Genomic DNA, 57671 nt, shown 5'->3' with positions numbered 1-57671 from the left:
CCGTTCCGGCAGCACAATCAACCCCTGTGCAACGGCCCGTGTAGTCCAAGGAGACCCGCAGCGGGGCGGAAGCACCGAGCTCGGCACCAGCCCGCATGCCGTAGTCAATGCGCGCCAGACGACTGGCCCGCACATAGGACTTCAAGGCCCCTGTCCCGGCCTGCGAGGAGTAGTTGTTGCCATCCTGGGTGTAGTAGAACGCTTGAGTGTTCCCTTGCACATCCACCACATAGTCCAAGTTCCAGGCGTAGGCCTGCGGACACAGGGACGCCGCAAACGTCCCGGCCCAACATGGCTGGGACGCGTTGGCAGCCCCCACAGGGACAGTGTCAGCCGAGTTCGTAGTTGCTTGCCCCGCAACCCACCCGGGCAGGCGGTTCTTGCCAAAGAAGTATTGGGTTCCCGACGTGTCCGTTACTTTCCAGTGGCCGCCGTCATGGGTGCCGTTACTGCCGGCAGCGGTGAGGTACTCAATTTTCGTGTTGTCATCGTTTTGAAGTTTGTAGACACCTGTGGTGGCGTCCTTGATGACTTTCCCTGACCGACCACCAAAAGCAATCGTGAATTGTTGCCCTCCAGGGGAACCGCACAGATCATAGGACCCGGTGACACCTTGATCCATGCAGGGGGTGAAGTTTTGCCGGATGGTCCCGGCCCCGGCCAATGACCAGCCATCACCCACGACCGAGGCTTGGTTATTCGTTGAGCTAGTCAACCCATCCACCATGGAGGAGTCATAAGCCAAGGCCACTGACGGTGAGCCACCGGCAGGTGCTTCACGCAGCGTGAACGGGTAACTCCAGGTGAAGGAACCACTCTGCCCGGAAACACCCCACTCTCCCGAGGAAACCCCGGGCAGGGCCGCGAAATCGCCGGAACCCTTACCGCCGCCAGGGGCAACAACACTGCGGAGCGAGGCCTTCTGAATCTGAACCCCAGCTTTGCCGCCCCCACCTGCGGTATCGCCGGTGGGGGGTTGGTCGGCGGCTTGCATCGACGCAGCCCAAGGAACCGCAGGGACCTCGGTGATCTCGGCTGGGCGTTCATTGGCCCAACTCGTGTCCTGCTGCGGTGTGACAGCCAACGCGACCAAACCTGCCGAAGTCACAGCCAATGACGCCGCCGTCACGGCAGCCATCACGGTGGTGCGCAGGCGCCCCCACCGCTGATGATTGCCCGGGACTGGAAATGAGGTGTGTGTGGTCATTTCTTTACTCCGAACTCATTGCCGAACTGCTGTTTGGCTACGGTGAACTGGGCATCAGTGAGGACCCCGCTGGTGAGGATCGGGTTGAAAATTTGGCCCTTGAACTGGCTGGCCCCGCCGGGGCCGGAAGCGCCTAGTAGTACCGGTTGGGATGGTGGTGAACCAAGGTGGGACGCTGTTGTGGTAGCTACTGTCCAAGTCTGGGTGAACCCTGTCGTGGTCAAGGTGATCCGCAGCTGCCGGTTAATACGATCCGAGACCGCAGCCACGTAGTACCAGGATCCGGCCCCGATAGTGTCGGCGGCCGCCACCGTTTCCTGGCCCGCACCCGCGATACCTGAGTATTGGGCCAGTTCAGCCAACCCTCCAGCACCAAGACGCAACGCCGCACCGGGCGATCCGGCCCCGGCCATCTGTGTCACCAAGGACTGCACCGCCCCGGTGTTCGGGGTCGTGGCGCAAAACCAGCCGGCCATGGAAAAGCTCTGGGACGTGTCCACGGCCGCGGTCGGCGTCGTGGCATAATCCCCGCCCGTGGTTAGCTGCAGTGCGGGACGCACGTCAGGATCCGTGCCGTCACTATCGACCGAGCCGGCACACCCATTGGCCACGGGACGTCCGTTCATCGTCTCAATATTCACCAGTGAAGCCCCACCAACCAGCGACACCGGCAACACCGTGGTGGGCAGCACCGCAGGGGAAGCAGGAACACTGAACTTGAAATTCACCGCTTCACTATGGACTTGGGAATTGACATTCATGGCTGTATCGAAAGCCCACACCGTCACGGTGGTTGTCTCGGCCACCGCCGCCACCGTGATCTGGGCACTGTCCCCACAGACCACAACAAAATTCTTCAATCTCGCCCCGCAGGACAGATTCGCCGGATAGGAGGTCTCTGGCTGCCCCGGTGAGACCGCGTACACGAAACCCTTCACATCGTAAGATTTCAACTTGTCAGTCGGCTTGCCCTTGCCCAAGGTGAATGTATAGGGCGTTTCTCCCACCACACCCGCCGGATCCATCGGATTCGTCGTCGACGGGTTATTGATGCTTGCCGTCACCGCGGTAATAGCCGGGGGCGGGGGAGGCGCTGTATCGACCGTAAAATCGAAACGCATCGCCGCCGATGAGGACCCTAGTTGATCGGCGGCCTGTCCTTCTAAGTAGTACTTTCCCGCGGGCAAATACTTTGTTTTCCACATCACGTGGCCACCGGATCCTGCCGTCCACAGGGGCTCAGCGGTGGAATCCCAGGCCTTTCCGCTAAGGTCGCGCACGGTGAGGTAGACCTTGATGGCCCATCCTGCATCACCGTCAGGATCGCTGGCGACAATATCGAAGGTCGGCTCGTTTAGTCGTGTCACGAATTCTGAAGCCCACGGCGTACCAGTCCAGAGGGCATTGTTCACTGTCCAGACGCCCGGGGCGTTCGGTGGCGTGTTGTAGGTCACGCGCAGGATAGCGTCATTGGCGAACCGCTTCCACCCCAACGGATCAGACTCATTGCTGGCCACCAAAGCGACCACCACCGCGTTAGAGGTCCTCAACGATCCCTCAGCCGCAGCCATGTCAAAACTCACCGTCCCCTGATCACACCCGGGGTACCCCTTGGCAACTGTTTGGGTGCTGAATTTTTGCAGCAGCCCCGGCTGGGTGTTCCATGTCGTGCTGGAGTTAATCGCGCCGGCAATATACGCACTCACCGGGGTAGGTGTGCACGACGCAGCCCATGTCTCCACCACGTCCATCCGTGCCGACAGGATGACTTTGCCAGCCAACGGGTTGGTCGCGAACTGGTAGAAAGTGCGGGTTGTGTGGGACTTGCCATCCCCCGACCACGACGAGGGTAGGAAACCGACATGGCCGGTGGAGTCGGTGTATTGACCATTCCAATAGGAAGTGCTGGGGTAGCCCGAATCCACGTACAAATACGACACCCGCACTGTCGACCAGTCCGGGTCGACATAGATCGGAAACACCAGACCCGGTGAGGACAAAATCTCATCCATCCCGAACACCTGCGTCTGTTTCCCTGCCTCCGCCCCGAGGCTGAGCTTGAAAGGCCGTGTCAGGCCCGGGCCGCCCGAATCCAGGGCCGAAGCACCACGCTGGGAGGAGTCCCACCACTGCCCGGCCGCTGTCCGCAGCTCCGTTTCCCCCGAATCCTTACCCTTGGCTTCAAGCCCGCCAGTACCGGTGTCATGCACAGTGGTATTGCCAGAATCAAGGAAAATCCGCATCTGCACCACCCGAGGATCCTTCGCCGCATCAGCCGTAGCGATCTTCAAGACCTGAGACACACCGGATTCGTGCGCGATCTGAATCAAATCAACACCAGGAAGCACCGACCGATACGTTGCCGTGTTGTCCTTGATCACCGGGGCGGGCAGGTTGCCGAAAGGCCACGACTGCTGCAAAACATGCCCTGCCTTGTCATCCAGTGTCGACATCGCCGCAGACCCGCCAGCACCAAGAGTCACACCCACCGGCACCATCTCTGGCTTGATCACCTTCACACCATTTTCGGTGGAAGCAACAAGATCCGTAGAGATCTCCTGCCACCCGACGGCCGTTTCCATCCGCACCGGCTCGGTATTCATGGTCTTCGTGAACGACCCATCAGGGTGCGCCACAGTAATTTCCAACGGCGTCGTGGCAACATCAACCACCACATCCTTGCCCGTCGAGACAGCCTCCCCCTGGGCGGCCGCCTCCGTAACTGGCCCGGTCACCGTCACTGGTGGCACTTCCTGGGCAACCGCAGCAGACAACCCCGCCCCACCCGCCAGACCAAAGCACAAGGACAAAGACAAAACTAGGCGCCCAAAAACACCGGCAGGAACTCTCATGAAATCGCTTTCTTCAGCCAAACGGAGTCAGCCCACTAAGGAAGAAAGCAATCAAATCCCCAAATACTCTGACGTGCTGAGAAAAACCTATACGCCACCTGAGAGTTTGTAGTAAAAAAGTTCAAAGATGACAGCCCTCATCCCCAGACACCCCAAGACCTCCCGGCTGCCGAGGCCGCACAGCTCCACCACGAACACCATCCAAATTATTGCCCACCCACAATCCGACAGCTGTGGGACACAAACCGAGACAACAGCAATGAGGCCGCAATCGACTAGGTACTGCCAGCACATATTCACTTCTGCAACGGTCCCAGTTGCTGGTTGCCTATGTCCGGTTTGCCGTCGACAACCTTGCCTTCACGGCGCTCTGCACGCAACGAGCTACCAGCTACCAGCTAATGGAACATATACGGACAATGGCAGTTCCAGAAAGACGAGTATCCGAGTCTACTGCGTTCCGGTAGCTGGCTGAACTCGGACTAGAAAGCCATCATTGGCCCCGACTTCGACCACTTGACTTAGTCACCCGTATAGTGGTTTCCGTCAAGCGATGTGCCAACTTCAACCGGTAATAGTGTCCGCATGAGTTTCCCCTGCGGACAAGGGATGCTGCGAAGACATCTACTGAAATTCTGTGAAGAGCATTTCTGACAAATCAGGCGTGTGAACACGACTCCTGACTTTTGTGCACTTGCCTTCGGAAAATGACAGCCGAGCAGCAATTCGGTGAATGCCTCCGGCACAACCGGCCAGTCAAAGTCGGTGCGCGGGTAGCCCTCCAACTCCCGCAGCGAGAACGGCAGGGACGCATCCAATGCATGGCCGTCCATCAAGGCTGCTTCCTCCGCCACGGGTGCACCCACCAGTGTGGGGTTGTAGGAGTTGATGCCGTACCAGTCAATGGGGGTTGAAATGGTGGCCAGATCGCCGTCGGGGATCGGGGGCAGGAACGGCGCCAATTCTTCCGGGTAGGCACCCGTGAGGATGGGGTCGGCAAAGATCCAATTGGCGATGGTGTCGTACAGCCCGGCCGCCTGCAGATCCTCCTCGTGCTCGCTGGCCGGCCACGTGGCCGCGTGATTGTTGGCAATGCCAATGTTGCCCGCCCCTGCCGCGCGCAGGGCCTGCACCCCCAGTCCGTGGGCCAGCAACAAGTGGTGGGCTGCGGGCAGAGCCTCAAAACCCAGTGCGAGTCCCGGCGCCTGGATGCCCGCACCATAGCCCAACATGGTCAAAACGACGGGTTCGTTGATGGTGATCCAGCGCGGAATCCTGTCGGCAAAGTGTTGGCCAACAAGGTGCGCGTAGTCGGCAAAACGGCTGGCAGTGTCGCGATTGAGCCAGCCCCCGCCCTGTTCGAGTTCCAGAGGGGTGTCCCAGTGGAACAGCGTGGGGCTAGGTGCGATGCCCGCTGCCAGCAGGCCGTCAATGAGCCGGTCATAGAAATCCAGGCCAGCCGGATTCACCGCCCCGGACCCGCCCGGCTGGATGCGGGACCAGGAGAAGCTGAAACGGTAGGCGTCAATTCCCAGCTCAGCCATGAGGGCAGTGTCCTGCGGATAGCGGTGGTAGTGGTCGCAGGCAACACTGCCGGTGTCGCCATGGGCTATTCGGCCGGGCTCGGTGACAAAGGCGTCCCAGCTCGAGGGCCCGCGGCCGTCTTCGGCGACTGCACCTTCAATCTGGTACGCGGCCGTGGAAACTCCCCACACAAAATCGCTGGGGAAGTGCGGAAACGTGAGCTTGTCCATGGCGACCTTTCGATGACGACCCTGGGCATGAGCCTCACCGATGAAAGGGGTTGCCGTCAAGGGTTGGCGCCTTGGTTACAGGTTGAAGCTTGCCCGGATGGCAAGGTGGTCGCTGGATCCTGCCGGCAACACGGAGTTGGAGGTGGCCGTCATGCCACGGGCCAAGACATGGTCCAGCCTGGTGACCGGCAAGGGGGAGGCGGGCCACGTAAACCCGGCCAGGCCGCCGTCCTGCGCGGGTTCCGCCAAGTGCTCGGTGAGGGCGGAAAAGTATTTGTCTGTTGATGCCGCATTGAAGTCGCCCACCACAATGACCTTTTCGCTTGGGTCCGCGGCTATGATCTGGGCCAGTGCTGTCAGCATGGTGTCCCTGTCGGCATGTTCCAGGGGGCGTGCCGAGGCCGCGTGCACCACATAGATGCGGACCAGACCTGCGGGGGTGTCAAGGTCGGCGGACAAGGCCCGGTTCCAGCCCAGGCCCAGGCCCTGCGGGGAGGCATTGCGGATGGGGTAGGTGCTCCACAGCCCCACTGTGCCAATGCGGTAGGAATACTCGTAGTGCGGGGTGAGTTCGGCGTCCACCGAGTCCCGGGATGCGCCGTCGATCTCCTGCAGGGCAAGCACTTGGGCGCCCGTGGCGGCCAGGCTCCTGGCGGATTCGGCCGCCGTGCCGGATTCTGCCTGCAGGTTCTGGCTAACAACAGTCACGGAGGTGGCCGCTGCCTCAGGTGCCGACCAGGCCAGGGGAACCATGCTGGGGACAAAAAGCAGCGACCAAACCACTGCCGGGACCAAAATTGCAAGGGTGAGGTGTTTGCGGCGCGCTGCGAACGCCAGCAGGCCAAGGACGGGAATGAGGGCACCAAACCAGATGAGCCCCGAATCCACAATGAGCCCCAATCCGGCGGTTTCCGGAAGCCACGAATGGCCCAGCAAGATGATGGTCACGGCAAGAGAACCGGCCAGCACCACAAGGTTCAGGACCGGTCGCGTCCGGGACCGTCGCGGGGGGCTGTGGTGTTCCTGAAGCGATGCCATCGGATCAACGTTGTCACGAGATTGTGAACGAAAGCTGAGAGGGAGCTGGCGTTTACTGTGGCGGGTCGTGGACTGAGCGTCGGTAGCTACTGGGCGTGAAGCCCAGGAATCGCTGGAAATCATTGGCAAGATGGGCATGGTCTGCGTAGCCCAGGTCGGCGGCGATCCCAGCCAGATCAAGCCCCGGGTGGGTCCTGACCGTGTCGGCGGCCTCCTGCAGGCGCCGTCGTCGAATCAAGGCAGCCGGACTCAGCCCCACATACTTCTTGGCCAGTCGTTGTAGTGTCCGTGGCGACACCGCCAGCAGTTGCGCGGCGTCCTCGATCCGGACCACCTCCGGCGAGGAGGCAATGACGTCCGCCATGGAATTGGCCAGCAAGGCTTCGGAGGAGACCTCGGCAACGGTTTCCAGAAGCCACGCCGTGAATGCCTCAACGGCATCGCTGCGGCACCGGGCGGGGTCGGGGCCAGCCATTGCTTCAATCACAGCGCAATGCAAGGCTGGCAGCTCCAGGACCATCTCGCGGTCACGCAAGGCGGCCGGATCCGAGGTGAATGCGGGAATGGTGGCTGGGCGCAACAGCGCGCCAACGGCCCACCCCCGTGCTGTGAGATCGCGGTGAGAGGTGCGCGTGGTGGGGCCGGAGAACTCCACCGCGTGGGGCTGAACCACCAGATTGGACGCGGCAAAGGCTATCAACTGCTGCCGGGAGGAACGGCCCGGGTCAATGTCCCATTCCGGGATCCAAAACCACTGCACCAGGTCCTTGACCGAATCGGGTGCGGGCAGGCGGTGGAATGTTGGCAACCGGGTGGGGTACAGGATGCCTTTATACGGAGTCGCCACGTGCCGAGTCTACGCGTTTGCCTTGCCGGACACCGTTGCCTTGCTGGAAAACGTGTGCCCGCTGGCACCCTTGTCCGCCGGACAGTGTTCCACCTAGACTGCGGGTAACAGGGCAGGTGGCAAACACCCAGCGCCGAGGAGCCTCCCTGAAACTCGCTGCATAGAGGGGAAAACCATGGGACACAAACCTGTCACGTCCAGCATTGAGGTGGCCAACCGCAGCCTCGAACAGACTCTGCCGTTTGGGGACACGCGCGACTTTGAGGATGCGCAGAGGGGCTTCATTGCCAAGCTCGAACCGGCCGTCATCTACTCCGCCACCGGCACCCCCGTGTGGGACAACGACAGCTACGACTTTTTGGCCGGACCAGCCCCGGCGTCCGTGAACCCGAGCCTGTGGCGGCAGTCGAAACTCACAGCCATGCAGGGCTTGTATGAGGTTGTTCCGGGCATCTATCAGGTCCGGGGCCTTGATCTCTCCAACATCACCTTCGTTGAAGGGGACAGTGGCGTCATTGTCATTGATCCGCTGATTTCCTCCGAGACGGCGGCCGCCTCCCTGGCCATGTACCACAAGCACCGCGGGGAACGGCCTGTGGTGGCCGTCATTTATACCCACAGCCATTTGGACCACTTTGGTGGCGTTTTCGGCGTCACATCCCAGGCCGCCGTCGATGCCGGTGAGGTCCAGGTCATTGCTCCCGAAGGTTTGGTGGCCCACGCCGTGGCAGAAAACATCTACGCCGGCACGGCCATGGGCCGCCGGGCCGGCTACATGTACGGCGCGGCACTGCCCCGCGGGCCCTTCGGAGCGGTGGGAGCCGGCCTAGGCCAGACAACGTCCACGGGGGAGATCGGACTGATTGTGCCCACGATCGATGTGAAAGAGACCGGCCAGAAGCTCACGGTGGACGGCGTGGAGATGGAGTTCCAGATGGCGCCGGGCAGTGAAGCGCCGGCGGAGATGCACTTTTACTTTCCCCGATACCGAGCCCTCTGCATGGCGGAGAACGCCACCCACACTTTGCACAATATCCTGACCCTGCGCGGAGCACTGGTTCGGGACCCGCGGCTGTGGTCACGGTACCTGACCGAGGCACTGGACACCTTCGGCGAACGCAGCGACGTCGCCTTTGCCTCGCACCACTGGCCCACGTGGGGAACCGGGAATGTGGCGACGTTCCTGGCAACCCAGCGGGATCTTTACGCCTATCTGCACGACCAGACGCTGCGATACATGAACCAGGGGCACACGGGCGCCGAAATCGCCGAGATGTTCGTGCTGCCGCCGGCCTTGGAAAATTCCTGGAATGCGCGCGGCTACTACGGGTCCGTCAGCCACAACGTCAAGGCGATCTATCAGCGCTACATGGGCTGGTTTGATGCCAACCCTGCACGGTTGTGGCAGCATCCGCCGCAAGAACAGGCCCAACGGTATGTTGCCGCCATGGGGGGCCCGGAACGCGTGCTGGAGCTTGCCCAAGAAGCCTTCAGCGCCGGTGACTTCCGGTGGGCGGCAACCCTGCTGGATCATGCGATCTTCACTGACCCCGAGGACCAAGGTGCCCTCTCGCTTCAGGCGGACACCCTAGAACAGTTGGGCTATGGGGCCGAAAATGGAACCTGGCGCAACTTCTTCCTGATGGGAGCGCTGGAGCTGCGAGAGGGCAACTTGGGTACGCCGGCCACGCCCAACGCCCCTGCCATCAGGGCCCAACTCACCCCGGAACAGATCTTTGATGCGATGGCGATCTCCGTCGACGGCCCCCGGGCCTGGGATCTTGAACTTTCAGTGGGAGTCACCCTGACCGATTTGGGGGTGAGCTACCTGCTGACCCTGCGCAACGGTGTGCTGATCAACAGGAAGACTGCTGTGGAGAATGCCCAGGCCACGTTGACTCTCAGCAAAGCGCGATTGATGGCCCTGCTCGCAGGGGACTTCGCCTCGCCGGGCGTCGACATTGGCGGCGATGCCTCAGTGCTGACCACCTTGCTGGGCGTCATGGAGCAGGGCGATCCCGGGTTCAACATCGTTGTGCCCTGATGGTGGGGGCAGCCCGCCACACAAGACTCCGGCCGTCATGAAGGCTGTCGTGAAAGTACAAGCTTTGCGGCGGCTGCCCTGAGTAGTCTTTCTTTCATGACTGAGAACAAGAGTACCGAACTGACCACAGCAGCCGACGGCGAATTCACCAACCACGGGATCCCGCACGGTTTCACATCCCTGACGCCGTTCCTGGCCATCCCGGGTGCCAAGGAAGCGCTCGCATTCTATGAAAAAGTGTTTGGCGCCCGCTTGCTGGGTGTCACCGAGTTCGACGGCGTGGTGGTGCACGCCGAGCTCGACTTTGGCCAGGGCCGCCTGCAGATTGGCGAACCGAGCCCCAGCTACCACCTGGTTCCGGCCCCGGCAGGGGACAGTGACTGCTATTCGGTGGGCTTCTACTGTCAGGATGTTGACGCCGTGGTGGCCCAGGCGCAGCAGGCCGGTGCCATAATCCGGGAGCCTGTCACCAACTTTGTCTCCGGCGACCGCTACGCCAGCATCAGGGACCCCTTCGGTGTCAGATGGTCCATCATGACCCGGGTTCAGGACCTGTCCGAGGCTGAAAGTGCGCAGCGGGTTGCCGATTGGGCGGCGTCGCAATAGCAGGCCCAGAATGTGGCGGGCCATGGCGTTCTGGCTACTCAGGTACCACGCCTTGGTGTGCGGGCTTCAAATATCGAGTACTGACCACTCGAGTCATCCGCCGTGGCGGAGGCTTAGTCTTCAGACAGCACACAGAGGTGTGCTGGTATTCACAGGAATGCCCGTGCCCGATTGACTGGACGGTGGAGACGGTGGAAGCTGGGGTGCACAATGCCTCACTCGTCGCACGATGGATCTTGATTCACTGAATGTCCCGGCCAGAATGCACGGACCAAGACGGTCGAAGACCTACGGTCCGTTGAGATGGAAAAGAGTTCAGCGAGATATTAAGGAGTCATGGACATGAAGAAACTGTTGGCCGCCGGCGCCGTAGCCGGTCTTCTCTTGGTGGGCGGTGCCGCATCTGCAACTGCCTCACCGCCGCCGGATCACAAGGTCACCTACTGCCATGCAACGGGAAGCGAAAGCAACCCGTTCGTGGTCATCACCACGGACGAGCTCGCCGTCGTCAGGGGACACCAGAACCACCAGGATCTCGAAGACGTCATCCCGCCCTTTGACTGGGCCCTGCCCAACTCCAGTGGCCACTTCGATGGCCTGAACTGGTGGCCCGGAGCCGGGAACTTCATCGCGAACGGCTGCGTCGGAGGCCCGTCAAGCTAGATGGGCCGGGCATCACTGCCGCGTTCTGTGGCAGGTGAAACGCCAGCGTGGCTGCAACGGCAAAAGGAAACACCCCGGTCCGAAGACCGGGGTGTTACCTTTGTTCCCCATGATGTGGGAACGATGCCTGGCGACATCATTTGTGTGCCCTCGGAGGGATTCGAACCCCCGACCTACGGTACCGGAAACCGACGCTCTATCCCCTGAGCTACGAAGGCGTGGCAACCGTGGCTGCCAATGGGAACGAGAAAGAGCTTAGCAGGTTCAGGGCGCCCAATGTAAAACCGGGGACACCTCACAGTTCAACACGTGGCAGACATCATCCAGTGGCCGGCTGGAAAACACTGTCGGGGCCAACAACTGCGGAGTAACGTTGGGGCAATGGTGAACACATGGTAGGAAAAGTGCGGCCCTCGGCATGGATCGTCGCTACGGCCATTGTGCTGACGGCGCTGACGCTGCGATCCGCAGTGACAGTGGTGCCGCCCCTGATTTCCAGCATCAACAACGACCTCCCGCTCAGCGCCGCCACCATCGGCATCCTGGGCATGCTGCCCACGGCGGCATTCGGGCTCTTCGGCTTCCTGACCCCTTATGTAATCCGCTGGGCCTCCTTGGAAAAGCTCATTGTCCTGTCCATCCTGGTGGGGATCGTGGGCCAGATTGCCCGGGTCCTGGCACCCAACACCTCACTGTTTTTGGTATTTTCCGTGATTGCCTTTGGCGGCCTGGGCGCCGGCAATGTGCTCCTGCCGCCGCTGGTCAAGAAGTATTTCCCCGCCAAGGTGGGCCTCATGACAGCCCTCTACGTGACAGCGCTGTCTCTCGGCACGGCCATTCCGGCGCAACTCGCCGTCCCCATCGCCGACGCCACCAACTGGCAGCTGTCCCTCGCCGCATGGGCCGGGATCAGCACCATCGCCCTGATCCCGTGGCTGGTTGCCATGATTTCCCCGCGGACTGCGGCGAACCCGGCAACCCCTGCCAGCCCGCCCGCCGCCGTGGCTGCCCAGGCGGATTTGGTGATCCAGTCAGCCTCAGGGGCGTCCTCGGCTGCCAAGGCCACGAAAATGAACCTGTGGCGTTCACCCACTGCGTGGGGGCTGACTCTCATGTTCGGGTGCACCTCATTGAACACCTACGCCATGTTCGCCTGGCTGCCGTCCATCCTGACCGAGGCCGGCCTGGACAGGGGCCAGGCCGGGTCCATGCTGGCCCTCTTTGCGGCCCTGGGCCTGCCGCTGAGCCTTGCCATTCCACTCATCGCCGCCAAGATGCACAATCCCTTCCCGGCGGTGCTCATCATGCTGGGCTGCTTCGTTGCCGGGTATCTGGGCCTGCTGCTGTCGCCGGCGTCGGGCACCTGGATTTGGGTGTCACTGGCCGGCTTGGGCCCGGGAACGTTCCCGCTGTCGCTGCTGCTGATCAACCACCGCACCAGAACCCAGATTGGTGCCGGGGCGCTCTCCGGGTTCAGCCAGGGCATGGGTTACACCTTTGCCTGCACGGGGCCGCTGTTCTTTGGGCTGCTCCATCAGTGGACGGGCTCCTGGACGGTGCCGTTCATCTTCCTCTTTGCCACCTTGATACTGCTGGGTTTCGGGGCGTGGATCATCTGCCGCCCCAAGATGCTCGAGGACGACTTCACGCCCAGCCCCGTGACGTCATAGTAGTTCCGGGAGCCACAATGTGGGTGGTCGGAGGCCGGATTGGGGGAGGGAACGGCTAGAACCGTACACTTAGGGGTGTGACTCCTGAAGAACTTTCTGCCGCCATTACCACCTGCCTAAAAGATGCCGTCGACGCCGGTGAACTCACCGTACCCGTCGAGGCCCTGCCCACGGAAGTCAAGGTGGACCGGCCCAAGAGCCGTGAGCACGGCGACTGGGCCACCAACATTGCCCTTCAGCTGGCCAAGCCGGCCGGCGTGCCGCCGCGAAAAATTGCCGAAGTCCTCAGCACCCGCTTGGCGCAAATCCCCGGCGTTTCCAAGGTGGACATTGCCGGCCCTGGCTTCCTGAACATCATTTTAGATGCTGCCGCCGCGGGTGAACTGGCCAAGGCGATCGTTGACGCCGGTGAAAGCTTCGGCACGAACTCGGCCATGGCCGGCACCAAGATCAACCTGGAATTTGTCTCCGCCAACCCCACCGGCCCCATCCACTTGGGGGGCACCCGCTGGGCGGCCGTGGGGGACTCCCTGGCCCGCATTTTCCAGTCCCAGGGCGCAGATGTCACCCGTGAGTACTACTTCAATGACCACGGCAACCAGATTGACAAGTTTGCCCGCTCCCTGCTGGCCAGCGCCAAGGGCGAGGCCGCCCCGGAAGACGGCTACGGCGGAGCCTACATTGAGGACATCGCCAAGGACGTCATGGCGAAAAACCCCGGCATTCTTGACTCAGAGGACCCACAGGAAGAGTTTCGCGCCCAGGGTGTTGAGCTCATGTTCGCAGCCATCCGTGCGTCCCTGCACGAGTTTGGTGTGGACTTTGATGTCTACTTCCACGAGAATTCCTTGTTCGAGGACGGCGCCGTGGAGAAACTCCTCGACCAGCTCAAGGGCTCCGGCAACATGTACCTCAAGGACGGTGCATGGTGGTTGAACTCCACCGACTACGGTGACGACAAGGACCGCGTGGTCATCAAGAGCGACGGCAACGCCGCCTACATTGCCGGCGACATCGCCTACTTCAAGAACAAGCGCGACCGCGGCTTTGACCTGTGCATCTACATGCTCGGTGCCGACCACCACGGCTACGTGGCCCGCCTGAAGGCAGCGGCCGCCGCCATGGGCGATGACGCCAACCGCGTCGAGGTCTTGATCGGCCAGATGGTGAACCTGGTCCAGGACGGCAAGCCCGTTCGCATGTCCAAGCGCGCCGGCACGGTTGTCACCATGGAAGACCTCGTGGAGGTTGTGGGCACGGACGCCGCCCGCTACTCGCTGGCCCGTTTCTCCTCCGACTCCAACATTGATATTGACCTGGATGTGCTGACCAAGAAGTCCAACGAGAACCCCGTGTTCTACGTCCAGTACGCCCACGCCCGCACCTGCGCCGTGGGCCGCAACGCCGCAGCCGCCGGCGTGGAGCGCACCACCTTCGACGCCGCAGCGCTGACCCACGCCACGGAGTCCGAGCTGCTGGCCGTGCTGGGCCAGTACCCGGGCGTGCTGGCCCAGGCCGCAGCCTTCCGCGAACCGCACCGCGTGGCCCGCCACCTGGAAGTCATTGCCGGCGCCTACCACCGCTGGTACGACGCCTGCCGCGTGACCCCTATGGGCGAGGAAGCCATCACCGATGTGAACCGCACCCGCCTCTGGCTCAACGACGCCGTGGGCCAGGTTCTCGCCAACGGCCTCTCCCTGTTGGGTGTCTCAGCTCCGGAACGGATGTAAATAGTGACCGACACAACGTCGTCAACACAGCAGATTGCCGGCGCCGAGCTGGCCCCGGCGTGGCTGCCCGCCGCCGGTGACGTCAATGAGCTTGTGCCGGCGATGTGGGCGCACGACGTCGAACGCGGACCAGGCGGGGAAGTCACCATCAGCGGCATCCCGGTGAGCGAGCTCAAGGCCCAGTTTGGCACTCCCTTGTTCGTCATGAGCGAGGACGACTTCCGCGCCAGGGCGCGGACGTTCAAGGACGCCTTCGATGAAGCGTTTGCGGACATTTGTGGCGGCGTGGACGTCTACTACGCGGGCAAGGCGTTCCTGAGCACCGAGGTGGCCCGCTGGGTTGACTCCGAGGGCCTGCGCCTGGACACTTGCTCCGGTGGCGAACTGGCGGTGGCCAAGCGCGCCGGGTTGAAGGGCGAAAACTTGGGGTTGCACGGCAACAACAAGTCCAGCGCCGAGATCAACCGCGCCCTGGACATGGGCCTGGGCCGCATTATTGTCGACAGCCTGCATGAGCTCAAGCGCGTGTCGGACATTGCGGCAGCCCGCGGGGTGAAGGCCAACGTCATTTTGCGCCTGACCCCCGGCGTGCACGCGCACACCCACGAATCCATTGCCACGGCCCACGAGGACCAGAAGTTCGGCCTGAGCTTCATTGCCGAGGACCCCGAGGCGCCCGGCATGAGTGCCGCCGAGGCGGCCGCGAAGCTTGCCGTGGAGTCGGAGAGCATTAACTTCCTGGGCTTCCACGCCCACATCGGCTCGCAGATCTTTGAGGCCGAGGGCTTTGAAATTGCCGCCCGCAAGCTGCTGGCCTTCACCAACGAGATCCAGAACAAGTACAGCATCACGCTGCCAGAGCTGGACTTGGGTGGCGGCTACGGCATCGCCTACACAGCGGTGGACACCCCGCGCCCGGCAGCCGAAGTTGCTGCGGCAATGGCCGCCGTCGTCCGGGATACGTGTGCTGAGCTGGGCATGGACTGCCCGCGCCTGTCCATTGAGCCCGGCCGTGCCATCGTTGGCAGCACCACCTTCACGTTGTATGAAACCGGCACGCTGAAAACCGTGCAGGTTGAGGTGGACGGGCAGGACGATGTGACGGCGCCGCGCCGCTATGTTTCGGTGGATGGCGGCATGAGCGACAACGCCCGTCCGGTGCTCTATGACGCGGATTATTCCGCCGTGGTGGCCAACCGGGCCTCCACGCAGGCTCCCGCTTTGTCCCGAGTAGTGGGCAAACATTGCGAGAGTGGTGACATTGTTGTTAGAGATGTATATCTGCCCAATGACGTGGCGGCCGGGGATTTGCTTGCAGTTCCCGGAACGGGCGCGTACTGCTGGGCATTGGCCAGCAACTATAACTATGTGCCCCGTCCGCCCGTAGTTGCCGTAAAAAACGGCACCGCACGCTTGATTGTGCGGGGCGAAACCGAAGCTGATTTGCTGGCACGCGATTTAGGGGCCTAGAGAGACTTTGACTGAGCGCAACACTGCGGACACTGATGTGTCCGCCAATATCAAGACCCTGAAAGTGGCGCTCCTTGGAGCCGGGAATGTGGGCTCGCAAGTGGCCCGCATTCTGTTGGACGACGCCGACGCCCTGGCCGCCCGCACAGGCGCCCGTTTGGAGTTGGCGGGCATTGCCGTGCGCAACGTTGATGCGCCGCGTGAAGTTGAGCTGCCCCGTGAGCTTTTCACCACCGACGCCTCGGCGCTGGTGCGCGGAGCAGACATTGTCATTGAGCTCATGGGCGGCCTGGAGCCGGCCCGTACGCTGATCCTGGAAGCGATTGAGCACGGTGCGGCGGTTGTCACGGGCAACAAGGCGCTATTGGCAGTGGATGGCCCCACCTTGTATGAGAAGGCCGACGCCGCAGGCGTCCAGCTTTCCTTCGAGGCGGCCGTGGCCGGGGCCATTCCCATTCTGCGCCCCATCAATGACAGCCTGGCCGGGGACAAGATCACCCGCATCATGGGCATTGTCAACGGCACCACCAACTACATCCTCGACGCCATGGATTCCACCGGCGCCCAGTTTGCAGATGCCTTGGCCGAGGCAACCCGCCTGGGCTACGCCGAAGCAGACCCCACAGCCGACATTGAGGGTCACGACGCGGCCGCCAAGGGAGCCATTTTGGCCTCGCTGGCGTTCCACACCCGCTTTGCGCTGGAAGATGTGGATTGCCAGGGCATCACCGAAGTGACAGCGGCTGACATCGCGTCGGCCAAGGACGCCGGCTATGTTATCAAGCTGTTGGCGATCGCCGAGAAGCTTGGCGGCGGCGTCAGCGTGCGCGTGCACCCCACCTTGATTCCCCGCGAACACCCGCTGGGCGCCGTGCGCGGAGCCTTCAACGCTGTTTTTGTGGAGGCGGAATCGGCCGGTGAATTGATGTTCTATGGCCGCGGCGCCGGCGGATCACCCACGGCGTCCGCAGTCATGGGTGACGTTGTCTCGGCTGCACGCCGCATGGTTCTGGGTGGCCCCGGCCGCACCGAATCCACCATTGAGGTGCTGCCCGTGCTCCCCATCGACGCCGTCACCACGCAGTACTACATTGGCTTGGATGCGGCGGACCAGCCGGGCGTGCTGGCCAAGATTTCGGCACTCTTTGCGCAGAACGGTGTCTCCATTGAGACCATGCGACAGACTGTGCACAGCGAAGGCAATGGCCAAGACGGGCCCGGCTCGGCTGAGCTGCGCATTGTCACGCACCGTGCCAGCGAGGCTGCCCTGGCAGCAACTGTTGAGGCCATCAGGGGTCTTGACATCATTAATTCCGTAACGAGTGTCTTGAGGGTGGAGGGAGTCTAATGGCTCACCAGTGGCGCGGAGTAGTCCGCGAATATGCAGAGCGTTTGCCGGTCACGGCAGAGACCAAGATCATCACCTTGGGTGAAGGTGGCACACCGTTGGTGTTCGCTACGCATCTTTCGGAGCTGACCGGTTCCACGGTTTACCTGAAGGTCGAGGGCATGAACCCCACCGGCTCCTTCAAGGACCGCGGCATGACCATGGCCATGACGGCAGCTGTTGCCGCCGGTGCCAAAGCAGTGGTGTGCGCCTCCACCGGCAACACCTCGGCGTCGGCAGCAGCCTATGCCAAGGCCGCAGGGCTAACCTGCGCTGTGCTGGTGCCCGAGGGCAAGATTTCCATGGGCAAGCTCAGCCAGGCTGTCGCCCACGGTGCCACCATCTTGCAGGTTGACGGCAACTTCGACAACTGCCTGGACGTGGCCCGCAAGCTGGCCGACTCCTACCCCGTATTCCTGGTGAACTCGGTCAACCCTGCCCGCATTGAGGGCCAGAAGACTGGTGCCTTTGAAGTGGTTGACGCCCTGGGCGACGCCCCGGACTACCACGTGCTGCCCGTGGGTAACGCCGGCAACATTAGCGCCTACTGGCGGGGCTACCGGGAGTACTGTGCTCCCTACGAGTCAGCGGAAAACGGCACACTGCCTGCCGTCTCCACCCACACCCCCATCATGTGGGGCTTCCAGGCGGCTGGCGCGGCACCTTTCGTTGCCGGCCACCCCATCACCGAGCCGGACACCATTGCCACCGCGATCCGCATCGGCAACCCGGCCTCCTGGGACATGGCGATCGCGGCCCGCGACGAGTCCGGCGGACTCATCGAGGCTGTCACGGATGAGGAAATCCTTGCAGCCCACCGCTGGCTCTCCGCCAAGGAAGGCGTCTTCGTTGAACCGGGTTCGGCAGCAGGCGTCGCAGGCTTGATCAAGAAGCACGCAGCTGGCCAGGTTCCCACGGGAAAGACGTTTGTCATCACCGTGACCGGCCATGGCTTGAAGGATCCCGACTGGGCCCTGAAGAATGCCGACGGCAGTTCCGTCACACCCACTTCAGTGGCCTTTGACGTAGTCACAGTGGCCAACGCACTGGGCCTGACGGACTAGCAGCACACCATCATGACAGGGCTCACCATGACTTCCCCGCTTTTGAAAACACCCGCAGCAGGGGCCACAGCCACTGTGCGTGTCCCCGGCACCAGCGCGAATCTTGGCCCCGGCTTTGATTCCCTGGGCCTGGCTGTTTCGCTCTATGACACCCTGAGCATCACTGTGTTGGAGACGCCGGAGCTGGAGTTTGAACTGAGCGGGGAAGGGGTTGCGGAGCTCCCTCGGGATGCCAGCCACCTGGTGGTCAAGACCCTGGATCTTGTCTGGGCGCGTCTGGGTTACTGCCGTGGGGGATTGCGTGTTGCGGCGAGCAATGTGCTCCCACACGGCCGCGGCCTGGGCTCCTCGGCGTCGGCCATTGTGGCAGCCATCATGGCGGCCAACGCCCTGGTTGCCCCGGCGGACCAGCAGGACACTGCCTGGGTTTTACAGTTGGCGTCCGAGCTTGAAGGCCACCCGGACAATGTGGCGCCGGCCATTTATGGTGCCGTGGCTGTTTCCTGGCAGGAGGGTGCCGGCTTCGCCAGCGCCAAGGTCACCCCGGACGCCCGGGTCATTCCCGTGGCCGCCATTCCCGACGTGGAATTGAAAACAGAACGCGCCCGCGGCATGCTGCCGGGAGCCGTGCCGCATGCCGATGCCGCGGCCAACTCGGGCCGGGCTGCGTTGCTGATGCACGCCTTGAGCGCCGAGCCGCAGTTTCTGCTGGCCGGCACACGGGACTATCTGCACCAGGACTACCGTGCCCAAGCCATGCCCGGCAGTGCGGCTTTGGTGGCGCAGTTGCGCGAGGAGGGCCACGCAGCCTTCATTTCAGGTGCCGGGCCAACTGTTATGACACTTGCCAATGGTGTTGCAGAAGCTGAGTTGATAGTGCGCCGGATCAACGAATTGGGTTCAAGCGCCTCCGTGCCCGCAATTTCCGGCGTGTCTTGGCGCGTTCTTCGGCTGCAGGTGGACCTTGAAGGTGCTAAAGTGGAAGTGCATCCCAGCTTATAAACACCTTCCTCAAGCTGCTTTTAATGGGCAGTTGCGGAAATGAAGTATGTTTATTGGCCTTTGATGCCGCTCTTGCGGCCCGCGTTATCTTGCGCGGTGCCTGCTGGATTGAGCTTTCGGCAGCCGCCGTAGCGATCCAGAGAGTCACACCATTTGAGATTTGATTCAAAGAGTGAATTTCACCATTCCATTTCACCCCCAATGTTTTGTGGGGAAACGGAATGGAACCTCAGATTTTCCCTGTGAGCCTGTGCGGCAACAACAGAGGAATCTGACACTAATCATCGCGGCCCCAATAATTGGGCCCGCCATCGAGGGGGAAGGATCCTTCGTGACCGAAACCATTACTTCAGCCGCTGCTCCCACAGCTGCTGATGCGGACACCACAACCAATGCACCTGCCAAGTCCGCGGGACTGGCTGGACTGAAGCTTGCCCAATTGCAGGTTTTGGCTGGACAGTTAGGCATCACCGGCGGTTCCAGGATGCGCAAGGGCGATCTTGTTGAAGCCATTTCGGCACACCAGCGCGGCTCATCCGTAGCCGACCGCCAGAGCCGGGGCGCCAAGGCTCCCGCCGAGTCCACGCCGGTCAAGGCCGCTGAGCCCGTGGCCGAGCCCATCGCTGCCGCAGGGGATGCGCCTGAGCGCCCCGCCCGTGGCCGTGGCCGCACCCGCCGCGCTGCCAGCAGCGACGGCATCATCACCACCAGCGCCGACGCTGCCGTAGTTGCCCCGGCCGCAGCGGAGCCGGCCGAGGCTGCTGCTCCTGCCGCTGCCGAGAACGATGGCGAAAACCGCCGCCCCACGCGCACCCGCAACCGCCGTGCACAAGGCGGCGGACGCCAGCAGGACGCTGCAAACGAGGCTCCGGCCGCCGTCGAATCCGCTCCTGCCGAGGCCAGCGAGGCCACACAAGCTGAGCCGGCCAGCGAGAACGCTGACGGCAACCAGCGCAACCAGCGCAACAACAACGATCGCAACCAGCGCAATCAGCGCAACGCCGGTGAGCGCAATGTCACCGAGCGCAACACCGGTGAACGCGCTGCCGGCGATCGCAATGTCAGCACGAACAACGACGACGAAGACGGCTCGCGCAACAACCGCAACCGCCGCAACCGCCGTGACCGCAACGTCAACGAGTCCTCCGAGCGCAACGATCGCAACGGCAACAACGATCGCAGTGGCAGCAACAGCCGCAACGACCGTAATGATCGCAACGACCGTTTCCGTGACCGCAACGAGCGCCGCCGCGGCCGCAACGCCGGCCCCGACTTTGACGACACCGAGGTCACCGAAGATGACGTGCTGCTGCCCGTAGCGGGCATCTTGGACATCCTGGAAAACTACGCCTTTGTGCGCACCTCCGGCTACCTGCCCGGCTCCAACGATGTTTATGTCTCCCTCTCACAGGTCAAGAAGTACAACCTGCGCAAGGGCGATGCAGTGGTTGGTGCCATCCGTGCACCGCGCGAAGGCGAAGACCGCAGCCAGGCCCAGACCGCCCGCCAGAAGTTCAACGCCTTGGTGCGCGTCACCAGCGTCAACGGCAAGAACCCGGACGAACTCAAGGACCGTGTTGAGTTCTCCAAGCTGGTTCCGCTGTACCCCTCCGAGCGTCTGCGCCTGGAAACCGATCCCAAGAAGATCGGGCCCCGCGTCATCGACCTGGTTGCTCCGATCGGCAAGGGCCAGCGCGGCTTGATCGTGTCCCCGCCCAAGGCTGGCAAGACCCTGATCCTGCAGTCCATTGCCAACGCCATCACCATCAACAATCCTGAGGTTCACCTCATGATGGTTCTTGTTGACGAACGCCCTGAAGAAGTCACCGACATGCAGCGCACCGTCAAGGGTGAGGTCATTGCCTCCACCTTCGACCGTCCCGCCGATGACCACACCCAGGTTGCCGAGCTCTCCATTGAGCGCGCCAAGCGCCTCGTGGAAATGGGCATGGACGTTGTTGTCCTGCTGGACTCCATGACCCGTTTGGGCCGTGCCTACAACAACTCCGCCCCGTCCTCCGGACGCATCCTCTCCGGTGGTGTGGATTCAGCCGCACTGTACCCGCCCAAGCGTTTCTTCGGTGCTGCCCGCAACATCGAAAACGGCGGCTCGCTGACCATCCTGGCCACGGCACTGGTGGAAACCGGTTCCAAGGCTGATGAGGTCATCTTCGAGGAGTTCAAGGGCACCGGCAACATGGAGCTCCGCCTGTCCCGCCAGCTGGCTGACAAGCGCATCTTCCCGGCCGTCGATGTCAATGCTTCCGGTACACGCCGCGAGGAGAACCTGCTCTCCCCGGAAGAGGTCAAGATCATGTGGCGCCTACGCCGCGTGCTCTCCGGCTTGGAAATGCAGCAGTCCCTTGAACTGCTCACCTCCAAGATCCGTGAAACAGGCTCCAACGTTGAGTTCCTCATGCAGATCCAGAAGACAACCCTGGGCTCCAAGGCCGAACAAGACAAATAGCTAGTCACACTGATCCGCCTTCGCAGTGAAGGGGCCCGCATAGGCTCCTTCACTGCTTCGGGCGGATTAGTGCGTTAACAGCTTTCCGTGACGGCACCGGCTGCGGTCCTTCTTGAAGTTATTAGACTTGACGTACGTCGAGAGAGGTTTTGAAATGTTTGAATCAATCCATGGGTTGCTGGATGAGCATGCCGAGTTGCAGATGCGTCTCAGCGAGCCCGAGGTGCATGCCGATCAGTCGCTGGCACGCAAACTCGGCCGCCGCTATGCGGAACTGAGCAATGTGGTGGAGGGCTACAACCAGGTTGAATCAATCAGCGATGACCTCGAAGCTGCCAAGGAAATGGCTGCCGAAGACGCCGAGTTTGCTGCTGAGGTGCCGGTTCTGGAAGCGCAGCTGGCAGCTGCCCAGGAGAAGCTGCGCCGCCTGTTGATCCCACGCGATCCGGACGACGCCCGCGATGTGATCCTGGAGGTCAAGGCCGGCGAAGGCGGCGATGAAGCGGCGCTGTTCGCCGCCGACCTGGTGCGCATGTACACACGCTACGCCGAAAACCGTGGCTGGAAGACCGAAGTTATCTCCGCTACCCATTCGGATCTTGGCGGCTACAAGGATATTTCCATCGCCGTCAAGGGCCGTTCCAACGATCCCGCCGAGGGTGTTTTTGCCCGCCTGAAGTTTGAGGGCGGCGTGCACCGCGTGCAGCGCGTGCCGGCCACCGAGTCCCAGGGACGCATCCACACCTCGGCCGCAGGTGTCTTGGTGCTGCCGGAAGTTGATGAGCCCGAGGAAGTGGACATCAACCAGAACGACCTCAAGATTGACGTCTACCGGTCCTCCGGCCCCGGTGGGCAGTCGGTCAACACCACCGACTCCGCCGTGCGCATCACCCACTTGCCCACGGGCATTGTGGTGGCCATGCAGAATGAGAAGTCCCAGCTGCAGAACCGTGAGGCCGGCATGCGCGTGCTGCGTGCCCGCATCCTGGCCCACCAGCAGGCCATCATCGACGCCGAGAACTCGGCCGTGCGCAAGTCGCAGATCCGCACCATGGACCGCTCCGAGCGCATCCGCACGTACAACTACCCGGAAAACCGGATTGCAGACCACCGCACCGGCTACAAGGCCTATAACCTTGACGCCGTCATGAACGGCGACCTGGAAGCCGTTGTCCAGTCGGCCATCGTGATGGATGAGCAAGCCCGTTTGGATGCGCTGGGTGACCAGTAGCCTTTCCGATGCTGTTGCAAGTGCCACGAAGGCCCTTGCAGCAGCTGGCGTGCCCTCACCTGCGGTGGATGCCCAGCTTATGGCTGCGCATCTTCTTGGCGTGAGCCGCGGTGAAGTGGCCGCCATGTTATTTGGCACGGCTGTAGCACCTGTGGGCTACGCGGAGTTGGTGGCGCGGCGTGCCGCCCGCGAACCACTGCAGCACATCACGGGCGTGGCCTACTTCAGGCACCTTGAACTGGCCGTCGGCAAGGGCGTCTTCGTGCCGCGGCCGGAGACCGAATCCGTGGTTCAGCTGGCCATTGATGTTTTGGCACAACTGCGCCAAGAACGCGGTGATGCGGCAGAACTGCTTGCCGTGGACCTTGGCACTGGCTCCGGTGCCATTGCCGGCGCCATGGCAACAGAGGTTGCCGGCACCCGTGTTTACGCCGTGGAACTCAGCGATGACGCCTACCCGTGGGCAGCGAAAAACCTGGCCAAAAGTGGGGCAACGCTGGTCCACGGTGACATGCGTGATGCACTGGGCGAGCTGGACGGAACAGTGGACGTGGTGGTGTCAAACCCCCCGTACATTCCAGCCGATGCCATTCCGCGGGATCTTGAAGTGCGGCTGCACGATCCGCACATGGCGCTGTACGGCGGGGGATCGGACGGCATGGAAATGCCCACGGCGGCCCTGGCCACGGCGGCGCGCCTTTTGCGCCCGGGCGGCTTCTTCGTCATGGAGCATGCAGAGGTGCAAGCCGAACACATGGCGGAGCTGTTTGAGCAAAGCGGACATTGGGTCAATGTGCGCACGCACCTGGATCTGACCGGGCGGGACAGGGCAACCAGCGGCTACCGCCGCTAGATTGTTGCGCCCCAACTTCATGATTGGCAGTTCGCGTTCAACTCTCTGGGCGCCGTGATGAAAGAATGAAACTGTGAGTACCACTTCTTATAACTGCACCAATGACGCCCAGCGTGTTGAGGGCCTGGCCCACGCACAGAAGGCCATTGCCGCCAAGCAGGTTATCGTCATGCCCACGGACACGGTCTACGGTGTGGCCGCGGACGCCTTCTCGCCCCAGGCTGTCGCCACTCTGTTGGCTGCCAAGGGCCGCGGGCGCAACATGCCGCCTCCCGTGCTGATTCCGCGCATTGGCACCATGGAGGGCCTGGCCACGGAGATCCCCGACGACGCCCGGAAGCTGGCCGAGAAGTACTGGCCCGGCCCCTTGACCCTGATCTTCCACGCCCAGCCGTCACTGACCTGGGACTTGGGGGACACGGTGGGTACCGTAGCTCTACGGGTTCCCGATGACCAACTGGCCCTTGACCTGCTGACCCTGACGGGGCCCCTGGCCGTGTCAAGCGCCAACCGAACCGGGCAGCCGGCGGCACAGACAGCCTCGGAGGCCCGAGCACAGCTGGCCGAATCCGTTGAGGTGTATTTGGAAGGCGGCTTCCGGCCGCTGGAGGGCACTGACCCCACACCATCCACCATTGTGGATGCCACGGGCCTGCGCCTGCGCGTGGTCCGTGAGGGTGCCATTTCCCTTGCCGAGATTCAGAAGATTGTGCCCAGTGCCCTGGGCTCCGAGCCGGAACCTGAAATGTGGTCCCCGCCAAGCCTGGCCAAGGATGAGCCCGCTGAAGCGGTCCAGGCGGACGGCGCAACCGAGCCTGACGTGACTGAGGCAGCTGACGGTGAGACAACTGAAGTAGCTGCTGCAAGCGATGAGTCCGCTCCCGCTATTGACCTGAGCAAGCCGGAGACCACGGTTTAGCACCTTCTCCCAGCTGCGTGAGCGTACAGTTGATGCGGATCCCGGACCCGGTGATCCGCATCAACTGTACGCTCACGCGGCAACGAAACGCTGACCCCGCCTACAGGGTGAGGCTGACGCGTTCCAACAGCGGCCGGATGGCGGCGGTGGGGACCAGCCCCACTTCTTCGGCCCAGCCTGGTGTTTGCTCCTGGCCCAGCCACATGAGTTCCACGCGGCGGAGGGAGCCGTGCAGGCGTTCGCCCAAAAGCCCGGACACAAAGTAGCCCGAGGCCAGAATGGGCCGGCACAGCCACAAGGGAATCACCATGGGTGGCGCCCCGCCGGCGGCCGCCAGTACTTCGGTGACCGAAAGCCCTTCCCACGGTTGCAGCACCAGGGCGGGGACGGGTCCCGCGAAGGCACCCGTCTCCGCCACGAACCAGGCCAGCGCGTCAATGGAGCTGACGGGGGTTGGAGCGGTTCCGGGGGAAGCCACGGAGGCCAGCGGGGATGCCGCAATTTTCGCCAGTGACAGGGTTGTGGCCCGGCTGGGACCTTGGACGGAGGTGGCGCGAATAGTCACAACATTCAAGGCCGTCCCTGCTGCCGGAACGAAGTCCCTTGCCACAACTTCCAACACCTCTTCGCCGAGTGCCTTGGAACGCGAGTAGGCCGAGAACGGTGCGCGGTCAGGGGTCTCATCGATGACGCGGCGGTGCCCCTGAACCGAGGCGCTGCTCAGGTGCACCAGGCGTTTGGCCCCGGCGGCTTCCGCGGCCAGGGCAATGACTGCGGGCAGGAGCGCATTGGCGCCCGTCAACGACGGCGACTCGGCGTCGCCGGGGGCGGCCAGCCCCGCGGCGTTGACCACCACGTCCACACCGGAAAATGCGTCAAGCAGGGCCGCGTAAGCGCCGGCGGATGGGCCAGGGCTCGCGAAAAGGCGGGCCTCCTCTGCCAGCTCCTGCGGGGTTGTGGAGACACTGCCCAGCCGCGGCGCTGAGAGCGTTGCCACGTCAAGGCCGCGGCCGCGGAGTTCGGCAACCACTGCGCTGCCAACAAAGCCGGATGCTCCCACCACCAGCCAGTTCAACGGCATCGGCTCACTGCTCACGGGGGTTCACCTGCTCTAGGGCGGGCATCGGTTCAAAGTCTGTGGCAGCAAGAATCCGTCTTGACTCCAACCAACCCTGCCAAAGTTTTGCGCTGCCCCGCAGCGTCCTCTCCACGGCCACGAGCCGCAGCATCTCCTTGCCAGCCGTCAAGGCCGTTCCGAGGGCGAAGCCAACCGGGTTGAAGAGTCCGTGGATACGCAGGTACTGCCCTACCAAGCCACGGTTGCGCATGACGTAGTAGCGGCTCAGATTGGAGGAGTCATTCAGGTGCCGGATGCCCAGATTCATGCTGCGCTGGGCTCGTGCCTTGTGCAGCACAAACTCGTTGACGTAGCGCACGGGCCGCTGGAGCGAAATCAGCCAGCCGTAGGTGGTGTCGTCCCAGTTCAGGAAGAACCGGGGATCAGGCAGGCCAACGCCCCGGACAGCATCGGCGTGCAACAGCATGCCCTCAAAGCAGCCCACGTTGGTGGCAAATTCGTTGGAGTCCTTAAAAACATCCCCGCGCACGGGCAGGGGGAAGCCCAGGAAGGTACTGAAATCGTTTTGCCAATAAAACGGCTCGCCCGCTGAATCGTAGCGCCGCCCAATGATGGCGTCGTACTTCTCCATCCACGGTGCAAAGGCACCGATCGCCCCGGGAACGGTGGTGACGTCGTCGTCCATGAGCCACATCCATTGGGCTCCCTCGGCGAGGGCACGCTCCACGCCGGCCGAGAATCCGCCCGCACCGCCGGAATTCACGGCCAGTTCGTGGTGGACCACGGGGATGGGGGAGGGCAGGGCGGCAAATTGGGCCCGCGCCTGCTCAATGACGGCAACGGTGCCGTCCGTGCTGGCATTGTTGACAACAACCACGCCATCCGGGGCGGGTTGCAGCGCGGCAATCGAGGACAGCAGCTCGGCCAGGTAGTCAGCCCGGTTGAAGGTGGTGATGACAATGAAAAACTGTTCCCGGCGGCTCAAACTCAAAACTTCTGGTCCTTCATGGGGCCAAACTTTGCCCCGCGCAGCCCTGATCCGTAGGTGCTGGCCCATGTCGCCAGGCCCTTGAGGTCGCCCTTTTTGAGGAAGAACAGGGGGTAGCCCACCACGTCAGCCACGAACGAGCGCACGCGGCGGTGCTTGCGGGTCAGGAAGCCGCGGTTGCGGTAGTAGTAAAAGCGTTTGAACGGCGTTTCCGGGACCAGCACGTGCAGGCGGTCGCCCAGGACTTCCTGGACCTCACCCCACCCGGCCGGGTGCGTCAGGGCAACGGAGGTGACGGTGCCAAACTTCACCTTGGCAACGCGTAGGCGCAGCATGAAGTCGGTTTCATCGCCCCGGATGAACAGGCGCAGATCGGGCAGGCCCACCGTGAAGAAGACGTCTGTGCGGATGAGGGCGCCGTTGAAGAACTGGCCCACATTGTCGATGAAACCCAACGGTTCAACCACTGCGCGGTCATGCGTCAGATGGCCGTCAATGCGGAACGGGAAGGACAGTTTGGTGGGCTCGCCGGGGGCCACTATCAGCGGCACCACAACATCAAGGTTGCGGGCCTTGGCGGCGGCCAGCAGCGTGGCCAGGCATGCGGGATCCTCGGGATGGGCGTCGTCGTCCATGATCCACACCCATTGCGCACCGGAGGCGATGGCGTTCAAGATGGCCAACGAAAACCCGCCGGCACCACCCAGATTGGCCAGTGAGCGCACATAGGTGACCTCTGCGGGCGCCTCTGCGGCGATGTGGCCCACTGCCTCGGTGCCTGAATCAACCAGGGCTATGGCGTGCGGGGTGTGGGTTTGCTGTGAAAGGGCCCCCAGCAAGGTGCGTACGTCCTCGGGCCGGTCAAAGGTGACGGCAGCGACAGCTACGGAATCGGTCAAGAAGGGTCCTCTCGGGCGGTGCTCGCGGCGATGCGCGGCATCCGGCACGGCTAAACAGTGAGTAATCATCGGAAGGGATTACTATTCTTGTGTAGCCTCCACTTTAGTACAGCCACCATCTTGTGAGCTGTTGCGCCGTGGACACTTGGGCCTAAGTAAGCAATCACCGGGCAGAATACGGAAATACGAATCACGTTGAATACCTCCAGTAAACAGGCCGCCGGCAAGCCCGCGCTCATTTCCGGGGACGGGGAGCGCAAACCGATGCTGTGGCTCTGGTCACAAGCGATTCTAGATTCCCTGGCCTGGGCAGTGGCCCTCTTCCTGGCGGTTTTGCTCCGCTATGAGCTCGATATTGGCCTCATTAACTTTGTTGGCCTGGCTGTGCTGATAGGTGTTGCCGTCGCCACGCAGCTCATTGCCGGGTGGTACATGGCCCTCTACCGGGGACGGTACACCTTTGGCAGCATTCACGAGGCGCGCGTGCTCATTGCCGTGACCCTCATTGTGGGCGTTGTCACCAGCGTCGTCCTGTCGCTGTTCATCAACGAACTTCATATTGCCCGTTCAGTGGCCATCATTGCCTTCCCCTTTGCGGCCCTGTCGATGGCTGCGGTGCGGTATGCCAAGCGGCTGTACGTTGAGGGCAAGCCGATCTTTGGCGAAGAGGCCCAAAGGACACTGATCTACGGGGCCGGTTTCCTGGGCAACTCACTGGTGACCCGCATGGTCCAGGACCCGGAATCGCCCTACGTGCCCGTTGGCCTCATTGACGACGACGCCGCCAAGAAGCATCTGCGCCTGAGCTCCGTTGGCGTCCTGGGCGGCGGGCGTGAACTGCCCGAAATCATTAAACGCACCAAGTCCACAGTGGTTGTTCTAGCCGTGGCGCACCTGAGTGCCAAACGGATCCGTGAGATCTCGGACAGCGTGTCAGGCCTGGGTGTGAAGGTCCTGGTGCTCCCGCCCTTGCAGGAAATGCTCAGCAGCAACAGCAACCGGGACCACAAGGGCGGCTTAACCGACTTCCGCGAAATTGATGTTGCCGACCTCATTGGGCGCACACCCGTGGAAACCCAGGTGGAGGAGATTGCCGGCTACATCAGGGGCAAGCGGGTGCTCGTCACGGGCGCCGGAGGCTCCATCGGATCCGAACTGTGCCGCCAGCTGCACGGTTTTGAGCCGGCCGAACTCATCATGCTGGACCGTGACGAATCCGGTCTCCAGCAGACGCAACTGTCCATTGTGGGCCACGGCCTGCTACAGGACGCCAACATTGTGCTTGCCGACATCCGGGACGCCGAATCCCTCAACGAGATTTTTACCCAACGCCGCCCCGAAGTTGTCTTCCACGCGGCAGCCCTGAAGCACGCACCACTCCTGCAGATGTACCCCAAGGAGGGCTGGAAGACCAACGTCCTGGGCTCCCTGAATGTGCTCCAGGCGGCACGCAGCGTGGATGTGGAAACGTTTGTGAACGTCTCCACCGACAAGGCCGCCAGCCCCACCACTGCCCTGGGCCATTCCAAGCGTGCGGCCGAGAAGCTCACGGCCTGGATGGCGGGGGAGACCGGCAAGCGCTATGTGTCGGTCCGCTTTGGCAATGTGATTGGCAGCCGCGGCTCCATGCTGCCGCTGTTCACCGAGCAGATCAACAATGGCGGTCCCGTGACTGTCACCCACCCGGACATTACGCGGTTCTTCATGACCATCCCCGAGGCGTGCCAGCTGGTCATCCAGGCGGGCGCCATCGGCAACGGCGGTGACGTGCTGATCCTGGACATGGGCGAGCCCGTGCGCATCATGGATGTTGCCGAACGCATGATCGCGATGTCTGGACGGGACATCAAGATCAAGATCACGGGCCTGCGCCCCTCGGAAAAACTGCACGAACAGCTTACAGGTGAGGATGAAGTCCAGGATCCGGACGGTCACAAAAAGATTTCCCACACCCAGGCGCGCCCCCTGAGCCCCGACGAGTTGGATCTGGAGTTGTGGCTGCAGCGGTGCCGCGACGAGGCGGGCGAGGATGCCCCCAGCATTGATGACTCCGACGGCGACGTAGCGGCGGGAGCGTAATGGAACCCGCAGCTTTCATAACTGTTGGCGCCATTGCGCTTGTCCTGGCACTCCTTTTGCCGATGGTGGTTCGCCCGCTGCTGGCCAGGGCGGGCGTCCTCGACGTGCCCAACGCGCGCTCATCGCACCAAATTCCCACCATCCGAGGCATGGGAATTACGACGGCGGTCGCGTTGCCCGCCGCCGTGCTAGCGGCCATCTTCCTGCCCCAGACCGGGTCCGGACATCAAGGAACCCTGGTGCTGGTGGTGATTGCGGCGCTCATGCTGGCTGCGGCCACCATTGGCTGGATTGAAGACATTCGCGGCTTGAGCGTGAAGATCCGTGCCGGCCTGCAGCTGTTGGTGGGTGGGGCGGCAACGGCCGCCGTGGCCATCATCGATCCGGGCCAGCAGCAGTTGTGGCTCATTCCGGCCGGCGCCATTGCCGTGGCCGCCTACATTAACGTTGCCAACTTCATGGACGGCATCAACGGCATCTCAGGCATGCACGGGCTGCTGGTGGGCGGCCTGTACGCCTATGCCGGCTACGCCACGCACCACGCCTGGCTGGTTTATGTGGGCATTGCCATCGCCATGGCTTTTGCCGGTTTCCTGCCGTGGAACCTGGGCCGCAACAACGTGTTCTTAGGCGATGTGGGCAGCTATTTGCTTGGTGCCTCCATAGCTGTCACCGCCATGTGCGCCTTCCTGGCAGGAGTTCCGGTGGAGTACATTTTCTCCCCGGTACTGATCTACCTGACCGACACGTTTGTGACGTTCCTGCGCAGGCTTCTGGCGGGGGAGCGCTGGTATGCGGCCCACCGCGAACACGTCTACCAGCGCCTGACAATCGTTGGCCTGAGTCATACTGCGGCCACGGCCGTGGTGTCGCTGGCAACCCTTCTGGTGAGCCTGCTGGGCATTGCAGCTGCCAGTGGCGGGGAAATGGTTCAGCTCATTTCCACGGCTGCAGGTTTCCTGATTGTGTTGGCCTATTTGCGCTCCCCAACGCTGTTCCAGCGCTACCTTGGCCGGCGTGCCAGGTCCAACAGCTAAACTTATAGGACCGCCACGTCGTAATGAACTTCTATCTCGTGTAGAATTCCCTACGGTGTCAATCGCACCGCCAGGCCTTGAAAAACGTCACATTTGTGCACAATATTTTCTTTTTCGCCCCCATCATTCCCCCATTTTGGAGTTCCCATGAAGGACAAAAGCGCCCGCAACAGCGCTGCGCGTGGTCATCTTGTGGCCTCCGGTCCCACTGTGAGCCCCAGCGCGAACATCCTGAAAAGGTGTCTTCTGGTGGGTGGAATGGCCATGGTGGTCATGGTGGTGGTTGCCTTCTTCTTCACAAACCTCGACGGCGTGCTCAGCGTGCTGTTTGGCTCACTATTGGTGATGGCCTTCTTTGGCCTAAGCCTGTTGGTGGGCCACCTCGCCAGCAAGAAGATGCCGTCAGCTGTCATGGGCGTCTTCGTCATGACCTACTTCGTCAAGGTTGTGGGCTTCGCCGCAGTGCTTTTTGCGCTCGGCACCCCCACCTGGCTCAACAAGCCCTGGTTCGCGGCTGCCGCCGTCGTCAGTGTCTTGTTATGGCAGGCCACGGAGGTGGTGATCTTCAGCAAGCAGCGTTACTTGTTCTTTGACGAGCCGGCAGCGGCGGATCCGCAGGACAAAAACGATGCAAAGGATCTGCCTCATGGCGAATAAGAACCCGGCTGACCACGAGCCTCATCACGTGGTAGTCCCACCCAAGTCTGATGCTTCAAAGCTTGACTTCACCTACATTATTGGCGGAATCCTGCTCTGGGGTTTGATAGGGTGGGGAGTGGACAATTTGTTGGATACTGGTTGGATTCTGTTCGCTGCCCTGCCCGTTGGGGCGGTGTGTGGATATTTTCTGGCCCGGCATCACCAAAGGCATGGCCGCCAGGATGATACGCCGCAACAATGATTTCCACCATCAGACTTTCTCACGGTGCTGACCATCTTTTGATGGGCCGCCACACTTGCCCTATGACCGAAACTGCAGAGAGGACAGCGCGTTGACCGCGTTTGCGCTTCCGATGGCCTCGAATGACGGTGGCTTCATCCCACCGACGATTAGTGACACCCACCTCCCAGACATCCTTCCCTGGATGGCCGAATACGGTACTGGACTTGGCAAGCAGATGGTAATGATCATCTTGTCGGTGGTTCTGATCACTTGGTTCTTTATGGCTGCGATCCGAAACCCGAAACTGGTTCCGGGCAAAGTCCAGTTCTTCGCCGAAGGCTTCTACAGCTTCGTGCGCAACACTGTTGGCCGCGACATCATGGGTGAGAAGAACTTCCGCCCCTGGGTGCCGCTGCTCTTCTCAGTGTTCATGTTTACGCTGCTGAACAACATCTTTGGTGCTATCCCGTTCTTGCAGCTTCCTTCCTTCTCCCACGCCGGCAGTGCTTATGCACTTGCCTTGATCATCTACTTCACGTGGATTGGTGTTGGCGTGCAGAAGAACGGCATCAAGTTCTTCAAGCTGGCAGTTGTTCCTTCCGGTGTTCCCGGTTGGATCCTGCCGCTGCTGGTGCCGTTGGAAATCATCTCCAACTTCATTGTCCGCCCGCTGACGCACTCCTTGCGTTTGATGGCAACAATGCTCGCGGGCCACATGATTGTGGTTCTCGCAGGAAGCGGTGCCCGCTTCTTGATGACGGAACAGGACAACCTCCTGCTCCAGGGCACCGGCGTTGCCGTGATTATCGGTTTTGTGGCCATGTATGGCCTGGAACTGTTGATCATGGTGCTGCAGGCATTCGTCTTCACCCTGCTGACAGCTATCTACATCCAGGGCAGCCTGGAAGCTGACGCACACTAAGTTTCCCCCGCAACACCCCTAGTTTTTCTCGAATAAAGAATCACCTCACAACCTGCCGGCACAATGCCGGTATCTTGAAAGGAACGAAATGGAACTCCACGGCTCGCTCAACATGATTGGCTACGGCCTGGCAGCAATTGGCTCGGCTATTGGTGTGGGTATGATCTTCGCTGCCTACATCAACGGTGTAGCCCGCCAGCCGGAAGCTCAGCGCATCCTGCAGCCCATCGCTTTGCTCGGCTTTGCCCTTGCAGAAGCACTGGCCATCCTTGGTTTGGTCTTCGCCTTCGTCGTTGGCGTCTAGTCCAAAGACTTGTGGATCCCCTTGACGGGGATCTGTTGTTCATGGACGAATATCAGATTAAGGATTAGTGAGAAATGATTACCGCAGAAGTAATCCTCGCTGCTAGTGAGGGTGCAAACCCACTCCTGCCTAACCCGTGGGAAATTCTAGTCACGGCTGTAGCTTTCGCTGTCCTGCTCTTCGTGGTGAAGAAATTCATCGCCCCCTCCTTTGAGAAGTCATACACGGATCGTGTAGAAGCCATCGAGGGCGGGATTGAGAAGGCAGAAGAGGCTCAGGCCGAAGCTAATGCCCTCTTGGAGCAGTACAAGGCCCAGCTGCTGGACGCCCGCACGGAAGCCAACAGCATCCGTGAGAGCGCCCGTGCAGAAGGCGCACAGATCCTGGCCGACCTGAAGGAGAAGGCTGCAGAGGAATCTGCACGCATCACCGCTCAGGCCCAGGTCCAGATCGAATCCGAGCGTGTTGCAGCAGTGAACTCCCTCCGCAGTGAGGTTGGCACACTGGCAACACAGCTGGCAGGCAAAATCGTGGGCGAAGCCCTTAACGATGATGCGCGTTCCAACCGTGTTGTTGAGCGCTTCCTGACCGATCTGGAAAACCAGGCGAACGCGGGTGTATCGAAGTAATGGCAGGTGTATCGAGCAAGTCATTGGCAGCGGCTTTGGAGTCGTTGGAACCCAAGCTCGCCACTGCGTCGATCGCATTGGCCAAGGACCTCTTTTCCATCTTGGGGCTCCTTGACAGCAACGCCGGCCTTCGCCGTGCCCTGACTGATCCCTCTCGTGAGAGCGCGGATAAGGCAGCACTTGTTGCCAAGCTCCTTGCAGGCAAGGTGAGCCCGGAAGCACAGAACGTGTTCCTGGGACTGGTTGCCTCACGATGGAGCTCGGCACGTGACCTTGGCGATGCACTAGAAGTCTTGGCAGCAACGTCGGCGATCGCGGTTGCTGAAGGTCAGGGTGACGGCTCTGCCAACCTGGACAAGCTTGAAGAAGAACTCTTCACGTTTATCCGAGTTGTTGGGTCCAGTCATGATCTGCAGCGTGCGTTGGACGATGCACAGGCCACGGATGCAGCAAAGAGCGCCCTGGCGCTGCGCGTTGTTCCGGCGGCAAGTGACGTCTCCGCCCTGTTGATCCGCCAGGCCGTAACAGCCCCCCGCGGGCTCAAGCCCACGGCCTTGGTGCAACGTTTCGTGGAATTGGTTGCCAAACGCCAGCAGCGTTGGATTGCCTACGTCAGTGTCACCCGTGACCTGAGCGTAGAGCAGTTGACCCGCCTGCAGGCCGGTTTGAACAATCTCTATGGTCGCGAATTGAAGATCAATGTCAATATCGACCCGACATTAGTCGGCGGAATCAAGGTTGTTGTGGGGGATGAGGTTGTTGACGCAACCGCAGCCACGCGACTTGCCGAACTTCGCCGCCGGTTGGCAGTCTAAGAAACTTTTTCGTTTCTTAGCAGCCAGTCCACAACAGACTGAATCAAACATTTAGGCTACCGCCGCCCACCATTTATGCGGCGGTAACCACAACTTAGGAGAGCAGGGACTGCAGATGGCCGACTTGACCATCAATGCCGACGACGTCCGCAATGCCTTGAATGAGTTCGCAGCGTCCTATGAACCGGGCAACGCAGAGCGCGTCGAGGTTGGCCGCGTCACCACCGCAAGTGACGGCATTGCCAAGGTAGAGGGACTTCCCTCTGTCATGGCCAACGAGCTGCTTCGTTTCGAAGACGGCACACTGGGCTTGGCCCAGAACTTGGACACTCGCGAGATCGGCGTGGTCGTCCTTGGCGACTTCAACGGCATCGCCGAAGGTCAGCAAGTCCACCGTACCGGGGAGATCCTCTCCGTGCCGGTTGGCGACAACTTCCTGGGCCGCGTGGTTGACCCCTTGGGCCAGCCGATTGACGACCTGGGCGAGATCGTACCCGAAACCCGCCGTGCCCTGGAACTTCAGGCACCTGGTGTTACTGAGCGCAAGTCGGTTCACGAACCGCTGCAGACCGGTATGAAGGCTATTGACGCCATGATCCCGATCGGCCGTGGCCAGCGTCAGCTGATCATTGGTGACCGCCAGACGGGCAAGACGGCCCTGGCCGTTGACGCCATCATCAACCAGAAGGCCAACTGGGCTTCCAATGATGTCAAGAAGCAGGTTCGTTGCGTTTACGTGGCAATCGGCCAGAAGGCGTCCACCATTGCAGCCGTTCGCCAGACCTTGGCTGACCACGGTGCCCTGGAATACACCACCATTGTAGCTTCCCCGGCATCTGACCCGGCCGGTTTCAAGTACTTGGCTCCCTACGCCGGTTCGGCCATTGGCCAGCACTGGATGTACGGCGGCAAGCACGTCCTGATCGTCTTTGATGATCTCTCCAAGCAGGCTGAGGCCTACCGCGCCGTTTCACTGTTGCTGCGTCGCCCGCCGGGCCGCGAGGCATACCCCGGTGACGTGTTCTACCTGCACTCCCGCCTTCTGGAACGTTGTGCCAAGCTCTCTGACGAGCTGGGTGCAGGTTCAATGACCGGCTTGCCGATCATCGAAACCAAGGCAAATGACGTCTCGGCCTACATCCCGACCAACGTTATTTCCATCACCGATGGCCAGATCTTCTTGCAGTCCGACCTCTTCAACGCCAACCAGCGTCCCGCCGTGGACGTGGGTGTCTCTGTCTCCCGCGTTGGTGGTGCTGCACAGGTCAAGGCCATGAAGAAGGTTGCCGGTACTTTGAAGCTGGAACTGGCTCAGTACCGCGACATGCAGGCATTCGCCATGTTCGCCTCCGATTTGGATGCCGCTACCAAGCAGCAGCTGACCCGTGGTGCGCGTTTGATGGAACTGCTCAAGCAGGGACAGTACGCACCGTTCCCGGTCGAAAACCAGGTTGTTTCAATCTGGATGGGCACCAACGGCTACTTGGACGATGTCCCGGTGGAGGATGTTCTCCGCTTCGAGGGCGAGTTCCTTGACTACCTGCGTCACCGCACGTCGATCCTGACCACGTTGGCTGAAACCAACCTGCTGGAACCCTCGACTGTTGACGCGCTCAAGTCCAACATTGACTCCTTCAAGAAGGGCTTCTTCGCGGAGGGCGACGACCACTTGGTTGGCGCCGGCCATGAAGAGTTCGACGCGCTTTCAGCGCAGGACGTCGACCAGGAAAAGATCGTCAAGCAGAAACGCTGACACCATCATTGATTTGGGTTGTTGGCCCATAACGGGCCAACAACCCAAACAAGGATAAGGAAAGGACAAACATGGGAGCCCAGATACGGGTTTACCGCCAGAAGATCTCATCGACCACGTCGATGCAAAAGATCTTCAAGGCGATGGAACTTATCGCTGCGTCCCGCATTGGAAAGGCACGTGTACGTGTCGCGGCATCATTGCCGTACTCCAATGCGATCACCCGTGCCGTTTCTGCCGTTGCGTCCCAGTCCGAGGTCGACCACCCGCTGACAACCGAGCCGGATCAGATCCGCCGGGCCGCAGTATTGGTCATGACTTCCGACCGTGGTCTTGCCGGGTCCTACTCCGCCAGCGTTTTGAAGCAGGCGGAGCACCTCATCGAATTGCTGCACGGAGAAGGCAAGGACGTCTCGACCTATTTGGTCGGCCGCAAGGCTCAGGCGTACTTTGACTTCCGTGGCCGTGATTACGCCAAGGTGTGGACCGGTGGAACTGACGCCCCGGATTTTGAAACTGCACGTGAACTACGCGTTGCCCTGCTACAGGACTTTGCCACCGACTTCGAAGAGGGTGGCGTGGATGAAATTCACGTTGTTTACACCCAGTTCAAGTCAATGGTTGTTCAGGAGCCCACAGTAATTCGTTTGCTGCCGTTGGAAGTGGTTGAGGAAGAAGTTGAATCCTCAGACGACCTCCTGCCGCTGTACGAGTTCGAGCCGCAGGCTGAAGACGTCCTGGACGCCTTGTTGCCGCGGTACATCGAATCACGCATCTTCTCAGCGCTGTTGCAGGCTGCAGCTTCAGAGCTTGCTGCACGCCAGCGGGCCATGAAGACTGCGGGCGATAACGCCAGCGATCTGATCAAGAAGTACACGCGTCTTCGTAACAACGCCCGCCAGGCTGAGATTACGCAGGAGCTCTCCGAGATTGTTGCGGGCGCAGATGCGCTCAACGCGTCTTAGCAGCCCAATTCATACTTATTCAATGCCATCTACACAAGTGAAGTGAGAGAGATGACTGCCCAACTTAACGAGCAGGGAACCGCTGCGAAGGCCGGTGCCACAGGCCGCATTGCGCGCGTCATCGGCCCGGTTGTCGACGTCGAATTCCCGGCTGACGGCATTCCCGCCATTTACAATGCACTCACCACCGAGATCACTCTCAACGGTGAGACCAAGACCATCACCTTCGAAACCAGCCAGCACTTGGGAGACGGCCTCATCCGTGCCATCTCCTTGCAGGCCACCGACGGACTTGTCCGCGGTACCAGCGTGCAGGACTCGGGTTCACCGATCACCGTGCCTGTTGGCGACGGCGTCAAGGGCCACATCTTCAACGTTTTGGGCGAACCCCTGGACGTGAAGGAATCGGAGCTCACAATCTCCGAGCGCTGGCCCATCCACCGCAAGCCCCCGGCTTTTGCCAGCCTCGAAGGCTCCACGGAGATGCTCGAGACCGGTATCAAGTCCATTGACTTGCTCACCCCGTACATCAAGGGTGGAAAGATTGGTCTGTTCGGTGGTGCCGGTGTCGGTAAGACCGTTTTGATCCAGGAAATGATCACCCGTGTGGCCCGCAACTTCGGTGGTACCTCGGTATTCGCCGGTGTTGGCGAGCGTACCCGTGAAGGTAACGACCTCTGGGTTGAAATGGAAGAAGCAGGTGTTCTTAAGGACACCGCGCTGGTCTTCGGCCAGATGGATGAGCCGCCGGGAACGCGTCTTCGTGTTGCCCTGTCGGCACTGACCATGGCTGAGTACTTCCGCGACGTGCAGAACCAGGATGTGTTGCTCTTCATTGACAACATCTTCCGTTTCACACAGGCCGGTTCCGAAGTTTCCACACTGTTGGGCCGTATGCCTTCAGCTGTGGGTTACCAGCCCAACCTGGCCGATGAGATGGGTCTCCTGCAGGAGCGCATCACCTCGACCAAGGGTCACTCCATCACGTCCATGCAGGCCGTTTACGTGCCTGCTGATGACTACACGGACCCGGCCCCGGCCGCGACCTTCGCCCACTTGGATGCAACCACGGAACTTTCCCGTGAAATCGCTTCCCGTGGTCTGTACCCGGCCATCGATCCGTTGACGTCCACGTCACGCATCCTTGACCCGCAGTACGTTGGCCAGGCTCACTACGACACGGCTGTCCGTGTCAAGCAGATCCTGCAGAAGAACAAGGAACTTCAGGACATCATCGCGATCCTCGGTATCGATGAGCTCGGTGAAGAGGACAAGATCGTTGTATCGCGTGCTCGCCGTATCCAGCAGTTCCTGTCACAGAACACCTACACCGCCAAGCAGTTCACCGGCGTCGAAGGCTCCACGGTTTCCATTGCGGACACCATTGAAGGCTTCACCGCGATCTGCGACGGCGACGTCGACCACATTGCCGAGCAGGCGTTCTTCAACATCGGCGGCATGGATGATGTTGAGCGTCAGTGGGCTGCAATCCAGGAATCGACAAAGTAATCATGGCTAACCTCGAAGTTGAAATCGTAGCGGCTGACCACGCTGTTTGGTCTGGCGCAGCGACCCTTGTCAAGGGGTTTACCAGCGAGGGCGAGATCGGGATTCTTCCCGGCCACTCCCCGTTGCTCGCGGTTTTGGCGCCGGGCTTGCTGGAGATCGCACCCGTGGACGGCAGCCGTTTCTCGGTTGACGTTGACGGCGGCTTCTTCTCCGTTGACAGCAACCGGGTCGTGATCGTTGCTGATGGTGCCCGTCTCCACGAGGGCACGTCGGCAAACGCAGGGATTCGCTAGCAATCAATTGATGAACCAGTTGGGTTTTGCGTTCATCTCTCTGGCAGGAGTATTCCTGCTGGTAATAGTTTCATTGTGTCTGTTTGGGGTGCGCCGCATTGTTTTGCGGCGCACCTGGGGCACAGTCGACGCCTCCATTTCCACAGCGAACAATCGCTGGGCAATGGGGGTTTGTCGTTACCAGGAGTCGGACCTCGAGTGGGTTCGGCTTCTGTCGTTAAGTCCGCTCCCGGCCAAAACCATGAAGCGCAACAAGATTGTGCTGCTGGGTCGCCGCGAGCCCACCGAAAGCGAGCTGACACGCGTCCCGCCAGGGGTTGTCATCGTCATGCTCAACTATGAGGGCAAGGAGGTGCTGCTGGCCATGAAGTTTGCCGCCTACGCAGGCCTGTCCTCCTGGCTGGAAGCCGGCCCCCAGCCAGGTCCCGGCCGCTGGCACTAATATGGCCCTGCACCCCTGCCCGCCGGTGCACCCATGGAGCGTGGTGAATCAATGAATTGGTTTTACGGGCTGAGCCTGCTTGATGGCACGCTCCCCATAATTTCTTTGTTTCTGGGCGCCCTGGCCCTGCTTTTTCTTGTGCTGCGCCGCTCGCGCCCGTGGCTCCTGTTCGTGGCCATCACTGCAACGATTTCCCTGGTGGTGAGCGTGGTTGCCTGTTGGGCAGTGATCCACGTGCTGTATTGGTGGCCCGAAGACTTGCCCACGGCAGCTGTCCTCAACGTGGCCCTCATCATGTGGGTGCTGGTTTTGGGAAGCACGACGGCGTTTGCCGGCTTGCGGCGTCGCGGCGGCACCACGGCGGTGCGCCACCCGCAACGAACCACCGCCACCCGGCGTGCCCTGGCCGTCCTGGCCACGGCCACCGTGCTGGCCGCTGTGGGGCTGTCATTCAACACCACCTTTGGCCAATATCCCACTGTCAGCTCTCTGCTGCGCGCCGTTCCGGTGGAACAGGCGTCCGCCCTGCCTGCAGCCCAGCACAGCCCTGAAGCCCGTTTCATGACGGGCCCTGCCAGCAGGGGCTGGGAGAAGGCAGCAGGAACGCCAAGTGCCGGCTCAGTCTACTCCGTGCCCATACCCGGCAAATCCCGCGGCTTTGAGCCAAGGAACGCCATGGTGTACCTGCCGCCAGCCTATGCGGCAGCCTCGCGGCCTGTCCTGCCGGTCCTGATCCTTGTCAGTGGCCAGCCGGGTTCCCCTGAGTCATGGTTTCGTTCCACCGCACTCGTGGCCGAGCTTGACGCCTTTGCCGCAGCACACGGCGGTTTGGCCCCCATTGTGGTGGTCCCGGACCCCAATGGCAGCGATGGGGCAAACACCATGTGCATGAATTCAGCGCTGGGCCAGGCCGACGCTTATATGGCCAAGGATGTCCCCGCCTGGATCAAGGCCAATCTTGATGCCGACACCAACCCCGCCCACTGGGCCGTGGGCGGCTTCTCCTACGGCGGCACGTGTGCACTGCAGATGGTGACGCGCCACCCGGGAGTCTTTCACTCATTCGTGGCCATTTCACCGGAGCGGGAACCGGCCTTGGCTGCCAACCGGGCAGTCACCGTGCAGCGGGCCTTTCACGGCAACACTGCTGCCTTCGACGCCCAGTTGCCGCTGACGCTCATGGCTAAAAACCACTACCCGCACATCTCCGGCATGTTTGCCGTGGGGGACGCCGATGCGCTGTATTCTGCTAATGTGTCCGAACTTGTTGCCGCTGCCCGAAAAGCAGGCATGAATGCCCCATCCATAGCCTTCCCCGGCGGTCATTCCTGGGCGGTGGCCAACGCAGCCCTGCCGCAGGCGCTGTCCATGCTGGCGGGCAGGCTTGGCCTGCAATGACCACAGCAGCAACTCCCGGGCATCCGGGCGCCCCATCACGGGCCGTCAGCACCGCCCGCACGGTGATTTCTGCGCTGGGCAGAAGGATAAAACGTGTGCCATTTTCCGCCGGGATCATTGTTCTCTGCCTGGCGGCGCATTTCGCAGCGGGTGGCTTCATGGGCCGCCTGCCGGAATCCATCGCCATCGGCTGGGGATTTCAACTTTCTGACTTGTTGGGCGGGCAGTGGTGGAATGCCATCACCTCCATCATCCTGAGTTCCAGTACGGCGTCAATGCTGCTTGCCGTGGCCACCGTTGCGTTGCTGCTGGGTCTTGTCGAATCCACGCTGGGCACCAGGCGGACGGCTGCCCTGTTCATCGCTTCCCAACTGGCTGGCATTATCGTGTATTCAGCCATGGTGGGAGTGGGTAGCCGCGCGGGGCTTCAATGGCCGGCCGGCATGGTCCAGGCAACACTGCTGGGACCCTTCGCCGCATCGGTGGGTGCCCTCATGGCTGCCAGCCAAGCCATTAGTGTGCTGTGGCGACGGCGCCTTCGCGTGCTGGTGGTGGCGGGAGCCTTGATGCTCACCGTGTACGTGGGCCATGCGCAGCACATTTTCATCCTGGTGACTGCCCTGGCGGGCTTGATTCTGGGGAGGCTGCTGATTGCAGCCGTGGGACAGGGTGTTGTGCGCCGATCCACCAGCCGTGAAGTGCGGACCAACTTGGCCCTGGTGGTCGCTGTCCTTGCCATCGGCCCCGTGGCAGCCGCCGTGGCGCATGTGCCGGTGGGGCCGCTGGCAGTGCTGCGCGGCTGGATCACGAGCCAGAATCTGGGCGCGGCCCAGGCTAACTGCCCGCCAGGTGAGGGCGAGTGCCTTGCGGCGCTGCACAACATAGCCCTGCTGAGCTCCGGCGGCCATCTGCTGGCCTTGATGCCCATGGTGCTGTTGCTGGTTTGTGCGGAGGGACTGCGGCGCGGCAACCGGCTTGCCCTGTGGGCCGCCGTCTACCTGCACGTGGTCATTGGCGTGGTCTCCGCCATCTACTTTCAGGTGTTCGCGGGCTTCGGCCTGCCGCTGCGCCGCGGGCACAGGGCCCTGAGCATCAACGAATCGGTGTGGGAACTACTGCCGGTGGTGTTGGTGCCGCTGGTCATCGCAGCGCTTTTGGTCATCTACCGCCGGCATTTCTCCATTGACCCGGATCCGGCACTGCGCCGGCGTTCACTGGTGTTGTTGCCCCTGCTCCTGCTGGCCTTTGTGGGCCTCTACAGTGTGGCCTGGTTTGCCGAGGGGAATCTTTCCGGCCCCCACGGGATAGGGGGATTGGTGGCGAGCCTTCCTCGGATTGTGCTGCCCTATCCCTTCCCCTGGAGCTATGTGGCCGCCGTCTATCCACACGGCTTCTTTTCGTCCTTACTGTTTAGCATGGGCGGTCCCGTGCTGTGGCTGCTCAGTGCCTTCAGCATTTTGGCTGTCTTCCTGAGCAGACGCACGCAGGCGGGAGAGTCGGATGCCCGCCAGACCCAGCAGCTGGTGCGTTTGGGCGGGGACTCGCTGTCCTGGATGACGCTGTGGGCCAACAACCAGTACTGGTTCAACTCAACGGGAACCGTGGCCGTGGCCTACCAGGCCCACAACGGCGTGGCTGTCACCGTTGGTGGTCCGGTAGGGCTGGCCCAGGACTATGTACCTGCCATGGATGAGTTCTTGGATTTCTGTGCCGAGGAGTCATTGACGCCGTGTTTTTACTCCGTGACGCAGGCGCAGGCCAATCCCTTGCTGGAACGCGATTTTCGAAGCATTGTTGTTGCCCAGGAAACACTTCTCGATGTGCACACCATGAACTTCAAGGGCAAGGACTGGCAAAATGTGCGCACAGCCTTGAACAAGGCGGCCAAGTTGGGAGTCCGCCCGCTGTGGTGCAGCTATGGTGAACTCACATCCGCTCAACGCACGGCCGTGAATGAGATTTCCGAGGACTGGGTCTCCGCCCAGGCTCTGCCGGAACTTGGCTTCACCTTGGGCGGGCTTGAGGAACTCAAGAACGAGAATGTCCAGCTGTGCCTGGCCATCGACGATTCCGGCCACATTCACGCCGTAACTAGTTGGCTGCCGGTCTTTTCCAACGGCGAGGTGGTGAGCTGGACGCTTGACTTCATGCGCCGCAACTCGGAAGCCTTCAACGGTGTCATGGAGTACCTCATTGCCCAGGCCGTGAACCATTTTGCCGAAACCGTTGAGTACATCTCCCTTTCAGGCTCACCCTTGGCCAATAGCGAGGAGCAGGACAGCAGCCTGGGCCGCATTCTGGCCCTGTTGGCGCGCACCCTGGAGCCCGTCTACGGCTTTGCCTCGCTGGCCAACTTCAAACAGCGGTTCCAGCCACGCCATAGGCCCTTGTACTTGATGTACCAGGATCCGTTGTCCCTGCCTGCCATCGGCCGCGCCGTGGGCGAAGCTTATATGCCCAATGTTTCTGTACGGACCCTGGCCAAAGTGTTGCGCAAGCCATAAAGCACTAGCCCCCGGCATCATGCCGGGGGCTAGTGATCGTGCCAGAACTCTTGGGGCACGGAAGGACTAGAGGGTGGTGACACCTGTGGCCTGGGGGCCCTTGGTGCCTTGCCCCACCTCAAACTCGACCCGGGCGTTTTCATCCAAGGTCTTGAAGCCGCCGCTTTGGATTTCCGAGTAGTGAACAAAGACATCCGCCTCGGCATTATCCGGGGTGATGAAGCCGAAGCCCTTTTCAGCGTTGAACCACTTGACGGTACCCTGTGCCATACATTTTCTCCTTGTGATGACAACGCATATGTACTGCGTTGTGTAGTGCCTAGCTCTTGGCAGCTTGCCGAACTAGAGGCCGACCTCAGCATGGCATGAGTCACATGCCAGGTCAATGACGTGCACAAAAGAGACGCAAATATTAACGGATTCACTCACGCCCCGGCACGCATGACGCGCTGCAAGGTCAAGTCGGCATCCACTAGTTCAACCACGCCCCGGCACGCATGACGCGCTGCAAGGTCAAGTCGGCATCCACTAGTTCAACCACGCCCCGGCACGCATGACGCGCTGCAAGGTCAAGTCGGCATCCACTATCAAAAAATCCGCCCGCAGGCCGCGGCGCAGCGAGCCAACCTCGTCGGTCAGGCCCAGCACGGCGGCCGGGACCACTGTGGCGGACTTGAGTGCATCGGTGAACTTCACTCCGGCAGCTGTGGTGCGGCGGACTACATCGAGCAGGGTGGCCGTGCCCCCGGCGATGGACCCGGTGGCATCCAGGGTCGCCACGCCGTCGGTAACGCTCACAGGGGACGGGCCCAGCATGTACTGGCCATCCGCCAGCCCCGCTGCGGCCATCGAATCGGTGACCAGCACAATGTTGACGGCACCCACCAACTCAAACACTGTCTTGACCGTTTCCGGATCCAGGTGGGTGTTGTCGGCAACAAGCTCCACGGCAGCGTTCCCGGCCTTGGCAATGCGCAAGCACGCGGCCACAGGCCCGGGCGAGCGGTGGTGCATGGGAGGCATGCCGTTGAAAAGGTGAGTGACCGTGGGGCGGCCGGAAACGCCGTCGAACCCGGTGGAATCCAAACCTTCACGGGCCTGCTCCAGGGACTCGGCAGCCGTCGCCGTGTCGCAATCGGTGTGGCCCAGGGACGGTGTGATCCCGTGGCTTGTCATGAGGTCAACCAGCTCGGGCGCACCGAGGAGTTCGGGGGCGTACGTCATGGTGATGATGGTGCCGCGGCCGGCCTCGATCAGGGAACCCATGACCTCAAGGTCAGGTTCCAGCAGGAAGGCCGGATTCTGGGCGCCACAGCGCGCGTGGGAAAGGAAGGGGCCCTCCAGGTGAATGCCCGCAAGGAGCCCTTCATCGGTCATGTTGGCGTAGATGCCAATACCCTTGATGAGGTCTTCCGGGGAGGCTGTGACCATGCTGGCCAGCAAGGTGGTAGTCCCGGAGCGGTGCAGGAAATCCACGGCAATCCGTGCCGAGGCTTCGTCACCGCTGGGGAAATCGCCGCCATTGCCGCCGTGGTTATGGATGTCGATGAGGCCCGGAATGATGCGCTGGCCTGCGGGGAGGGAGATGATGTTGGCCGCGTCGAGGGAGTCTTGGCTGAAGTCGGGCTCGTCGAAGTGGTCGGCCCGCCCGGCATAGACAATCCTGTCACCTTCAATGGCGAGCAGTCCACCTTCAATGACGCCGTGGTCGGTAACTACGGCGCCTTGGATGAGGTATTTGGTGGACACGGGCGCAGGTTGGTGAGCAGTCATGGAACAAGTCTAGTCAGGTTGGGCAGCCGCCTGCCTAGAAGAGCCGTGATGCGCTGTCATCTACGCCGCGCATGGCGTCGTAATCAAGGGTCTTGCATTCAATGCCCCTGTCGGTGGCCAAAGTTTTGGCCTGCGGCTTGATTTGTTGGGCGGCGAAAATACCGCGCACGGGAGCCAGCAGCGGGTCCCGGTTGAGCAGTTCCAGGTAGCGGGTGAGCTGTTCGACGCCGTCAATGTCGCCGCGGCGTTTGAGTTCAATGGCCACGGTGGCGCCCTTGGCGTCGCGGGCCAGAATGTCCACGGGGCCAATGGCTGTGAAGTATTCACGGCGAATCAGTGTGAAACCATCGCCCAGCAATCCAATTTGTTCCGCCAGCAGGCGCTGCAGATCGGCTTCGACGCCGTCCTTGATCAGGCCCGGGTCCACACCAAGGTCGTGGCTGGAGTCGCTGATGTGCTCATAGATGTTGATGATGAGCCTGTCATCGGTCTTGCTCGACTGCACTATCCACTGGTCGATCACGCCGCTCTCCAGCTCGGCCTCGTCCGGGGTGAGCGTGCGCATGGTGGCCGGCGGGCTCATCCAGTTCAGCGGCTTGTAGGAGCCGCCGTCGGAGTGCACCAAGACGGAACCGTCGGCCTTGACCAACAGGAGCCGGACGGCAAGGGGAAGATGGGCTTTGAGGCGTCCGACGTAATCGACGGAGCACTTGGCAATCACTAAACGCACGCCCTCCACTGTAGCCGCTCGGCGCCGGTGGTGATGGCGGCCAGTCCGGCCGCTTCGCGCTCGCTGCGCCGGTGCGGCACAATGGAAACATGCCCCGTTCAAACCGTCCGCGCCGTCGTTCCGCTGCCCCCAAGGGTTGGGCGGAGCAGGAAGAACCGGATCTGGACAGGGCCCGGATGGGTGTTCCAGCTAGGGAATCGGCGCCCGACGGCCAGTGGGCGGTGCGTTCCATCACGGCAAGCAACGCGCAAAAGGCCTACACCTGCCCCGGCTGCCACCGTGCCGTCCAGCCCGGCATTGCCCACCTGGTGGTGTGGCAGGAGGATGCCATGTTTGGTGCCGAGGCCGGCCTGCGCGAGAGGCGGCACTGGCACAGCAATTGCTGGCGCGGACGCAGTTACAAGTACAGATAGGCTAGAGGACATGGTTTTTGACCCCGCATCCCACGACCTGGTCGACGTCCGCGCCGCCACCATTCTGCCCGCCATCAGGGAAGACATTGAGCTTTCAACGGCCGACGGCCTGACCCTGGTGGGGGAGTTGGCGTTGCCGGCCGACGGCGTGGTGAGGGCAACGTTGATCACCCTCCACCCGCTGCCCACCCACGGTGGCTTCATGGATTCCCACGTTTACAAGAAGGCCTCCTACCGCCTTCCCGCCATGGCCGGCATTGCCGTGCTGCGTTTCAACACCAGGGGCACTTCCTCCCCGCGGGGAACGAGCGGCGGAGTCTTCGAGGAAGGGCTGGGGGAGCGCCTGGACGTTGAGGCGGCCGTACAGTTTGCGGTGGACCGCGGCCTGCCCAACCGTTGGCTCGTGGGTTGGTCCTTTGGCACCGAGCTGGTGCTCAAATACGGCGCCGTATCCCCTGTGGCGGAATCGATTGAGGGTGCCGTGCTGCTCTCACCGCCGCTGCACAGGGCCACGGATGCGGATCTGGGTGCCTGGGCCAGCTACGGCAGGCCCCTAAGCGTCCTGGTGCCGGAATTTGATGACTATCTCCAGCCCGTGGCGGCCGCCGCCCGCTTCTCAGCGGTTCCCCAGGCGCAGCTGGTGGCTGTTGCTGGTGCCAAGCACCTCTGGGTGGGGGAGAAGTACGCAGCCCGCGCCCTGAATGAGATTGCCTCAGCGGTTTTGGGCAGTGCCGTGGACCTGCCGGGCCAATGGCATGAGACAGCAGCCCAGTAGTCGCGGCGGGGCCGTTGTGGCCGGTTAGTTCTTGTCCTGGCGGGCAATGAAGACTTCGCGGACCAGCAGCATGACGGCGGCGGCCGTGGGAATGGCTATCAAGGCTCCCAGCACGCCCAGCAGGCTGCCACCGGCAATGACGGAAATGACGGCGACGGCGCCGGGAACCGCCACGGCTTTTTGCATGATGCGCGGTGAGATGAAGTAGGCCTCGAACTGCAGGTAGGCCAGGTAGGCGATGGCATAGATCAGCGCCACCTGCCAGCCACCCGTCAGGCTCACGGCGATGACCACCACCGCCGCAATCATGCCGCCCACCAGCGGAATGAACGCCAGCAGGGCCACAACAAAGGTCAACAGGATGCTGAACGGCACGTTCAAGATGCTCATGACAATGAAAGCGAAGCTGGCGTTCAGGACGGCAACGCACACCTGTCCTATGACGTAGTTGCCCACCCCTCGGGTGATTTCCTCACTCAACTCCTCAACACGTGCCCGGCGGGAGCGAGGTGCCAAACGGTAACCCCACTTCTTGATCCCAGGCAGGGAAGCCAGGAAGTACAGGCTCAAGACCAGCACAATCAAGGTGCCAAAGAGGGCGTTGGCAATGGTGGTGCCAACACCAACCACACCGCCAAAGATGCCGCCCACTGCCTGGGCGTCCTGGAAGAATTTGGCAACCTGGGCGTTGATGGTGTCCAGCACGTGATACTGGACGTCGAGCTGCTTGAAGAACTCGGAATTCAAGAAGTCCGTGATCCAGCCGGGGGCCTTGTTCACCAGTTGGGTTGTCTGCTGGATGATGGTGGGAATCAGGGTGGCGAAGAAGATGGCCACCAGCCCCAGCAGGGCGCCCAGGACCAAAACGATGCCCAGCGGACGTGGCACGCTGCGCCGCTCCAGCCAACGGACCACCGGGTCAAGCCCCAAGGCGATGAACAGGGCCGTGACGATCCACAGCAGCAGCGACTGGGTGTTGGCGAGCATGTAGCTAAGGAACAAGGCGATGCCCACGCCAATGGTGCCCATGAAGCCGAAGTAGATGGGCTTGCCCAAGAAACTGGCGCCAGTTGCGCCATCAGCCGTGGCAGCGGTGGCCTTGTTGTGCCCCTCCAGATTGGTCTCGGCCGGCAGATCAAAGCGCACCCGGGGCTGGGCGCCCGGGATCGGCTTGAGAACCTTTTTTGCCACCCATTCCCGCCATCCCTCGTGGGGGATCGCGCCGCTGGCCGCAGCGGCAGCCGCAGCGGCAGCCACCGGTGCCGGCGGCCCCGACGGGGACGAATCGGGGCCGGAATGAGCGGCCGTGGCAGGGCTGGGGCTGCCTTGTTCAGGGATGGCGCCGTCCGCGGGGACGGGGCCTGTTGCGCTTGATTCAGGGGACGAACTCACGGGTATTGCCTTCACATCCGGTATTTTGCGGATGGTTGGCTCCGCACCACAATAGTGACTCGAGAGTATCAGCGCGGCCCGGAACTGGGGGCATGCGGGCAGTGAAATAACGTGAGATTCGTCAATTGGGCATGCCCATAAGATAACGGTTCGGTTACCCTAGAAGGAACGTTCACAGTAGTGTTCCGCCGATGTTAGGTAAGTTCTTGCGTTCAAAAATTGCAATTGTCCTGGCTATTTTGGGTTTGTTGGTGTTGGGTTCCGGCATTGGCCAGCGCACCATCTGGCTCCCTCCCGCCATGTTGACAGCGGCCACACCCGCTGATCTTGGCGCAACGCCGCTGACAGTCATCAGCCCACAGATGCTCAAGACCCGCGACGGTCAGTTCACCCTCACTGTCAAGAGTGATGGCCCCATCCAGCTCGCTGTGGCGCGGGAGCGCGACATCATTGGCTGGATCGGCGACGCCGCTTACACGCAGGTGGACGGTGCCAATGACGATTTCAGCGCCCTGACCACGCAGAACAAGGCAGGATCGGCCACTGTGCCTAATCCTGCTGGTTCGGACATGTGGGTCAGTGAGGAGAAGGGCACAGGAGAGTTGACCTACACGTGGCAGGCTCCGGGACATGGTGACTGGGCCCTGCTGCTCTCCTCCGACGGCACGGCGCCTGCGCCCACAAATATTTCCATGACGGTTGACAATGAGGCCGGCACCCCCTGGGCGGTGCCATTGATGATTCTGGGCTCCGCCATGCTGGCGGCAGCTGCCTTGTTGTTCCTGATTGCACCCCGGAAGCCCAAGAGCGGCGTCCCTGCCCCTGTTGGCCGACGCGCGGCAGGCAAGGCCCCGGCCGACCCCGCCACGGGCGCCTTGGAAGTCGAGCAGCTTGTGGCAGCCCGTGTGGCCGCCAAGGCCGCTGGCGCTGCTGACAAGGCGGCCCCGGCCACCATCGCCGAAGCCAAGAACGCCGAGAAGCCAGTTGAGGACACCAAGGCAGCCAAGGAAACCCCGGCCCCGGCCTTTGTCAGCGACGCCACATCAGCATTGCCGGCTGTCCTGCAGCCCACAGCCGCCCAGACGCCAGATGCCAATAATGCCGGCTCCGCGGACAAGACGGCTGCCGAGAACGAGGCAGCCGGCGATGACGAGAATGACGACGACAAGGGCGCATCGGCGTCGGAGCAGGATACTGAGGTGACCGACGCCAAGAAGGACGCCACGAACGACGCCAAGAAAAAGGGCAAGGCTGATTTCTTGGCCGGCTCACCCGATGAGCTGGGGGCACCCCGCACCCTGCGGAAAACCATGAACCACAAGGGCCGCTGGGGCGCAGCCCTGGCCGTGGTCCTGGTGGCGGGAGGTGTTGGCCCGGCCGTGGCCGAGGACGCCACCACGGCTCCCGCCACTCCGGCTGCCACCAGCTCCGCCCAGAGCGCTGCGCCCAGTGCCGACGCGAACACACCCGGCTTCCCGTCACTTTTGGACAGCCAGGTCCAGCGCATTGCCGCCGCCGTGGCCACCGTGGTTGCCTCGGGGGACAACGCCAAGAACGCCAAGGAACTTCAGCCGCGTGTCACGGGCATGGCCTTGGACGTTCGCACAGCCAACTACAAGATTCGTTCCCAGGTTGCCAGTGCCCCGGCGCCGGAACCCGTCAGCGCAACACAACTGCTGGCCAAGGTTGTCACCACCACCGAGACCTGGCCGCGGTCGGCCATGTTTGTCACCAAGGGTGAGAACAACGCGCTACCGCAGCTGCTGACCCTGGTCCAGCAGAGCCCACGCGAAAACTACAAGCTGATCAAGGCCACGCCCTTATTGCCGGGACAGACTTTTCCCACTGTGGACAAGGAAGGTACCAAGGACGTGGCAGTTGACGAGAGCGCCGGCTTGAAAATGAGCCCCAAGGACGCCATCGCGGCGCTCAGCGACCGTTTGACCAAGGCTGACAGCAAGTTCAAGGATTCCTTCAACGACAGCGTCTACATCACGAGCGTTCTTGACGCGCAGAAGAAGATTCTCGCCGACGCCGACGACGCCACCAACGTCTTCAGCCACACGGCGAATCTGGAGTCAACCGTTGCCATGCGCACAGCCGACGGCGGCGCCATGGTGGTTGTTGGCTACACCTTCGGCATTGATGCAACGTCCAAGGAGGATGCAACGCTCACCGTTCCCGCCGACGCAGCAGTGTTCACGGGCGGCAAGGAGACTACCAAGGGCTTCACCTTGAGCTACGCGGAACCTGTTGTCATGTACATCCCGCCGGCCTCCGGGGACGGAAAAATTACGCTACTGTCAGCAACCCGGGATCTTGTGGGCGGCAAGTTCAAGTAGACCGGGGGTTGGCACGGCAAAGTTTCACCCGCGGCGAGATCTCGAAAAAGTCGCGGGCCAGCACAGTTAGAGTGAGTTCATGAGTCAAAATAGCCCCATGGCACCCAACGGAGCGCCCGGGATCAACCTGCGCGGCGCCGTCGACCTTTCAGCCTTGAAGAACCGGGCAACGGCTGCCCCGTCAACGCCATCGCCGTACGCGGTTGATGTCAATGAGCAAAGCTTCCAGGAACTTGTCCAGCTGTCCTCCAAGGTGCCCGTTGTGGTGCTGCTGGGATCTGCCCGCTCACACCAGTCCTCGGTGGTGACCGGTGTGCTGGAGGCGATTGTCAACGAGTACGGCGGCCAGCTTGCCCTGGGCCGGGTGGATGTTGATTCCAGCCCGCAGATTGCGCAGGCGTTTGGTGTCACAGCAGTGCCCACTGTGGTGGCCCTGATCAAGGGGCAGCCGGTGCCCATGTTTGAAGGTGAGTTGCCGCAGGAGCAGATCAAGGAGTTCTTCACCGAACTGCTCAAGGTCGCTGCCAGCAACGGCGTCACAGGAAACCTGGGTGGCGCCAAGGACCCGGAAGCCCCTGCCGAGCCGCCGCTGCCGCCGCTGCACCAGGCCGCTCGCGACGCCATCGACGCCGGTGACCTGGCGCTGGCCCAGGCCAGTTATGAGAAGGCGCTGGCTGAAATGCCGTCCGACGCCGCCGCGAAGGTTGGCTTGGCGCAGGTTCTCCTCATGCGCCGCACAGCCGAGCTGAATGTTGCCGACGCCGAGGCGCTGCGGGCCCGCGCGGCCGGGGACCCGGACGATCTCGAGGCGGCCCTGGCGGTGGCAGACCTGGATGTCACGGGCGGCCACGTTGAGGACGCATTTGCCCGCATTGTGAAGTTCATTGGCACCCACTTTGGCCCCGAACGGGACACGGCCCGGGTGCGTCTGCTGGAGCTCTATGACGCCATTGGTGTTGGCGACCCCCGAGTGTCCGCCTCACGCCAGGCACTGGCTCGGGCCTTGTTCTAAGCCTGCGACGGTCAAGGAAGCTCCAGGCTTTGCCGCCCCGTCAGGGGAGGCAAGGGCTGGAGTTTTTTTGCGCCGTCGGGGTCCGCACGTGGCGCCAATCTCATCCTTTGGGATGCCCCGCCCGCATGATCGGCATTGTTAGGGTGTGCCTATGAGCAACTCTTTTGAGCAAGCAAAGGAAACAGGGCTGCCGCCGGCCCTTTCCATCCGTGGCCTGAGCAAGCGTTTCGGCAATAAGGTTGCCGTCGACGGCATTGACCTTGACGTCCCTGCCGGGTCCTTTTACGGACTGGTGGGACCCAATGGCGCTGGCAAGACAACCTCCCTGTCCATGGCAACGGGCCTCCTGCGTCCGGATGCGGGGCAGGTTTGGGTGCACGGGGTGGATGTGTGGCGCCAGCCGCTGGAGTCCAAACGCCTCATGGGTCTGCTGCCCGACGGCGTGCGGCTCTTCGACCGCCTCAGCGGCGAGCAGCTCGTCAGTTACGCCGGCTTGTTGCGCGGCATGGACAAGGACACAGTGGCCTCCCGGGTCAAAGATCTGCTCTCCGCCCTGGACCTGAGCCGCGATGCCGGGACCCTTGTGGTTGACTATTCCGCCGGCATGACCAAGAAGATTGCCCTGGCGGCGGCCCTGATCCATGCCCCGAAACTTCTCGTGCTAGATGAACCCTTTGAATCAGTGGACCCGGTCTCCGCCGCCAACATCCGCGACATTTTGCACGACTACGTCAACTCCGGCGGCACCGTCATAGTCTCCAGCCATGTCATGGACCTGGTGCAGCGCATGTGCGACCACGTTGCCGTCATTGCCGCCGGCCGGGTGTTGGCCGCCGGCACTGTCGATGAGGTCCGTGGCAGCCAGAGCCTGGAAGAAAAATTCGTTGAGCTTGTGGGCGGACGCAAGGAGAATACGGGGTTGTCATGGTTGCGCACCTCATAGGACTGAAGCTGGCCCTGCTGCGCAACTCGCTCAAGCGCAGCCCCTGGCAGCTGGTGGGGCTCATCATCGGCGGCCTGTACGGCCTGGGCGTGCTGGCCATGAGCCTGGTGGGGCTGGCCGCCCTGGGTGCTGGCGACGCCGAACTCGTCGGCACTGTGCTCACACTGGCCGGGGCGGCCCTGGTGCTGGGGTGGCTGGTCATTCCGGTGGTTGCCGCCGGCCTGGACATGACCCTTGACCCCGCACGCTTCACCACCTATGCCATCCCCATGAGGTCAATGCTCATGGGCCTGCTGTTGGCGAGCTTCATTGGCATTCCCGGGGCCATCACGCTCCTTGCCTCACTGGGAACGGCCATTGCCTGGTGGCGCCATCCCCTCGCGGCGCTGGCTGCGCTGCTGTGCGGCGTGCTGGGTGCCGTGACCTGCATTGTGGCCTCGCGGGCCATCACGGCAGCCAGCACCAGCCTGGCCTCCTCGCGACGCTTCAAGGATGCCAGTGGCATTGTGCTGCTGGTGCCCTTGATGTTCATGGGACCCATCATCAGCGGTGTCAGCTCGGGCGTCGGTGACTTCAAGGAGTACCTGCCGGCCTTGGCGCAGACGGTCTCCTGGACTCCCTTGGGGGCTGTTTGGTCTGTTCCCGCCGCCGTTGCCGCCGGTTCCTACGGTACTGCGGGACTCAAGCTCCTCATCGCCGTGGCGAGCATCGGCGCCCTGACCTGGATTTGGCAGGCATGCCTGGGCAGGGCCCTGGTGACGCCGGCGTTCGCCGGCGGGGGACGGAAGGCGGGGGGCAAGATGGGATTCTTCACCTGGTTCCCGGCCACTCCCACGGGGGCCGTGGCAGCACGCTGCCTCACCTACTGGTTCCGGGATCCGCGCTACAGCGCGGGCCTACTCATTGCACCCTTGCTACCGTTAATTTTTGTGTTTGCAGGGTCCCAGACGGCCAGCGAAACGGGCGGCCCGCAGTCCCTGGGGATTGCGCTGGGGCTGGGCGGTGCCCTTGCCGCCTACCTGGTGGTGTGGTCCATCAGCTCCGATATTTCCTATGACAACACTGCCTTTGCCCTGCACATTGCCACGGGGGTGTCCGGGACTGCCGACAGGAGCGGACGGGCACTGGCTGCGGCGGTCCTGGCCCTGCCGCTGGGTCTCTTGTACGCCGTCGTCGGGGCAGTGCTGGCCCAGGATCCGGGCCAGCTGCTGGCAACCGTGGGCCTGGTCTTGGGCGTGGTGGGCTCCGGGCTTGGCCTGGCCAGCGTGTTCTCGGCCCGATTCACCATGAGCGTGCCGCTGCCCGGGGAGAGCCCCATGAAGACGCGGCCCGGAAACGGCCTGTCCTCGGTCCTGATTCAAATGGGCGGGTTTGTGGGTTTGGGTGTCCTGGTCCTGCCGGAGCTCATTCTTGCCATCATTGCCATGGTGACCGGGCAGCTGCTGTTCGCCTGGCTGGCCCTGGCCGTGGGGATCATCCTCGGCGCCGTGTTCCTGGTGGTGGGGATCCGCCAGGGAGCTGCCGCCTTCAACCAGCGGGCCCCCGAGTTGTTGCTTGCTGTGTCGGTGGACCGTTAACGGAACAGCAGCAGTAATAGCTAAGGTTAGAATCGGCAGATTAGCGTCGAATGAGAATTGCACAGGCACATAGGTGTCGTGAAAGGAAGCGTGTTTCATGGAGGTCATCATCCTCCCCAGCAGTAAAGAAATTGGTGCCTTGGCCGCGGACGCCATTGAGGCCCTGATTCGCCAGAAGCCCAATGCTGTCCTTGGCCTGGCCACGGGCTCCTCGCCGCTGCCGATTTACGACGAGTTGGCACGACGCCACGATGAAGACGGCCTGAACTTTGAACAGGTCAGCGGCTTTGCCCTGGATGAGTACGTGGGTCTGCCAGTTGGCCACTACGAGTCCTACCGCGAGGTGATCCGCCGCGAGTTCACCAACCGCGTGGACGTGGCAGCGGACAACGTGCACGGCCCGGACGGTGCCGCCGAGGACATCGCAGGCGCCTGCCAGGGCTACGAGGACGCCATCAAGGCTGCCGGTGGCATCGACCTGCAAATCCTGGGTGTTGGCACCAACGGCCACATCGGTTTCAACGAGCCCGGTTCTTCGCTGGCGTCGCGGACCCGGATCAAGACCCTCGCCGAGCAGACACGCCAGGACAACGCGCGTTTCTTCGATCATTTGGACCAGGTTCCCCACCACGTGGTGACCCAGGGCTTGGGCACCATCATGGATGCCCGCCACCTGGTCCTGGTTGCCTCCGGTGCCGGCAAGGCTGACGCGGTCCGCGACTTTGTGGAAGGGCCGGTCACGGCTTCCTGCCCGGCATCGATCCTGCAGTTCCACGCTCGCGCCACAGTCATTATTGACGAGGCCGCGGCATCAAAGCTTGCCGGTGCATCCACGTACCGCCACGCTTATGAGAACAAACCGTCCTGGCAGGGCGTCTAGCAAGCGCGGCGACCTAAAGCAGGGGTCCAAGCGGCAAGACCCGCGGCGGGGAGGGAAGTTAATCACATAACGTCCCTCCCCGCCGCATCTCTTTTCCACACGCTATCGCAGCAATGGCTGGATATTCGGCGACGCTAGCGCAGCTGCCACGCAATCCGTGCTCCGGGGTGGAAGCGAATGGTTCGTCGATTTCTCAATTCGGTGGTGGCTTCGGTGAGTCGCGGACGCGGAGCCGCTAGAATGGTCTTTATGAGTTTGCCTCCAGACCCCTTCGAAAACCAGCCCATGGGAAATCCTGAGCGCAGCGGTGGTTCCACCGCTGTGATCGAGCGTCAGGAACTGCGCCAGGAAGTTGAACCCGGCGACAGCGAGCGGTTCTCGCACTACGTTCGCAAGGAAAAGATCATGGAATCGGCCATGACAGGCGATCCCGTTGTGGCCCTGTGTGGCAAGGTGTGGACCCCCGGCCGGGATCCGCAGAAGTTCCCGGTCTGCCCCGACTGTAAGGCCATTTACGATGGCTTGAAGCCCGAGGGCGGCAAGGGCAAAGGCCCGAAGGAACCCAAGAAGTAACGTGGGATGACCCAAAAAGTTTGAGTGCGGCCGCATGGCCGCTGTTTCACCGTGCCCGCTTCCGGGCGCGGGGCAATGATTAGAAGTAACTTGAGGATGGCGGAGTATTCGTGACGGAAACATTGTTTGGTGGCCCGTCGCTGCCTCCGGCCTACCCTGAGCGTGCCGCCTGGGGAACGGCCCAAAAACTCCGTGCCTGGCAGAGCGAAGCCATGGAGAAGTACTTTGCCCAGAACCCCAGGGACTTCCTCGCCGTGGCAACACCCGGCGCAGGCAAGACCACCTTCGCCCTGCACATTGCCACCCAGCTGATGGCCCGCGGATCCATCAATAGGGTCACCATCGTCACCCCCACCGACCACCTCAAACGCCAGTGGGCGGATGCCGCGGCCAAGGTGGGCATTGCGATTGACCCGAATTTCAAGAATGCGGATGGTCGCCACGGCAAGGGCTTTGTGGGTGTTGCCGTGACGTACGCCCAGGTGGCCAGTAAGCCCATGCTGCACCGGGCCAAGACCGAGGCGGCCCGGACCCTTGTCATCATGGATGAAATCCACCACGGCGGCGACGCCCTGAGCTGGGGCGACGGCATCCGGGAGGCCTTTGACCCGGCAGCACGCCGCCTGGCCCTGACGGGTACGCCGTTCCGTTCCGACACGGCCGCGATCCCCTTTGTGGAGTATGCGGAGGACCGCGACGGCATCCGCCGCTCCAAAGCCGACTACACCTACGGCTATGGCGAAGCCCTCAAGGACCACGTGGTCCGCCCCGTCATGTTCATGGCGTATTCGGGCCAGATGCGCTGGCGCACGAGTGCTGGTGAGGAAATGGCCGCGAGCCTCGGTGAGGCGACCACGAAGGACATCACCTCCCAGGCCTGGCGCACAGCGCTGAACCCGGCGGGGGAGTGGATTCCGGCGGTGCTGGCTGCCGCGGACAAGCGCCTGACCGAAGTGCGCCGCGCCGTGCCCGACGCCGGCGGGCTGGTCATTGCCACCGACCACGAGGACGCCCGCGCCTACGCAGAGCAGTTGAAGAAGATCACTGGCGATTCCCCCACAGTCATCTTGTCCGACGATGCCAAGGCCTCCGACAAGATCGACGCGTTTTCGGCAGGGGACAAGCGCTGGATGGTTGCCGTGCGCATGGTGTCCGAAGGTGTTGACGTGCCGCGCCTGGCCGTTGGCGTGTACGCAACCTCCACTGCCACCCCCTTGTTCTTTGCCCAGGCCGTGGGCCGCTTTGTGCGTGCCCGCAAAAGGGGGGAAACGGCGTCGATCTTCCTGCCCTCCGTGCCAAACCTGATGGAACTGGCCAACCAGCTGGAGCTGGAACGTGACCACGCCCTGGACCGCCCGGACAAGGATCCTGATGGTTTCATCGAGGAAGACGCCGAGATGGAGGAGGCCAACCGCGAGGAAAAGGCCTCCGATACCTTGGAGAAGTTCAAGTTCGAGGCGCTGGAATCCCAGGCCTCCTTTGACCGTGTCTTGTTCGACGGCGGCGAATTTGGCACCGGCGGCGCGATCGGCAGTGACGACGAGATGGACTTCCTGGGCATTCCGGGCCTGCTCGACGCCGACCAGATGGGCGTCCTGCTGCGCCAGCGCCAGGCCGATCAACAAACACGGCGCCGCAAAAAGGCCCCCGCAGCGGAGCCCGAGGCGCCACCCCTGATCGACCACAGGATGCTGATGGACCTGCGCAACGAGCTGGCCAAAAACGTCTCCGCATGGAGTGCCCGCTCCGGGATGCCGCACGGCATGGTCCACAGCGAACTGCGCCGCATCTGTGGCGGACCGGCAGTGGCCCAGGCCAACGAATCCCAATTGCAGACCCGGATGAAGAAGCTCCAGGACTGGTTCATCGGCCGCAAATAACGGCTCATTCAGCGAGGGCGTGCGGGGAAAAAAACAGGGAAAGGGAGACGTTCTCACTCCCCCTCTTCTTTTCCTCCCC

Annotated in this window: 49 protein-coding genes and 1 tRNA gene (1 of these 50 running past the window's edge); 37 read left to right on the top strand and 13 right to left on the bottom strand. The window is 62.1% G+C overall.

What is annotated here, in order from left to right:
- From ACX80Q_RS07675 to ACX80Q_RS07655, 5 genes are all read right to left on the bottom strand, one after another.
- Window positions 1-1207, bottom strand: partial view of a polymorphic toxin-type HINT domain-containing protein gene (locus ACX80Q_RS07675; RefSeq protein WP_459329938.1) — the start only. It extends 5348 nt beyond the left edge of the window; the window shows 1207 of its 6555 coding nt (coding positions 1-1207); the start codon lies at window positions 1205-1207; its stop codon lies off the left edge, out of view.
- Window positions 1204-4080, bottom strand: a complete 2877-nt coding sequence (locus ACX80Q_RS07670; protein WP_459329937.1) for a hypothetical protein — start codon at window positions 4078-4080, stop codon at window positions 1204-1206. The genes ACX80Q_RS07675 and ACX80Q_RS07670 overlap by 4 nt, the downstream gene beginning before the upstream one ends.
- 500 nt (window positions 4081-4580) lie before the next feature.
- Entirely contained in the window at window positions 4581-5873 is a 1293-nt protein-coding gene (locus ACX80Q_RS07665; protein WP_459329936.1) for a glycoside hydrolase family 1 protein, read from the bottom strand.
- A 15-nt stretch (window positions 5874-5888) separates the two neighbouring features.
- Window positions 5889-6851, bottom strand: a complete 963-nt coding sequence (locus ACX80Q_RS07660; protein ID WP_459329935.1) for an endonuclease/exonuclease/phosphatase family protein — start codon at window positions 6849-6851, stop codon at window positions 5889-5891.
- 52 nt (window positions 6852-6903) lie between these two features.
- Window positions 6904-7698 carry an AraC family transcriptional regulator gene (locus ACX80Q_RS07655; RefSeq protein WP_459329934.1) on the bottom strand — a complete coding sequence of 265 codons (795 nt, stop codon included), beginning with the start codon at window positions 7696-7698 and terminating at the stop codon, window positions 6904-6906.
- Between the two features lie 175 nt (window positions 7699-7873).
- Between ACX80Q_RS07655 and ACX80Q_RS07650 the strand changes: the two genes are divergently transcribed.
- From ACX80Q_RS07650 to ACX80Q_RS07640, 3 genes are all read left to right on the top strand, one after another.
- Window positions 7874-9742, top strand: coding sequence for an alkyl/aryl-sulfatase (locus ACX80Q_RS07650; protein WP_459329933.1), 1869 nt, complete (start codon window positions 7874-7876; stop codon window positions 9740-9742).
- Window positions 9743-9838: 96 nt separating this feature from the next.
- Window positions 9839-10348, top strand: coding sequence for a VOC family protein (locus ACX80Q_RS07645; protein ID WP_459329932.1), 510 nt, complete (start codon window positions 9839-9841; stop codon window positions 10346-10348).
- A gap of 336 nt (window positions 10349-10684) precedes the next feature.
- Window positions 10685-11011, top strand: a complete 327-nt coding sequence (locus tag ACX80Q_RS07640) for a hypothetical protein (RefSeq protein ID WP_459329931.1) — start codon at window positions 10685-10687, stop codon at window positions 11009-11011.
- Between the two features lie 145 nt (window positions 11012-11156).
- Here ACX80Q_RS07640 and ACX80Q_RS07635 read toward each other — a convergent pair.
- Window positions 11157-11229, bottom strand: a tRNA-Arg gene (locus tag ACX80Q_RS07635).
- 174 nt (window positions 11230-11403) lie between these two features.
- Here ACX80Q_RS07635 and ACX80Q_RS07630 point away from each other — a divergent pair.
- The 10 genes from ACX80Q_RS07630 (at window position 11404) to ACX80Q_RS07585 (ending at window position 24804) form a co-directional block, all read left to right on the top strand.
- Window positions 11404-12681 carry an MFS transporter gene (locus ACX80Q_RS07630; RefSeq protein WP_459329930.1) on the top strand — a complete coding sequence of 426 codons (1278 nt, stop codon included), beginning with the start codon at window positions 11404-11406 and terminating at the stop codon, window positions 12679-12681.
- 77 nt (window positions 12682-12758) lie between these two features.
- Window positions 12759-14411: an arginine--tRNA ligase gene (gene argS / locus ACX80Q_RS07625; RefSeq protein WP_459329929.1), complete on the top strand. Its 1653-nt coding sequence runs from the start codon at window positions 12759-12761 to the stop codon at window positions 14409-14411.
- A gap of 3 nt (window positions 14412-14414) precedes the next feature.
- The gene (gene lysA / locus ACX80Q_RS07620) at window positions 14415-15881 is read left to right on the top strand and encodes a diaminopimelate decarboxylase (RefSeq protein WP_459329928.1); all 1467 of its coding nucleotides are present in this window, start codon (window positions 14415-14417) and stop codon (window positions 15879-15881) included.
- A gap of 49 nt (window positions 15882-15930) precedes the next feature.
- Window positions 15931-17229 carry a homoserine dehydrogenase gene (locus ACX80Q_RS07615; RefSeq protein ID WP_459329981.1) on the top strand — a complete coding sequence of 433 codons (1299 nt, stop codon included), beginning with the start codon at window positions 15931-15933 and terminating at the stop codon, window positions 17227-17229.
- Window positions 17229-18332: a threonine synthase gene (gene thrC / locus ACX80Q_RS07610; protein WP_459329927.1), complete on the top strand. Its 1104-nt coding sequence runs from the start codon at window positions 17229-17231 to the stop codon at window positions 18330-18332. The genes ACX80Q_RS07615 and thrC overlap by 1 nt, the downstream gene beginning before the upstream one ends.
- A 27-nt stretch (window positions 18333-18359) precedes the next feature.
- Entirely contained in the window at window positions 18360-19334 is a 975-nt protein-coding gene (thrB, locus tag ACX80Q_RS07605) for a homoserine kinase (RefSeq protein ID WP_459329926.1), read from the top strand.
- A gap of 331 nt (window positions 19335-19665) precedes the next feature.
- On the top strand, window positions 19666-21801 hold the full coding sequence (gene rho / locus ACX80Q_RS07600; protein WP_459329925.1) for a transcription termination factor Rho: 2136 nt from the start codon (window positions 19666-19668) through the stop codon (window positions 21799-21801).
- Between the two features lie 154 nt (window positions 21802-21955).
- The gene (prfA, locus tag ACX80Q_RS07595; protein WP_459329924.1) at window positions 21956-23032 is read left to right on the top strand and encodes a peptide chain release factor 1; all 1077 of its coding nucleotides are present in this window, start codon (window positions 21956-21958) and stop codon (window positions 23030-23032) included.
- The gene (gene prmC, locus ACX80Q_RS07590; RefSeq protein ID WP_459329923.1) at window positions 23022-23885 is read left to right on the top strand and encodes a peptide chain release factor N(5)-glutamine methyltransferase; all 864 of its coding nucleotides are present in this window, start codon (window positions 23022-23024) and stop codon (window positions 23883-23885) included. The genes prfA and prmC overlap by 11 nt, the downstream gene beginning before the upstream one ends.
- Window positions 23886-23958: 73 nt before the next feature.
- On the top strand, window positions 23959-24804 hold the full coding sequence (locus ACX80Q_RS07585) for an L-threonylcarbamoyladenylate synthase (protein ID WP_459329922.1): 846 nt from the start codon (window positions 23959-23961) through the stop codon (window positions 24802-24804).
- A 100-nt stretch (window positions 24805-24904) separates the two neighbouring features.
- Here ACX80Q_RS07585 and ACX80Q_RS07580 read toward each other — a convergent pair whose 3' ends face one another.
- Genes ACX80Q_RS07580 through ACX80Q_RS07570 form a run of 3 tightly spaced genes read right to left on the bottom strand, consistent with a single transcriptional unit; the run spans window position 24905 to window position 27769 of the window.
- Window positions 24905-25900 (bottom strand): NAD-dependent epimerase/dehydratase family protein, encoded by a 996-nt coding sequence (locus ACX80Q_RS07580; RefSeq protein WP_459329921.1) that lies wholly within the window; start codon window positions 25898-25900, stop codon window positions 24905-24907.
- Window positions 25890-26873, bottom strand: a complete 984-nt coding sequence (locus ACX80Q_RS07575; RefSeq protein ID WP_459329920.1) for a glycosyltransferase — start codon at window positions 26871-26873, stop codon at window positions 25890-25892. The genes ACX80Q_RS07580 and ACX80Q_RS07575 overlap by 11 nt, the downstream gene beginning before the upstream one ends.
- Window positions 26870-27769, bottom strand: a complete 900-nt coding sequence (locus ACX80Q_RS07570) for a glycosyltransferase family 2 protein (protein WP_459329919.1) — start codon at window positions 27767-27769, stop codon at window positions 26870-26872. Before ACX80Q_RS07570 ends, ACX80Q_RS07575 begins: the two co-directional genes overlap by 4 nt.
- Before the next feature lie 195 nt (window positions 27770-27964).
- Here ACX80Q_RS07570 and ACX80Q_RS07565 point away from each other — a divergent pair, with 195 nt between their 5' ends.
- The 15 genes from ACX80Q_RS07565 to ACX80Q_RS07495 all read left to right on the top strand — a co-directional run bounded on the left by ACX80Q_RS07565 (window position 27965) and on the right by ACX80Q_RS07495 (window position 43302).
- Window positions 27965-29848 (top strand): polysaccharide biosynthesis protein, encoded by a 1884-nt coding sequence (locus ACX80Q_RS07565; protein ID WP_459329918.1) that lies wholly within the window; start codon window positions 27965-27967, stop codon window positions 29846-29848.
- Window positions 29848-30885 (top strand): MraY family glycosyltransferase, encoded by a 1038-nt coding sequence (locus ACX80Q_RS07560; protein ID WP_459329917.1) that lies wholly within the window; start codon window positions 29848-29850, stop codon window positions 30883-30885. Before ACX80Q_RS07565 ends, ACX80Q_RS07560 begins: the two co-directional genes overlap by 1 nt.
- Before the next feature lie 147 nt (window positions 30886-31032).
- On the top strand, window positions 31033-31542 hold the full coding sequence (locus ACX80Q_RS07555) for a hypothetical protein (protein ID WP_459329916.1): 510 nt from the start codon (window positions 31033-31035) through the stop codon (window positions 31540-31542).
- Complete coding sequence (locus ACX80Q_RS07550) at window positions 31532-31786, top strand: hypothetical protein (RefSeq protein WP_459329915.1); 255 nt, start codon at window positions 31532-31534, stop codon at window positions 31784-31786. The genes ACX80Q_RS07555 and ACX80Q_RS07550 overlap by 11 nt, the downstream gene beginning before the upstream one ends.
- Before the next feature lie 91 nt (window positions 31787-31877).
- Window positions 31878-32690 carry a F0F1 ATP synthase subunit A gene (gene atpB / locus ACX80Q_RS07545; protein WP_459329914.1) on the top strand — a complete coding sequence of 271 codons (813 nt, stop codon included), beginning with the start codon at window positions 31878-31880 and terminating at the stop codon, window positions 32688-32690.
- Between the two features lie 88 nt (window positions 32691-32778).
- Window positions 32779-32994 carry an ATP synthase F0 subunit C gene (locus tag ACX80Q_RS07540; RefSeq protein ID WP_038463392.1) on the top strand — a complete coding sequence of 72 codons (216 nt, stop codon included), beginning with the start codon at window positions 32779-32781 and terminating at the stop codon, window positions 32992-32994.
- A gap of 74 nt (window positions 32995-33068) precedes the next feature.
- Window positions 33069-33623, top strand: coding sequence for a F0F1 ATP synthase subunit B (locus ACX80Q_RS07535; protein WP_459329913.1), 555 nt, complete (start codon window positions 33069-33071; stop codon window positions 33621-33623).
- On the top strand, window positions 33623-34438 hold the full coding sequence (locus ACX80Q_RS07530; protein ID WP_459329912.1) for a F0F1 ATP synthase subunit delta: 816 nt from the start codon (window positions 33623-33625) through the stop codon (window positions 34436-34438). The genes ACX80Q_RS07535 and ACX80Q_RS07530 overlap by 1 nt, the downstream gene beginning before the upstream one ends.
- A 115-nt stretch (window positions 34439-34553) precedes the next feature.
- A complete protein-coding gene (gene atpA, locus ACX80Q_RS07525; RefSeq protein ID WP_459329911.1) occupies window positions 34554-36191 on the top strand; it encodes a F0F1 ATP synthase subunit alpha in 1638 nt (545 codons plus the stop codon).
- Window positions 36192-36262: 71 nt separating this feature from the next.
- A complete protein-coding gene (locus tag ACX80Q_RS07520) occupies window positions 36263-37156 on the top strand; it encodes a F0F1 ATP synthase subunit gamma (RefSeq protein ID WP_459329910.1) in 894 nt (297 codons plus the stop codon).
- 51 nt (window positions 37157-37207) lie between these two features.
- On the top strand, window positions 37208-38665 hold the full coding sequence (gene atpD / locus ACX80Q_RS07515; protein ID WP_459329909.1) for a F0F1 ATP synthase subunit beta: 1458 nt from the start codon (window positions 37208-37210) through the stop codon (window positions 38663-38665).
- 2 nt (window positions 38666-38667) lie between these two features.
- Window positions 38668-38958: a F0F1 ATP synthase subunit epsilon gene (locus ACX80Q_RS07510; protein ID WP_459329908.1), complete on the top strand. Its 291-nt coding sequence runs from the start codon at window positions 38668-38670 to the stop codon at window positions 38956-38958.
- 10 nt (window positions 38959-38968) lie between these two features.
- Window positions 38969-39400: a DUF2550 domain-containing protein gene (locus tag ACX80Q_RS07505; protein ID WP_459329907.1), complete on the top strand. Its 432-nt coding sequence runs from the start codon at window positions 38969-38971 to the stop codon at window positions 39398-39400.
- A gap of 51 nt (window positions 39401-39451) precedes the next feature.
- Window positions 39452-40798 carry an alpha/beta hydrolase gene (locus ACX80Q_RS07500; RefSeq protein ID WP_459329906.1) on the top strand — a complete coding sequence of 449 codons (1347 nt, stop codon included), beginning with the start codon at window positions 39452-39454 and terminating at the stop codon, window positions 40796-40798.
- A 95-nt stretch (window positions 40799-40893) separates the two neighbouring features.
- Window positions 40894-43302, top strand: a complete 2409-nt coding sequence (locus ACX80Q_RS07495) for a phosphatidylglycerol lysyltransferase domain-containing protein (RefSeq protein ID WP_459329905.1) — start codon at window positions 40894-40896, stop codon at window positions 43300-43302.
- Between the two features lie 66 nt (window positions 43303-43368).
- On the opposite strand, the gene ACX80Q_RS07490 is transcribed toward ACX80Q_RS07495, so the two are convergent.
- The 3 genes from ACX80Q_RS07490 to nucS all read right to left on the bottom strand — a co-directional run bounded on the left by ACX80Q_RS07490 (window position 43369) and on the right by nucS (window position 45805).
- Window positions 43369-43572 carry a cold-shock protein gene (locus ACX80Q_RS07490; RefSeq protein WP_459329904.1) on the bottom strand — a complete coding sequence of 68 codons (204 nt, stop codon included), beginning with the start codon at window positions 43570-43572 and terminating at the stop codon, window positions 43369-43371.
- A gap of 258 nt (window positions 43573-43830) precedes the next feature.
- Entirely contained in the window at window positions 43831-45075 is a 1245-nt protein-coding gene (locus tag ACX80Q_RS07485) for an N-acetylglucosamine-6-phosphate deacetylase (RefSeq protein ID WP_459329903.1), read from the bottom strand.
- Window positions 45076-45109: 34 nt separating this feature from the next.
- Window positions 45110-45805: an endonuclease NucS gene (gene nucS, locus ACX80Q_RS07480; protein WP_459329902.1), complete on the bottom strand. Its 696-nt coding sequence runs from the start codon at window positions 45803-45805 to the stop codon at window positions 45110-45112.
- Window positions 45806-45894: 89 nt separating this feature from the next.
- Here nucS and ACX80Q_RS07475 point away from each other — a divergent pair, with 89 nt between their 5' ends.
- Window positions 45895-46218 carry a hypothetical protein gene (locus ACX80Q_RS07475; protein WP_459329901.1) on the top strand — a complete coding sequence of 108 codons (324 nt, stop codon included), beginning with the start codon at window positions 45895-45897 and terminating at the stop codon, window positions 46216-46218.
- A gap of 10 nt (window positions 46219-46228) precedes the next feature.
- Complete coding sequence (locus ACX80Q_RS07470) at window positions 46229-46993, top strand: alpha/beta hydrolase (RefSeq protein ID WP_459329900.1); 765 nt, start codon at window positions 46229-46231, stop codon at window positions 46991-46993.
- A 24-nt stretch (window positions 46994-47017) separates the two neighbouring features.
- Here ACX80Q_RS07470 and ACX80Q_RS07465 read toward each other — a convergent pair whose 3' ends face one another.
- Window positions 47018-48385, bottom strand: coding sequence for an AI-2E family transporter (locus tag ACX80Q_RS07465; RefSeq protein WP_459329899.1), 1368 nt, complete (start codon window positions 48383-48385; stop codon window positions 47018-47020).
- A 206-nt stretch (window positions 48386-48591) separates the two neighbouring features.
- Here ACX80Q_RS07465 and ACX80Q_RS07460 point away from each other — a divergent pair, with 206 nt between their 5' ends.
- The 7 genes from ACX80Q_RS07460 to ACX80Q_RS07430 all read left to right on the top strand — a co-directional run bounded on the left by ACX80Q_RS07460 (window position 48592) and on the right by ACX80Q_RS07430 (window position 57592).
- A complete protein-coding gene (locus ACX80Q_RS07460; RefSeq protein WP_459329898.1) occupies window positions 48592-50727 on the top strand; it encodes a hypothetical protein in 2136 nt (711 codons plus the stop codon).
- Between the two features lie 79 nt (window positions 50728-50806).
- Window positions 50807-51739 (top strand): co-chaperone YbbN, encoded by a 933-nt coding sequence (locus ACX80Q_RS07455; protein ID WP_459329897.1) that lies wholly within the window; start codon window positions 50807-50809, stop codon window positions 51737-51739.
- Between the two features lie 151 nt (window positions 51740-51890).
- Entirely contained in the window at window positions 51891-52682 is a 792-nt protein-coding gene (locus ACX80Q_RS07450; RefSeq protein ID WP_459329896.1) for an ABC transporter ATP-binding protein, read from the top strand.
- Window positions 52664-54259 (top strand): transporter, encoded by a 1596-nt coding sequence (locus ACX80Q_RS07445; protein ID WP_459329895.1) that lies wholly within the window; start codon window positions 52664-52666, stop codon window positions 54257-54259. The genes ACX80Q_RS07450 and ACX80Q_RS07445 overlap by 19 nt, the downstream gene beginning before the upstream one ends.
- Before the next feature lie 97 nt (window positions 54260-54356).
- The gene (gene nagB / locus ACX80Q_RS07440; protein ID WP_459329894.1) at window positions 54357-55139 is read left to right on the top strand and encodes a glucosamine-6-phosphate deaminase; all 783 of its coding nucleotides are present in this window, start codon (window positions 54357-54359) and stop codon (window positions 55137-55139) included.
- A gap of 240 nt (window positions 55140-55379) precedes the next feature.
- Complete coding sequence (locus ACX80Q_RS07435) at window positions 55380-55712, top strand: DUF3039 domain-containing protein (RefSeq protein ID WP_459329893.1); 333 nt, start codon at window positions 55380-55382, stop codon at window positions 55710-55712.
- A 110-nt stretch (window positions 55713-55822) separates the two neighbouring features.
- On the top strand, window positions 55823-57592 hold the full coding sequence (locus ACX80Q_RS07430; RefSeq protein WP_459329892.1) for a DEAD/DEAH box helicase: 1770 nt from the start codon (window positions 55823-55825) through the stop codon (window positions 57590-57592).
- Window positions 57593-57671 lie beyond the last annotated feature (79 nt).

The organism is Arthrobacter sp. HLT1-20 (assembly GCF_054510895.1).
This window is presented reverse-complemented; position numbering and strand designations above follow the sequence as displayed.

Bases quoted from the DNA above. Each gene is read 5' to 3' on its own strand.
- ACX80Q_RS07660 (WP_459329935.1), bottom strand. From the start codon at position 6,851: ATGGCATCGCTTCAGGAACACCACAGCCCCCCGCGACGGTCCCGGACG.
- ACX80Q_RS07530 (WP_459329912.1), top strand. From the start codon at position 33,623: ATGGCAGGTGTATCGAGCAAGTCATTGGCAGCGGCTTTGGAGTCGTTG.
- ACX80Q_RS07470 (WP_459329900.1), top strand. From the start codon at position 46,229: ATGGTTTTTGACCCCGCATCCCACGACCTGGTCGACGTCCGCGCCGCC.
- ACX80Q_RS07490 (WP_459329904.1), bottom strand. From the start codon at position 43,572: ATGGCACAGGGTACCGTCAAGTGGTTCAACGCTGAAAAGGGCTTCGGC.
- ACX80Q_RS07455 (WP_459329897.1), top strand. From the start codon at position 50,807: ATGAGTCAAAATAGCCCCATGGCACCCAACGGAGCGCCCGGGATCAAC.
- nagB (WP_459329894.1), top strand. From the start codon at position 54,357: ATGGAGGTCATCATCCTCCCCAGCAGTAAAGAAATTGGTGCCTTGGCC.
- ACX80Q_RS07535 (WP_459329913.1), top strand. From the start codon at position 33,069: ATGATTACCGCAGAAGTAATCCTCGCTGCTAGTGAGGGTGCAAACCCA.
- thrC (WP_459329927.1), top strand. From the start codon at position 17,229: ATGGCTCACCAGTGGCGCGGAGTAGTCCGCGAATATGCAGAGCGTTTG.
- ACX80Q_RS07550 (WP_459329915.1), top strand. From the start codon at position 31,532: ATGGCGAATAAGAACCCGGCTGACCACGAGCCTCATCACGTGGTAGTC.
- ACX80Q_RS07500 (WP_459329906.1), top strand. From the start codon at position 39,452: ATGAATTGGTTTTACGGGCTGAGCCTGCTTGATGGCACGCTCCCCATA.
- ACX80Q_RS07630 (WP_459329930.1), top strand. From the start codon at position 11,404: ATGGTAGGAAAAGTGCGGCCCTCGGCATGGATCGTCGCTACGGCCATT.
- ACX80Q_RS07475 (WP_459329901.1), top strand. From the start codon at position 45,895: ATGCCCCGTTCAAACCGTCCGCGCCGTCGTTCCGCTGCCCCCAAGGGT.
- prfA (WP_459329924.1), top strand. From the start codon at position 21,956: ATGTTTGAATCAATCCATGGGTTGCTGGATGAGCATGCCGAGTTGCAG.
- atpA (WP_459329911.1), top strand. From the start codon at position 34,554: ATGGCCGACTTGACCATCAATGCCGACGACGTCCGCAATGCCTTGAAT.
- ACX80Q_RS07650 (WP_459329933.1), top strand. From the start codon at position 7,874: ATGGGACACAAACCTGTCACGTCCAGCATTGAGGTGGCCAACCGCAGC.
- ACX80Q_RS07520 (WP_459329910.1), top strand. From the start codon at position 36,263: ATGGGAGCCCAGATACGGGTTTACCGCCAGAAGATCTCATCGACCACG.
- ACX80Q_RS07640 (WP_459329931.1), top strand. From the start codon at position 10,685: ATGGACATGAAGAAACTGTTGGCCGCCGGCGCCGTAGCCGGTCTTCTC.
- ACX80Q_RS07435 (WP_459329893.1), top strand. From the start codon at position 55,380: ATGGTCTTTATGAGTTTGCCTCCAGACCCCTTCGAAAACCAGCCCATG.
- ACX80Q_RS07510 (WP_459329908.1), top strand. From the start codon at position 38,668: ATGGCTAACCTCGAAGTTGAAATCGTAGCGGCTGACCACGCTGTTTGG.
- atpD (WP_459329909.1), top strand. From the start codon at position 37,208: ATGACTGCCCAACTTAACGAGCAGGGAACCGCTGCGAAGGCCGGTGCC.
- ACX80Q_RS07445 (WP_459329895.1), top strand. From the start codon at position 52,664: ATGGTTGCGCACCTCATAGGACTGAAGCTGGCCCTGCTGCGCAACTCG.
- ACX80Q_RS07450 (WP_459329896.1), top strand. From the start codon at position 51,891: ATGAGCAACTCTTTTGAGCAAGCAAAGGAAACAGGGCTGCCGCCGGCC.
- ACX80Q_RS07560 (WP_459329917.1), top strand. From the start codon at position 29,848: ATGGAACCCGCAGCTTTCATAACTGTTGGCGCCATTGCGCTTGTCCTG.
- ACX80Q_RS07555 (WP_459329916.1), top strand. From the start codon at position 31,033: ATGAAGGACAAAAGCGCCCGCAACAGCGCTGCGCGTGGTCATCTTGTG.
- ACX80Q_RS07505 (WP_459329907.1), top strand. From the start codon at position 38,969: ATGAACCAGTTGGGTTTTGCGTTCATCTCTCTGGCAGGAGTATTCCTG.
- ACX80Q_RS07540 (WP_038463392.1), top strand. From the start codon at position 32,779: ATGGAACTCCACGGCTCGCTCAACATGATTGGCTACGGCCTGGCAGCA.
- ACX80Q_RS07645 (WP_459329932.1), top strand. From the start codon at position 9,839: ATGACTGAGAACAAGAGTACCGAACTGACCACAGCAGCCGACGGCGAA.
- thrB (WP_459329926.1), top strand. From the start codon at position 18,360: ATGACTTCCCCGCTTTTGAAAACACCCGCAGCAGGGGCCACAGCCACT.
- ACX80Q_RS07485 (WP_459329903.1), bottom strand. From the start codon at position 45,075: ATGACTGCTCACCAACCTGCGCCCGTGTCCACCAAATACCTCATCCAA.